Raw genomic sequence first — 54581 nt, 5'->3', positions numbered from 1 at the left:
TGGAGCAGCGCCGCGCTGCTGCTGGCGAGCAACCGGTGCTGCTGCTCGATGGCGGCGACTTCAGTATGGGCACGCTGTTTCATACCGTGACCCGCGAAACCGGCGGCGAGCTGCGCCTGATGACCGAGCTGGGCTATGACGCAGCGACCCTGGGCAACCACGAATTCGATTTTCGTCCGGCCGGCTTGGCCGCGATGATCAGCTCGGCGCACAAGATCAAGGGCGATGCGCTGATGCCGCTGCTGTCGAGTAACCTCGGCTTTGACCCCGCGCGCAAGGAAGATGACAGCCTGCAGGCCCACTACGAGGCTGGACGCATTGCGCCGTACAAGCTGATCGACAAGGGCGGCATTCGTTTTGGCCTGTTCGGCCTACTCGGTAACAACGCCGTGGCAGTCAGCCCGATGATCAAACCGGCGGTGTTTGCCGATCCGGTCGCGACTGCTCAAGCCATGGTCGCCAAGCTGCGCGAGGAGGGTGCCGAGGTGGTGATTCTGCTTTCGCACATGGGCGTGGTGCAGCAGGAAGACGGCAGCTGGCGCGGTGAAGAGGTCGAGCTGGTCGAGCAGGTGCCGGGCATCGATATCGTGGTTGGCGGTCACTCGCACACGGCCCTGGCGCAGCCTGTGCTGGTCAATGGGCGCACCCCCGTGATGCAGGCCGGTTCCGAGATTCAGCACCTGGGCGAGCTGCGCATGCGTCTGCCGGCGGACGGCAAACCGCAGGTGGTCGATTACCAGCTGCACCCGATCAATGACCAGATTGCCGGCAGCGCTGCGGTGACTGCCAAGGTCGAGGACTTCAAGCAGGTGGTCAGCGCGCAGATGCTGGCGCCAAAGGGGTACACCTTCGACCAGCCGCTGGCCAAGGTCGACAAGACCCTGACCCGCGCCCATGACGATCCGATTCTTGGCAATCTGGTGACCGATGCACTGCGCCATGCGACGGGCAGCGATGTGTCATTTACCGGCAACGGCACTATTCGTGACAACCTGATCATGGGCCGGCATGGCGTGCAGGCGGTGTCCGACCTGTTCCGCATCGCTCCGCTGGGCGTTGGCGAGCTGGATGATGCGCCGGGTTATCCGCTGATCAAGGTGTACGTCAGTGGGCAGGAGCTGAAGAGCCTGCTTGAAGTGCTGCTGCTGGCCTATCAGGTCCGTGAAAGTAAAAGCTATTACCCGCGCGTGTCGGGCCTGCGCTTCAGTTACAACCCCTGGCGGGTGCCATTTGACCGCGTCAGCCGAATTGAGCTCGGCGACCCGATCAAGGGCTATACGCCGCTCGACCTGGCCGACCAGCGCCTTTACAGCATTGGCGCCACCAGCTATGTCGGCAGCTTCACCTGGCTGGTAGGCGACCTGACCAAGGGCCTGCTCAGCGTGCAGCCCAAGGATGCCGAGGGGCGGCCACTGGCGGCGATCAAGGATGCAATCATTGATGCTGATCCGCAGCAGCCCGGCGTGCAGGAATATAAAGAGTGGCAGGGCCTGCTTGACCATATTCGCAGCATGCCGGACCTGAACGGCGATGGCCTGGCTGATATCCCAACCCAGGGCGCGGCCGCCGAGCAACGCATGTTGCGTGCGCCCAGTCTGAAACCCAACGAGCTGTACCGCTATGCCGGGCCGCTGCAATGGGGCGTGAGCCTGGTGCTGCTGGCGGGCGTGCTGCTGGTTTTCTGGTTGTTGCGTCGTCGCCGCGCCTGATCAAGCCTGCTGCCGGCTGTTCGCTGTGAGGGCAGCTACTCCGTGCTTGTCAAAAGCCGGTGGCGCTCCTATGGTGCGCATCGACGAATCCGGGAGTGACGCATGAGCGACCTACAGCACCTCTTCGACAACAACGTGCGTTGGGCCGAAGCGATCAAGGAAGAAGATCCCGAGTTCTTCGCTAAGCTGGCCCAGCAGCAGGTGCCCGAGTACCTGTGGATCGGCTGCTCCGATGCGCGTGTGCCGGCCAATGAGATTGTCGGCCTGCTGCCGGGCGATCTGTTCGTGCACCGCAACGTCGCCAACGTGGTGCTGCACACCGACCTCAACTGCCTGTCGGTGATCCAGTACGCGGTCGATGTGCTCAAGGTCAAACATATCCTGGTTACCGGGCACTACGGTTGTGGCGGCGTGCGCGCATCGATGCAGGACACCCAGTTCGGCCTGATCGACGGTTGGCTGCGCAGCATTCGTGACCTCTACTACGAGCACCGTGAACACCTGGCGCAGTTGCCCAGCGAAGAGGATCAGGTCGATCGCCTGTGTGAGCTCAACGTGATCCAGCAAGTGGCGAACGTCAGCCACACCACCATCGTGCAGAACGCCTGGCATCGTGGGCAGCCGCTGGCGGTGCATGGCTGTATCTACGGCATCAAGGACGGCCGCTGGAAGAACCTCAACGTCACCGTCAGCGGCATGGAGCAGCTGCCACCGCAATACCGCCTGCGTCCTCTCGGTCAGCGTTGAGGTATGCCGTCCTCCGTGCGCATCGCGCTGGGCGGTTTGCTGCTGGCGACGCTGTGCTGGTCCGGCAATGCCCTGGTGGCGCGGGCGTTTGCCGGCGAAATCCCGCCGTTCGCCCTGTCATTCTGGCGCTGGAGTCTGGCACTGGTTCTGCTGTTGCCCTTTGTGGCCAAGCCGCTGTGGCAACACCGCGCGGCATTGCATGCGGCCGGCTGGCGTTTGCTGGTGCTCGCCGGCATCGGTATCGCGGGCTACAACAGCCTGCTCTACGCCGCCGCGCAAACCACTGCAGCGATCAATATAACCCTGGTCAATACCTGCCTGCCGCTGATGACCTTTATCGGCGCGGGCCTACTGCTTGGCGAGTGGCCGCACAGTCGCGCCTGGTGGGGCATGGCAGTGGCCGTAGTTGGACTGCTGGTGCTGATCAGCACAGGCAGCTGGGCCAGCCTCCGCGGTCTGGCATTCAATCAGGGTGACCTGGTCATGCTGCTGGCGGTGGCTGACTGGGCGCTCTACTCATTGCTGTTGCGACGCTGGTCGGCTCACCTGCTGCCGATTCCGCCACTGGCGCTGCTGGGCGTGCTGATGCTGCTGGGTGTGCCGTTGATTCTGCCGTTCTATCTGTATGAACTGGCCCAGGGCGCACGCTTTAGCTTTACCACAGCCAACCTCGCGGCTATAGGCTACACCGCGATCTTCGCCTCACTGCTCGCCTACCTGGCCTGGAACCACGCCATCCGTGTACTCGGCGCCGCCAAGGCGGCACTCTCCAACTACCTGATGCCGGTGTTTACCGCCGTACTGGGGTGGTTGCTGTTGGGGGAGGGCTTGCAGCCTTATCACTGGCTTGGCGCAACGCTGATCTTTACTGGCCTATTGTTCGGTACGTACGGTGCAGTTAAGGCCGCAAAAGGCGGGTAGGCCAAAGAAACGGCAATTGTGAAGGCTGTGCAGTCAGAGCATGCTGGTAACTAGCAGGCGTTACTTGACCCAGCTATACGCAATGTTTGGCAGTTCGACTACCTGGGCGTTTCTGTCATCAATCCTTGGGAAGCCTAGATATTGAGGTCGCTGCGCTCATTAGGCGCGAGTGAATAAAACAGGCACGCAACAATAACGATTAAAAAGCTAAGCGCTGCTTTTTCCAGGGAAACCAAAGGTATGAGAGTACAGCTAGCGCAGCAGCAATAAACAACAGATACCTGCTTACAGTGATCGCGACTGCGTAGCAATAAATGACAGGGTGAAGGGTGCGATTTCAAACAGGGATAGATGTGTTTTCCGATAAGGCAGGTTGCTGCAGTGCCCAAAAAGCCAGATCTCATTGTCTGGCTTTTTCATATCCATCCCCGCCTTCTTACAGCGCTCCAAACACCTTCTTCGCCAAATTGGTCGCCGCACCCGCCGGGTTCTCACGGATGCTGGCTTCCTGCTCGGCGATCATGGCGAACAGGCCGTCCAGCGCCTGCTCGGTTACATAGTTTTCGATATTCGCGCTTTTCGCGTCGATCACGCCGAAGCTCGCGGCTTGGCCGGCGAAGCTGTTGTATTGCTTGGCCAGACCGACCTGGTCGGTGGCTTGCTTGACGATAGGCAGGAACTTGGCGCGGATCTGTTCGCGGCTGGTCTTGTTCAGATACTGGGTGGCGGAGTCCTGCGGGCCACTGAGGATGCTTTTGGCGTCCTGCACGGTCATCTTTTTCACCGAGTCCACCAGCAGTGCCTGGGCTTGCGGCACGGCGGCTTCGGCGGCCTTGTTCATGCTCGCTTCCAGCTGATCCACCTGCGCGCCCATGCCCATCATTTTCATGGTTTTTGCGGCTTTACCGAGGTTGCCCGGCAGTTCGATGCGTACGTCCGGGTTGTTGCTGAAACCACCGGGTTTGCCCAGCTGCTGAACGGCCACTTTGGCGCCTTGGCTGAGGGCATCCTTGAGTCCGCCGCTGGCGTCGCTTTGCGAGAGGTCGGCGAGGGACAAGGCCATGGCATTGGAGGAAAGAACAAAACCGGCAGCCAGGGTCAATAGACGAAGCATGATGAGCATCCTTGTAGGTGAGAGGCCAGCGTTGGAGCTTAACGGAGAGTGCTAGCCCAGACTACCGGCACCGCGGCTTGGCGACGATAGCGGGCCTGAGCCAGTATTGTTAAGGGCGGGCGCAGCAGGTCGATTAACTCGGGTGAGGGAGCATGCATGAGGGGTTATGGTTGGGTGATGAAGGTACTGCTGGTCGGGGTGCTGATGGTGGCGATTTCGCTGTCGGCACAGGCGAGCGTGCTCGACTGGCTGGCGGTTGAGCTGGATGAGGCCGAAGAGGCGGAAGTGGAAGAGCTGGTGTTACCGGTGCCGGACGACTGGATTGGCGACTTCGACGGCATGCGGGAGCGTCGCTTGGTGCGGGTGCTGGTGCCTTACAGCAAGACCTTTTTTATGGTCGACCGTGGCCGTCAGCAGGGCATCAGCTATGAAATGGGCAAGGCGCTGGAGGTGTGGCTGAACCGGCATCACCCCTACCCGCAGAAGTCGTTGCGCTGGCAGGTGATGTTTATTCCGGTGGCGCGCAACGAATTGATGCCCAAGTTACTCAGTGGTATTGGTGATATAGCCGCTGGCGGTCTGACCATTACGGAGGGGCGGCTGCATACGGTGGATTTTGCCGCGCCGTTTTCCAGCAATATCCGTGAGGCGGTCATCACCGGGCCATCCAGTGCAGCACTGAGTCGGCTGGAGGACTTGTCCGGGCAAGAGGTGACCGTACGCGCTTCCAGCAGCTACTTCGAACATTTGGTGGGGATTAACCGGCAGTTCAAGGCGCGTGGGTTAAAGCCAATCAAGATCATCCCCGCAGATGAAAATCTGGAATCCGAAGACCTGCTGGAAATGCTCAACGCCGGCTTGCTCAATGCCGTGGTGGTGGACCGCTACATTGCCGAGGCCTGGAGCCCGCTGTACAAGCAGTTGAAGATTCATGACAGTTTTTACATCCGTGAGGGGGGCGAATTCGCCTGGGCGATTCGCAAGAGCAGCCCGCTGCTCAAGCAGGAACTGGCAGCCTTTGTGGACAAGCACAAAGCGGGTACTGCATTCGGTAATAGCCTGCGTAATAAGTACGTGAAAAACAGCACGCGTGTACTCAATGCCACTACGGAGGCGGAACTGCAGAAGTTCAATGCCCTGGTGGGGCTGTTTGAGAAGCATGCCGGCACCTATGACTTCGACCACCTGATGCTGATGGCTCAGGGGTATCAGGAATCGCAGCTCAATCAGGCTGCGCGTAGCCCGCGCGGTGCGGTGGGGATTATGCAACTGTTGCCCAGTACCGCCGCAGATCCGGTGGTGGGCATCAGGGGCATCGACAAAAGTGCAGATAAAAACATTGAGGCCGGCAGCAAATACATGCGTGTGCTGGCCGATAAATACCTCAACGACCCCGAGCTGACGCCAATGAACCGCACCCTGCTGAGTTTTGCCGCGTACAACGCCGGGCCGGGCAATTTGCGCAAATTTCGCCGTTTGGCCGAGAAGTCAGGTTTGGATAAGAACGTCTGGTTCGGTAACGTCGAACATTCAGCCGCGCGGGTGGTCGGGCGTGAGACGGTCGATTATGTCGGCAATATCTACAAGTACTACGTGGCGTACAAACTGGCTGAAGCCAAGAACCGCACCCGTCAGGAACTGACGCAAAAGTCCGCGCGCCCTTGAATCAGGGGGGCGTCGCTTAGCCGCTGCAGTTCACGGCGCACCATCTGTGCATAGGTCGCGGGTTTGAGGGCGTACAGCTCGGCGGCGACCCAACTCAGCCAGCGCCCACCCAACTTGGGCTTGGCCGCCAGCAGGCGCTGGGCTTCAGCTTCGGCGCGCGCCTGGTTGGCCTGGTGAAACTCGGCGCGGGAGGGCTTGCTGGTTTGGTTGTTGTCTGGATGCATGAGTGACTGGATGTCTAGGGGCGATCTGGGTGTTATCTACAGGCTTCTCGAACCGTAGGGTGGATGGCGCTTTACCCATCCACCGGATCGGTCGCAGGGTGGATGAACAGGGCGTCAGCTACGCGCCCCGATCCACCCTACGTCGCATTTACGATTGGGTGGTTTACACCGGTTCGGCGACATCCTCGTTGCGGTCCATGGCCACTTGGCGAATCGACAGGCGAATCTCCGCAGGCAGCACGCGCTTGGCCGCGCCTTCGGCCAGTTCGCTGAGCAGCGGGTGGTGGCTGAGCTTGCCGGCCTCATCCTGACGCAGCACGCCTTGATCCAGCAGGCTCTGGATAAAGTGACGGAACAAGCTCTTGTCGAAGAACTCCGGGGCATTCAGGCCATGCAGGATCGACAGGCGCTGGGCCATCACGGTGCAGAGGTCTTCCAGCTCTTCGGCGCTGATGGCGTTCTGCCCGGCATTGAGCAGCAGGGCGGTGGCCATGTAGAAGCGCTGCAGGGTCTGCACGATGGCGCGGGCCAGCAGGGTCAGCAGGACGAATTCGCGCGAGCTGGGTGCCGGGCGCACGTACATGTCGCCATCCAGCTTGAGCAGGCCTTGCTCGACAAAGGCGGCCAGCCACTGATCGACCACGCCGTCCAGCTCTTCCAGGTTCCAGCGGATAAACAGCTCGGACTGCAAGTAGGGGTACAGTGCACGGGTAAAGCGCAGGATCTGTTCGCGGCTCATCCGTGAACTGCTCTGGAAGAAGCTCGCCAGCAGCGCCGGCAGGGCGAAGATGTGCAGCACGTTGTTGCGGTAGTAGGTCATCAGAACGGCGTTCTGCTCGTCCAGATAGAGGATCTTGCCGAGGGCGTCCTTCTGTTCGGCGAGCAGGTCCATCTTCTGTACGTATTCGATCAGCGCCTGGCCGTTGCCCTCCGGCAGGGTGGTGTGCGGCGAGTAGGGCACGCTGCGCAGCAGGGCCAGGTACAGGTCGAGCACCCGCGACAGGGCGCGCTCGTCCAGCGCCAGTTTGCTGGTGGAGAGCAGCGCCAAGCCCACCAGATTGACAGGATTGATCGCCGCCGCTTCGTTCAGATGCTGCGCCACGCGCTCGCCAAGGCGGCTGGTGGTTTCATTCAGCCACGCCGGGCGGAACTGCGTGCCGTAATCCTGTTCGCGCCAATTGGGCTGCTCGCCGTCGAGGAATTCCGCCAGTTTGATTGGCTCGCCAAAATTCACCCAGACATGGCCAAAGCGCTGCTTGAGCGCGCCGATGACTTTGAAAATGTCGAAGATCGATTCTTTCTTCTTGCTCGCGCCGCGCAGCTCGCCCAGGTAGGTGCGGCCTTCCAGCACGCGCTCGTAGCCGATGTACACCGGCACAAACACCACCGGCAGGCGGTTGCTGCGCAAGAAACTGCGCAGGGTGATGGCCAGCATGCCGGTTTTCGGCTGCAGCATGCGCCCGGTGCGCGAACGGCCGCCTTCGACGAAGTACTCGACCGGGAAGCCCTTGCTGAACAGGGTGTGCAGGTATTCGTTGAACACCGCGGTATAGAGCGGGTTGCCCTTGAAGGTGCGGCGCATAAAGAACGCGCCGCCACGGCGCAGCAGGCCGCCGATCAGCGGCATATTGAGGTTGATGCCGGCGGCGATGTGCGGCGGCGTCAGGCCGTTGCGGAACAGCAGGTAGGACAGCAGCAGGTAGTCGATATGGCTGCGGTGGCAGGGCACATAGATCACCTCATGGCCCTGGGCGACTTCCTGCACGCCCTCGATATGGTTGACCTTGATGCCGTCGTAGATCTTGTTCCAGAACCAGCTCAGCACCAGTTCGAGGAAGCGAATGGCGGTGTAGGTGTAGTCCGAGGCGATCTCGTTGCCATAGCGCAGGGCTTGGCCTTCGGCCTTCTCCAGGCTGATGTTCTCGCGTTCGGCTTCTTCGATGATCGCCTGACGCACCTGCGGACCGTGTACCAAGCCTTTGACCAGGTTGCGTCGGTGCGAGACGTCCGGGCCGATCACGGCGGCTTTCTGGTTGCGGAAGTGCACGCGCAGGATGCGCTGGACCATGCGCAGGGTGCGCTCGTGGCCTTTGTCCTGCTCGACCAGCTCGCGCAGATGAATCGGCGTGGAGAACTGCACGCGGGTCTTGCGGCCGAGAATCAGAATGCTCACCAGTCGGCGCAGGCGTCCGGTCACCGCCCAGCTGTCGGCGAACAGCAGCTTCCACGGGCTGGTTTCACGGTCCGGCGACTGGCCCCAGAACACGCTGACCGGAATGATCTGCGCATCGTCCACGGCATGCTGGCTCAGTGCGCTGACCAGGCGTTGCAGGGTCGGCGAGATGCCGCGTTTGTCCTGCCGGCCGAGCCAATCGGGCTCCGGGGTCAGGTAGAAGAAGGCGGCAGGCTCCAGCAGTTCACCCACGGCCACCGGCAGCACCGGGCGCGGCAGGCCGGCCTTGCGGCATTCCGTATCGACCACTGCCAGGTCACTCAGCGACGGCTGTTGCAGCACGTAGAACACCGGCTTGCTGCGGTCGAGCTTGAGGGTAAAGGCGGACTGGTTGATGGTTTCCGAGCGCACCCAGAGGTACAGCACGCGGCGCAGGGTGCCAAAAACGAGACGGCGGAGCGGAGATCGGGTCATACGGAGTCTGCAGGCTTGAAAACGAGCATTTGCTCGGGAGGCGTAGTGTGCCGGATCGGCTGCCTGGCGGCAAAAATCTTCTAGGGTTTAGCAGCCGTCAGCTGGGTTGCGAATTTTTTCCGGTGCAGCTGTAACAGCCGCCGGTCGGGCGCGTCTATTGGGCCGAGGCAGCCAATCGGCCGCCACTGTAAACCACCATTGGAGCGTTGCCATGAACCATCTGAACACTGTTGTTGCTTCCCTGGGCGCGGTACTGCTGAGCAGCGCTGCATTGAGCGTGCAGGCCGCGAGCAACCCGTTTGCCGCACAGGAACTGAGCAGCGGCTACAGCCTGGCTGCTGGCGAAAAATCCGCTGAAGGCAGCTGCGGCGAAGGCAAATGCGGCGGCGAAATGAAGAAAGCCGAAGGCGAAGGTAAGTGTGGCGAGGGTAAATGCGGTGGCGAAGCCAAGGCCGAAGGCGAAGGCAAGTGCGGTGAAGGCAAGTGCGGCGGCGAGCAGAAAACCGAGTAACGGACTGAGTGCAGGGGCAGAACATGCAGATGGATTTCGTTAACGGTGCCGGGCTGGGCCTGCGTCGCGGCCTGCTCGGCGCGCTGCAGAACTGCAGCACAGACGAGGTGGACTTCCTCGAACTGGCACCGGAGAACTGGATCGGCGTAGGCGGGCGTTTAGGCAAGCAGCTGCGCGCCATAAGCGAGCGCCTGCCACTGCTCTGTCATGGTCTGTCCCTTAACCTCGGTGGCTTTGCGCCGCTGGATATCGAGCTGCTCAACGCCATCAAGGGCTTTCTCGACCTGCATGGCGTACGCGGTTACAGCGAGCACCTGTCGGCCTGCGCCGACCATGGCCAGCTGTATGACCTGATGCCGCTGCCGTTTTCCGATGAGTCGGTGCTGCGCATTGCCGAGCGCGTGCGCATCGTGCAGGACGTGCTGGAGCGGCCGCTGATCATCGAGAACGTGTCGGCCTATGCGCAGTTGCCGGGCGAGCTGGATGAAGCTGCGTTTATCAGCGCGGTGCTGGAACAGGCCGACTGCCAGCTGTTGCTCGACGTTAACAACGTCTTCGTTAACAGCATCAATTTCAACTTCGATGCGTCGGCGTATATCGCCAGTCTGCCCAGTGCACGCATCGCCTATTTGCATGTGGCCGGGCATTACGACCAGGCCAGCGACCTGAAAATCGACACCCACGGCGCGCCGGTGATCGACCCTGTCTGGGCGCTGCTGGAACAGGCCTACGCCGTGCATGGCGTGCGTCCGACCTTGTTGGAGCGCGATTTCAACTTTCCGCCGATTGCCGAGCTGTACGCCGAGGTGGCGCAGATTCGTCAGCTGCAAACGGCGGCGGATCCTTTGCGGGGTTACGCAACATGAGGGGCGTTGACGCACAGTGCGCGTTTGCCGCGCGTATTCGCCAACCGGCAGCGCAGCCCTTGCTGGAGGGCATTACGGCCGAGCGGATGGCAGTGTATGAAGCGCTGTTCTTCAACAATATTGAAGGCTTTATCAGCGGCGCTTTTCCGGTGCTGCACCGGCTGATCGAGGCCAGTCGTTGGCAGCGTTTGGTGCGCAGTTTTATCGCCGAGCACCCGGCACGCACGCCGTATTTCTTGCAGATCAGCCAGGAGTTTCTCGCCTGGTTGCAGCAGGGCTATGTCGCCGAGGCCGGCGATCCGCCGTTTATCCTCGAACTGGCGCATTACGAGTGGGTTGAGCTGGCGCTGGATGTTAGCGAGGCCGAGCTGCCTGCGCAGGGTTGGTCGCCCCTAGCCTGGCCGTTGGCCTATCAGTGGCCGGTGCAGCGCATTGGTGGCGATTTCCAGCCGACAACGCCGCCGGACGAGCCGACGTGTTTGCTGGTCTGGCGCGATGGGCAGGATAGGGTGCGCTTTATGCAAATCAGCCCCTTTGCCTATCAGTTGGCGACACGCCTGCAGGCTGGTGAAGCCGTTGACGCCGCGTTGTTGGCTTTGGCCCAGCAGCATGGACTGAGCGCTGATACGCAGTACTTCAGCAACGCCCATGACCTGCTGGCGGAGTGGTGCCGCCAGGAAATCTGGTATTCCTCCATTACCTAATCACTTGATCACGGCACCCTCGGTGTCGACCTGCGGAGATGTCCCATGCTGAGCTTTTTCAATCGTCTCCAGGATGCCCTGGACGCTACCCGTTGTCTGGGTTTTCTCGGCCCGTTATTGCTGCGCCTGTACTTGGTGCCCGTGTTCTGGATGGCCGGCATGCACAAGCTGGCGGACATCGACGCCACCGCCGCCTGGTTCGGTAACCCGGATTGGGGCCTGGGCCTACCATTTCCTGAGCTGTTGGCTTGGGCTGCAGCGCTCACCGAGACGGGCGGGGCGCTGCTGCTGTTGTTCGGCCTGGCGGTGCGCTGGGTCAGTATTCCGCTGATCGTCACCATGTTGGTGGCGATCTTCGCCGTGCACCTGCCCTACGGCTGGCAGGCGATTGCCGATGCCAGCGCACCGTTCGCCAATGAGCGGGTCATGGCGGCGGTGGACAAGCTCGAGCGTGCCCGTGAGCTGCTCAAACAGCACGGCAATTACGACTGGCTGACCAGCAGCGGCAAGCTGGTGGTGCTGAACAACGGTATCGAGTTTGCCGCCACCTACTTGGTGATGCTGGTGGCGCTGTTCTTCAGCGGTGCCGGGCGTTGGTTGAGCCTCGACTATTGGCTGGCCAAGGCTCTGCGTAAGCAGCCTTGAGCCGAATACAGTGCGCCACTGCAGGGTGGCGCACGGTTGGCTAAGCGCGGGGTTGGAGCAGTTCTCAGCTGCTTATAGGCGTAAGAAGTAAAAAGTTCCGCTGTAATCAAATCTTTATATATCGGCAACCGAGCTGAAATATCCCGTAGCCAAGATTCCCCCCAGCACGAACGAGCCCAGACGCTCGGGTGTTTTCAACACTAAAGACCAATAGGGGAATCTTTGATGATCCGTAAGCACTTCGCCGGTTTCGCAGCCAGCGCCCTGGCTCTGGCCGTTTCCGCCCAGGCTTTCGCAGGTACCGTAACCACTGACGGCACCGACATCGTTATCAAGACCAAGAGCGGTCTGGAAGTCGCCACCACCGACAAGCAATACAGCTTCAAGCTGGGCGGTCGTATCCAGGCGGACTTTGATCACTTCGACGGCTTCTACACCACCAACAATGAAGCCGGTAACGAAGCCTATCTGCGCCGTGCCCAGCTGGAGTTTGGTGGTAACTACAAAGACTGGAAATACCAGATGAACGTCGACTTCGGTGACAACCGCAGCGGCAGCAACAAGTTTGATGAAGCCAGCGTTACTTACACCGGCTTCTCGCCGATCAATATCCGTATCGGCCGTTTCGATCCGGATTACAGCCTGGAAAAAGCCACCAGCTCCAAGTGGGTAACCGCCAAAGAGCGTTCGGCGATTCTTGAACTGGCTCCTTGGACTACCGATCATGAAACCGGCATGGGCATTCAGGTTAGTGGTACTACCGCCGGGATGTTCTATGGTTCGGCCAGCATTCAGCAGCAAGATTCCAGCAACAGCCTCGAAGATGAAGACGGCAAAGACGTAAACAGCTTCTTCACTCGTGGTGTGTTCGCTCCCATCGTCAGCGAAACCCAGGTTTTGCACTTCGGTCTGGATTACGCCAAGCGTAGCTACGGCAACGAAGGCGATGGCACCAAGTTCAACGGCTCCATCACGTCTCGTCTGGGTGCACGTGGTGTGACCGAGAACTCCACCAGCGTGAACTCGGGCGCATTGACCTTGGGTAACAGCGATGCTGCCGGCTTTGAGGATGATGCGGTTGTAGGGCTTGAATTTGCCTACATGACCGGTCCGTTCTCTGTGCAGAGCGAATACCTCAAGCGCAATATGAGTGGCTTCCGCACTAACGGTGATCGTGAAGCGACCGGCTATAACATGCAGTTTGCCTACACCCTTACCGGTGAGTCGCGCATCTACAAACTCGACGGTGCCAAGTTTGACGCCATCAAACCGAGCAATAAGCAGACTGGCGCGTGGGAAGTCTTCTATCGCTATGAAAACCTGAATGTTCAGGATGACGACATCATGGCAACTGTCGGTGGTGTGGCGATTGACGAGACGGAAGCCAAGATCCACACCCTGGGTGTGAACTGGTATGTCAACGAAGCAGTCAAGGTGTCGGCTAACTACCTGATGACTTCGACTGACGATGACACTGTCAAACTGCAGACCGGCCGTTTCGCGGCAGGCGATGATGATGACAGCGGTAATGCCATCTCGCTGCGCGCGCAATACGTTTTCTAATACGCTGTAATTACGTCTTAGCTGCTCCTTTTTATAGCCCCGCCGCGTGCGGGGCTTTTTTATGCTCTGCAATAAATACGTGGGTTAATGAACTGGCGGCTGCGGACGGACATGCTGCCTGTATTTACGAGTCCGACACGCCAACTCTTTGAGCACCCCGAAAGGCAGATTGATTTCTCCCGTCCGGTGTTCGGCGGTCACTGCCCACCGGCCCAGCTTTCTTGAGCTGGTCGAAGGCAACTCGGTGATAAAACGACGTGATTGCCGGGAGTTCGAACAACAGGTGTATCGCTCGTCAGCTTGGCAAGCTGCAGACGCTGACCCGCATTGCTGCTCGTCCCGATAAACCTAGAGACAATCGCCCCAACGACTACATGTCGCCGGTATTTCTCGGCCGACCGCCGCTGACAACATCATTACGTTTTGCCAGCAGTCGATGTTGCCAGGCTCATCGGCGCGTGCAGCAGTATTGTCAGGCGTTAAATGGGGTGAGGACTTAAGCGGCAGGATGTAGGAGAGCGGAGGCGCAGTTAGTCCGCAGCAGGCAGGTGCGACAGGTGAAGGGGGGATTAAGCGAGAGTGCGGTAACGAAGGTCTGGCAGCGGATTGCCCGCTGCCAAGTCAGCCTGATTAGCTGGCAGGGGTGATGCCGTAGTTCAGCTGGAACTGTTTGATCAGGGCTTCTGGTTTCTTTTCTTCTTTTTGCATCAGGTAGATCACCCGCTCACCCTTAGGGCCGCTGGCAATCTCGGTGTGGCGAAAGATAGGTTCGCCGATATTGTTCAGATCGACCATGTCACCATAGCGCTGACCCACGAAAATCACGCCTTCCTGGCGGATTTCACCATAGAACTTGCCAGCTGGCGGCAGGTTCTGGCGCAGGAAGCGGTAAGCAGAAATATCTTCCAGCTTCTTGCTGGAGTCCTCAGCGCGCAGAGCCAGGATAATGTTCTGCCCATGCTTGTCTTTTTCACCGAGGTCTTTGATGACCGGTGCAGTACCGCTGACCAGGAAGTCGCGATAAACCTTGTAGTCATCAAACAGGAACAGCTGTTCTTCAGTACGAACCTGATACCAGTCTTCGTTATTCAGGCTGGCTTCTGTTTTGGCTGCCGGGGCTGCCGAGTAGCTGCTGCAGGCACTGATGCACGCAGCCAATAAGGCGATGGATAAAGGTTTGATGGTGTTTTTGACGGACATCGAATTCCCTCCCTAGGAAGTTGGCAAGAGATTTTCGCTGTGCTTGGTGACAGCCTGATGACGATTGAGTGTCGATTGACGCCGGCGGCCCACGGCCGCAATGCTGTCTGCTAATCAGCCTGGCGGCTATAGTGCAGCTTTGTCTGACCGCGACAGACCTGACTGAGCCGCCCATGTTGCCGACCTACCTGAATTCCATCCATGACATTGCCGCCAGCCAGTGGGATGGCCTGCTGGCAGATACGCAGCCGTTCTTGCGCCATGCTTTTCTCGCGGCACTGGAAGACAGCGGCAGTGTGGGTGGGCGCACTGGCTGGCAGCCGGCCCATGCGGCGTTGCTCGATGCGCGGGGACAATTACTGGCCGCCATGCCGGGGTATGTGAAAAGCCACTCCTATGGCGAGTACGTGTTCGATCATGGCTGGGCGGATGCCTGCTACCGCGCCGGCATCGACTATTACCCCAAGCTGCTCGGTGCAATTCCCTTCTCTCCGGTTACCGGTCAGCGCCTGTTAGGCGCATCTGAGGCGGTTGGACAGCTGCTCGATGGCCTCTGCGCCGGGCTGGAACAACAGGGTCTGTCGAGCCTGCATATCAACTTCACCTCCGAGGCCGAAAATGCGCTGCTGCAGGGCCGTGATGGCTGGTTGCAGCGCCTCGGCTGTCAGTTTCACTGGCGTAATCGTGGCTACCGGGATTTTCAGGATTTTCTCGATGCACTCAGTTCGCGTAAGCGCAAACAGATGCGCAAGGAGCGTGAGCAGGTGGCGGGGCAGGGCATCGCGTTTGACTGGCGTGAGGGCCATCAGCTCAGTGAGCTGGAGTGGGATTTCGTCTACCTGTGTTACGCCAACACCTACCGTGTGCGCGGCCAGTCACCCTATCTGACGCGCGCCTTCTTTAGTCTGTTGGCCGAGTGCGTGCCTGAGATGATCCGCGTGGTGCTCGCTCATCAGGCTGGTAGACCTGTGGCCATGGCCTTTAGCCTGGTCGGCGGCGACAGCCTGTATGGCCGCTACTGGGGTTGTCTGGCGGAGTTTGATCGGCTGCATTTCGAAACCTGTTTCTACCAGGGTATGGACTTTGCCATCGCCAATGGCCTGCACCGCTTCGACGCCGGTGCCCAGGGCGAGCACAAGCTGATTCGCGGCTTTGAACCGGTCATCACCCACTCCTGGCACTACCTCTGCCACCCCGGCCTGCGTGCGGCCGTGGCGAACTTCCTCGCTGAAGAACAGTACGGCGTGCGCGGCTACGCCGAACAGGCACGCGAGCTGCTGCCGTACCGCCAATAGTGTCGCTGGCTCGCGCAGTTTAGTGGAGCGGCAACTACGCTCAGAGCATGTTCGCTGCTGCGCGAGGTGTGTGGTGAGTGTATTGGCCCTAGTCGATCAGCTCTGGCTGCTGCCCGGCGTGGCGGTCAACCTGACCCTGTTTCTGAATATGCTGGGTGCGCTGCTGCTGGGGCTGCTGGTGGGTTATGAGCGCTCCTACCATGTGCGTGCAGCAGGCATGCGTATTTATGGCATGGTCTGCATGGCGTCCTGTGCATTGACGGTGTTGTGCGTGTACCCGCAGCACTGGTTGGGCGATCACTCGTTGGCAGGGGTTGATCCCACGCGGGTGATTCAGGGCGTGGTCACTGGTATTGGTTTTCTCGGTGCCGGGTTGATCATGAAAGATGGCATGAGCATCAGCGGCCTGACCACCGCGGCCTCAATCTGGGCCTCTTCAGCAATTGGTGTGCTGGTTGGCGTCGGGTTTTACTGGGCGGCCTTGCTGCTCAGTCTGATTTCCGCCGGGCTGATGATGTGGGGCGCCAAGTTGGAGGCGCGGCTGCCATCGCGGCCGGCCATTGCCATTGTGCTGCGTTTTGCACCGGGATTTGTCCGGCCTGAAGAAAACACACTGCGGCGCATTGCCCGCGAGCGCGGTTATGTGATCGCCGGTGGTTCGTTCAGTGTGAGCTACGAGCATGGGCAGCTGGAGTGGCGCTTTGTTGCGGTGGCAGTCGATGGGCAGAAGAGTGCGCGGATCAGCGATATGGCTGATGAGTTGGCGCAGTTGGACGGGGTGGCGAAGTTTCAGATGACTCATGCGCGCAACTGACGGCTGGGCAGCGGGCTACCCAGCCGGTTGAACAGGTTTACAGGCGTTTGGCGGCGGTGATCAGCACCGGCTCACGCGGGACGTTCTGATGGCCGCCACGGTTGGCAGTTGGCACCTGGGCGATCTTGTCGACTACGTCCATCCCCTTCACCACCTTGCCGAACACCGCGTAACCGAAGTCACGCGAGCCGTGGTCGAGGAAGGCGTTGTCCTTGTGGTTGATAAAGAACTGGCTGGTGGCCGAGTCGCGTACTTGGGTACGGGCCATGGCCAGGGTGCCACGCACGTTGTGCAGGCCGTTGTCGGCTTCGTTCTTGATTGGTGTCTGGGTGTCTTTTTGCTGCATGTCGGCATCGAAGCCGCCGCCTTGCACCATAAAGCCCGGAATCACGCGGTGGAACTGGGTGCCGGCATAGTAGCCGCTGTCGACGTAGCTGAGGAAATTGGCGGTGCTGATCGGCGCTTTTTCGGCGTTCAGTTCGATCTCGATGTCCCCAAGGCTGGTGGTCAGCAGCACTTTCGGATTTTCTGCGGCCAGCAGGCTGCTGGCAAACAGGATGGAGCAGGCGGCGAGGGTGAGGGTCTTGAACATGCGGGGTGGTCCTTATTGTTGCTTGGCTGTGGGCGCGGCCTGTTCGACTTCAGCGAGGAAGGTCAGCAGGCTGCTGTTGAAGTGTTCGGGTTGGTCCAGCGGTGTGGCGTGGCGTGAATCTTCGATCACCAGCAGGCGGGCATTGGGCAGTTCATCGACATACGCCTGCTTCTGCGCCACCGGGGTGTAATCGCGGTCGGCGGTGACCACCAAGGTCGGACAGCTGATTCGCGTCAGGCGTTCCCGCACGCCCCAGCCGATGATCGCGTCCAGGCTGGCCAGGTAGGCGCGTTTGTCGTTCTGCGGCCAGCGTTGGAGAATTTTCTGCCGCAACTCTTCCTGCTCCGGCTTGGGGAACAACAGCTTGCCTAAGGCTTTGGCAATGGTATCGAGGCTGAGCAGGCGCGACAGGCTCCAGCGTTTGGCGATTTCTACGTAATCACGCAGGCTTTTGGCTTTGACTTCCGGGCCGCTGTTGACGATGCACAGGCTCTTCAGCAGTTCGGGGCGATCCACGCCCAGCTGGAAGCCGATCATGCCGCCCATGGAGATACCCACCAGATGCACCTGTGGCAGCTGCAGGTGCTCGATCAGCGCCGCCACATCCTCGGCAAAACCTTGAATGCTGTAGCGCTCGCGGGGTTTGTCCGAGCGACCGTGGCCGCGCACATCGAGGGCGATAACCCGGTAGTGACGAGCCAACTCGGGGATCTGGTATTCCCAGTCGCGGGTGCTCGAACCGAGGCCGTGGACCAGCAGCACGGGCGCGCCGCGGCCATATTCTTCGTAGTGCAACTGACAGTCGTCGTGTTCGAAATAGGGCATCCGCTGAATTCCAGATCAAGTGGGGGGCAGGGGTGCAGCAAAGGCTGTATCCAGGGTGACCGAGTCGAAACGTTGAATCAGCTCGACGAGAATCTGCGTGGCCGGACCCAGGGGTTTGTCTTTGTTCGAGTACAGGTAGAACAGTGGGTTACGGCTGCCGCCCTGATCCAGCGGCAGGGGCTTGAGCAGGCCGTCCTTGAGCTCGCGTTCGATCAGATGGCGCGGCAACCAGGCAAAGCCCAGGCCGTTGCTGACAAAGGTGGCGGCGGTGGCCAGGCTGCCGACTGTCCAGCGTTGTTCGGCGCCGAGCCAGCCTACATCGCGCGGCTGCTGGCGGCCGGAGTCGCGGATCACCACCTGCATCTGGGTTTCCAGATCCTGGAAGGTGACGACGCGCTGCAGGCGGTGCAGCGGGTGTTCAGGGTGGGCGACGGCGACAAACTCCACGGTGCTCATTTCCACGCCGAGAAAGCCGGGAATGTTCAGCGCGCTGATGGCCAGGTCGGCCATGCCATCCTTGAGCACTTCTTCCACCCCGGATAGCACTTCTTCGCGCAGGCGCACCCGGCAACCACGGCTTTGCGGCATAAAGGCCGTCAGGGTCCGTACCAGGCGCGCGTTGGGGTAGGCGGCATCAACCACCAGGCGCACTTCGGCTTCCCAGCCCTGCTCCATATGGTGCGCCAGGTCTTCCAGCTGGCTGGCTTGCTTGACCAGCTGACGCGAGCGGCGCAGCAGCACATCACCGGCTTCGGTGAGCACCGCCTTGCGTCCATCAATGCGCAGCAGCGGCACGCCGAGCTGCTCCTGCATGCGTGCAACGGTGTAGCTGACCGAGGATTGCGAGCGGTGCAGCACTTCGGCCGCTTGGGCAAAGCCGCCGTGGTCGACCACCGCCTGCAGGGTGCGCCATTGGTCGAGGGTTACGCGGGGGGCTTTCATAATCGATTCCCGTACTCAGGGTGCAAAGACCCACTCAATCAACCTAAACTGGCCGTCTTTTGCCGGAGACAGCCCTGATGAAAAAGCTCTGTTGCGCACTGCTGGCCTGCTTGCCTCTGAGTGTAATGGCCTACCCGATTGAGGTGGAAAAACAGCTCAACGGTGCCGAGGTGGCGGCCACCACTCAGGAAATCGATCACAACATGGGTGGCTTGCAGCTGTACAACTATGGCCGTGCGGCCGCCCAGTGCACGGCGTTGTTCCGCAATGGCCCGGAAGCCCCGCGTACCCGCAAGGTCAGACTGAGCGCTGGTGAAAGCAGCAGCCTGGCGGTGAAGTTCAGCCGCAGCATTATCAAGCTGCGGGTCAAACTGACCTGCGAAGTCAGCTAGCCAAGGCTGTTAGCGCAACAGCCCTGAGACTAAGCCGGGATGCTATATAAATCAAATTATTCGATTGTTTGATGCGAATATTTGCGCTTTTTAATCAATCATAGCGCTTATATTCTTTGCCCATCGACGTTCAATACCCCTTCGATGGAGCAAACAACATGGCTAATGTCCTGGTAATTGAAAGCAGCGCCCGCCAACAAGGTTCGGTTTCCCGTCAACTGGCTGAGCAATTTATCGCCAGCTGGCGAGCGGCGCACCCCGCCGATCAGATCAACGTGCGTGACCTGGCGGTGGATCAGGTGCCGCACCTGGATGCCAATCTGCTGGGTGGCTGGATGACTCCCGCTGCGCAGCAGAGCGAAGCGGAGCAAGCGGCGCTGGCGCGCTCCAATCTGCTGACCGATGAGCTGCTGAGCGCTGATGTGCTGGTGCTGGCCGCGCCCATGTACAACTTCGCCATTCCCAGCACCCTGAAAGCCTGGCTCGACCATGTGCTGCGCGCCGGGGTGACCTTCAAATACACCGAAACCGGCCCGCAGGGCCTGCTCAGCGGCAAGCGTGCTTTTGTGCTGACCGCTCGCGGCGGTATCTATGCCGGCGGCAGCCAAGACCACCAGGAACCCTACCTGCGTCAGGCGCTGGCCTTTGTCGGTATCCACGATGTCAGCTTTATCCACGCCGAAGGCCTCAATCTGGGCGGCGAGTTTATGGAAAAGGGCCTGAATCAGGCCAAGGCGCAACTGGCTCAGGCCATCTGATTCTCCGCTGCATCCTGTTCTCCTGACGTCCGGTGCTCCTGGACGTCTCTGCCCGCCCTGCTGCTGCAGTGCGGGCTTTTTTATGGGCAGCGCCCGGATTTTTGGCTGTATGGGTGTTTCAGTGCCTAGCTGTGTCGCTTTGTGGCTGTGGTCTTAACTACAAGCCAGGCAAGATGCCGAGGACTGATTGAGCAGGGTGGTGTGATGCAGCTGTCTGGGCGCGGCGTGGCGCTGTCGATTATTGCTTCGGGGCTGTTTGCCCTGGTGCCCGGCTATGTGCGGTTGCTGACGCCGCTCGATGGCTTGCAGGTGTTTGCCCAGCGGGTGCTATGGTCGATGCCGGCAGTGTTGCTGCTGATCACCTTGTCGCGGCAATGGCCGGTGCTGCTCGCCGCCTGCGACCGCGTGCGGCGCGAGCCGTTGCTGTTCGCCAGCCTGCCGTTGGCCGCGTTGTTGATGGGGATTCAGTGGGCGCTGTTTGTCTGGGCGCCGCTGGCTGGGCGCATGCTGGACGTGTCGTTGGGCTATTTCCTGCTGCCGCTGGCCATGGTGCTGGCCGGGCGGGTGTTCTATGGCGAACGGCTGAGGCCGTTGCAGCGGCTGGCGGTGTTTTGCGCTTTGCTTGGCGTCGCCCATGAACTGTGGCTGACCCAGGCATTCTCCTGGGTGGTGATGGTCACGGTGCTGGGCTATCCGCCGTATTTCATGCTGCGCCGCTGGATGCGCCTGGACGCCTTGTCCGGCTTTGCCTTCGAGATGCTGTTTATGGCGCCGGTGGCGATCTGGCTGGTGCTGCAATGGAGTCCGCCGCAACTGTTCAGCCAGGCGCCGCAGCTCTGGTGGTTGCTGCCAGGGTTGGCGATCCTCAGCTCGCTGGCGTTTGCCGCGATGATGGCTGCCAGCCGGCTGCTGCCGATGGGCCTGTTCGGCATTCTCAGTTATGTCGAGCCGGTGCTGTTGTTTCTCGTCGCGCTGCTGTTTCTTGGCGAGCAGTTCGACAGCGCGCAATGGCTGACCTATCTGCCAATCTGGCTGGCGGTGCTGCTGGTCGGCTGGGACAGCGCGCGCCTGCTGTTCAAACAGGCGCGGCAAGGTGGTTAGAACTTAGCTGGTCACCTGATTGCGTCCGGCCAGCACGCGCAGGATGGCATTGAGCAATATGCCGTAGAGCGGCACGAACAGCAGCAGGCTGACGACCAGTTTGACCCCGTAATCGACCGTGGCGATTTCCACCCAATTCTCGGCCATAAACGCGTTGCTGCTGTTCCAGAACGCCACCGAGAAGAAGACGAAGGTGTCGAGCAGGTTGCCGAGAATGGTCGAGGCGGTTGGTGCCACCCACCAGAGTGGCAACTGACGCAGACGGTCGAATACCTGGATGTCGAGAACCTGCCCCAGTACGTAGGCGAGGAAACTGGCCACGGAAATGCGCAGAACGAACTCGTTGAACTCCAGTAACGCACCAAAGCCGCGGAAGCTGGCTTCCTGAAACAGCACCGAGACGATGTAGGAAATCAGCAGTGCCGGCAGCATGACTCGGGCAATGACCCGGCGCGCTGCCTGTTTGCCGAGCAAACGCACCGTCAGGTCGGTAGCCAGGAAGATAAATGGAAAACTGAAAGCACCCCAGGTGGTGTGCCAGCCGAACAAGGTAATCGGCAGCTGCACCAGGTAGTTGCTGGCTATGATGATCAGAATGTGAAATAGCACCAGCGCCATAAGCGCATTGCGCAGGCGCCGAGGGGAAGTCAGGAGCATGACATAACCTTTTTAGTGAATGGGGTTAGGGAACCCATGCGGCTCGGGATTGAACAGCGGCGCGCATTCTAACGGCGTGACGTGAGGCTTGCGTAATGGTCTGACGAGAGGCGTCAAATCCCCCCATCCAGCTCCCAGCAATGCATTCGTGAGCGAGGCTGTAGACGTCGTTGGCCAGGCCGTTCGGGCTTTTAGCTGGCAGAACCGGTAATCTATGTCGCTGTATTGCTGATTTTTTGCCGAGGTATGCCCGTGTTTTCCCAATTCGCCCTGCATGAACGCCTGCTCAAAGCCGTGGCCGAGCTTAACTTTGTCGAGCCCACCCCGGTGCAGTTGGCGGCCATTCCGCTGGCGCTGCAAGGAAAAGACTTGCGGGTTACCGCGCAGACCGGCAGCGGCAAGACCGCAGCCTTTGTGCTGCCCATGCTCAATCGTCTGCTCGGCGATGGTGCTTCTCAGCCGCGTATGAGCGTGCGTGCGATGATCCTGCTGCCAACCCGCGAGCTGGCCCAGCAAACCCTCAAGGAGGTCGAGCGCTTCGCTCAGTTCACCTTCCTCAAGGGTGGCCTGATCACCGGTGGTGAAGACTTCAAGGTGCAGGCCGCCATGCTGCGCAAGGTCGACATCCTGATCGGTACGCCGGGTCGCCTGATCGAACACGCCAACGCCGGCAACCTGCTGCTCGATGAAGTCGAAGTGTTGGTCCTCGATGAAGCCGACCGCATGCTCGATATGGGCTTTGCTGAAGACGTGCAACGTCTCGGCGAACTGTGCAATGCCGATCGCCAGACCCTACTGTTCTCTGCCACCAGTGGCGGCGCAGCGCTGCGCGAAGTGGTCGGCAAGGTGCTGAAAGAGCCTGAGCACCTGCAGCTCAACCGCGTCAGCCAGCTCAATGAGGGCACCCGACAGCAGATCATCACCGCCGACCACAACCATCACAAAGAGCGTCTGGTCGACTGGCTGCTGGCCAACGAAACCTACGAAAAAGCGATCATCTTCACCAACACGCGAGTGCAGGCCGACCGCCTGTACGGCAAGCTGGTGGCCAAGGATTTCAAGGTCTTCGTGTTGCATGGCGAGAAAGACCAGAAGGACCGCAAGTTGGCCATCGACCGTCTCAAGCAGGGCGCGGTGAAAATTCTGGTGGCCACCGATGTGGCGGCCCGTGGTCTGGACGTTGATGGCCTGGACCTGGTGATCAACTTCGATATGCCGCGCTCCGGTGACGAATACGTGCACCGCATCGGCCGCACCGGCCGTGCCGGCGCCGAAGGTCTGGCGATCTCGCTGATCTGCCATAACGACTGGGCGCTGATGTCGAGCATCGAGCGCTACCTCAAGCAGCGTTTTGAGCGCCGCAATATCAAGGACCTCAAGGGCATCTACCAGGGACCGAAAAATCTCAAGGCGTCCGGCAAGGCGGTTGGTCCGAAGAAGAAAAAGGTCGACCCGAAAACCGGTAAGAAGCTGGCCAAAAAGCCAGCCACCAAGGCGCCAAGCAAGCGCAATACCATCAACAAGCCCAAGGCGGATGCGCCCGTGTTGGTCAGTCAGGACGGCCTGGCCCCGCTGAAACGCCGTAAGCCCGCTGCCGAGTAAACCTGTGGCTCGCTGTCTGCTCCTGTCTGCCGCGTTGGCGCTGGCCACGCAGGCACAGGGCTCAGTACACAAATGCGTGCAGCCTGACGGTGTGGTGCTCTACACCGATCAGCCCTGCAGCATTGCCCATCGCAACCTGGCCTTGAGTATCAGTGACTACGCCAGCTATCCGCCTTTACTGCAGGGCGTTGCACAACTCTGGCACGAACGGCTTCAGCCGCTGCTGGTCGAGGTTGATGTGCTGGCCATGCTGGTGCTGGTTTACGGGCTGATGAGCCTGGTCTGCTTTATTGCCTACTACCGCGACAAACAGTTCGCCATCCAGGGGCAGCAACGTACGCCTGAGGCGCGCCTGCACCTGTATGAGTTGCTGGGTGGCTGGCCAGGCGGATTGCTGGCGCAGCGGTTGATTCGCCACAAGAACCGCAAGCTGAGTTATCAGCTGCTGTTCTGGTTGATTGTGCTGTTGCATCTGGCCCTGTTGGGGCTGGTGCTGTGGCTGAGCAGTACACCTGCAGGTGGCTGAAGACGGCGGGCTAGCCGCCGTCTGTCGCTTGATCCTTACTTCGGTACGATCAGAATCTTGCCGCCACGCTCACCACTGGCGGCGGCCGCCACGGCCTGCTTGATCTCACTGACGTCATAGGTAGCTGCCACACGGGTGTGCAGCTTGCCGCTGGCGATCAGCTGTACCAACTCACCAAATACCTTCATCTGTTCGGCCTGGCTGGCGTTCTGGAACCACTTGGCCAGCCAGAAGCCGCGCAGGCTGACGTCGCGGAACACGAAGGATGCTGGCGATACCTGACACGGCTGGCGGCTCATCATGCCGTAGTTAACCAGTACCCCGCCTTCGCACAGGCTGGCCGCCAGGTGGTCGGTCGACTCGCTACCTACGGCATCGATACCCAAACGCACGCTTGCACCGCCAGTGGCTGCGCGCACGCGCTTGGCCAGGTCCGGGCCATCGACCAGCACCACGTCACCGCCTTCGGCCTCAACACTGGCTACGGCCGATTCACGGCGTACCACGTTGATGGTTTTGAAGCCGCGCAGCTTGGCCAGCTGGATCAGGTAGCTGCCGACGCCTGAGTTGGCGGCGTTCTGGATTACCCAATCACCGGGCTTAAGGTCCACGAACTGGCTGAGCAACAGGGAGGCCGTCGGCGGGTTGACCGTGAGCATCGCCAGTTGCTGCGGATCCGCTTCCGGTAGCGGGATAAGCTTGTTGGCCGCTGCATTCAGATGGCTGACCCAGGTACCGCAGCCCACCGGCAACAGCACCATCTGCCCGACCTTCAGGTTGCCGACCTCGGCGCCCAGCGCTTCCACTCGGCCAACCCCTTCGTTGCCGCCAATTGCGGGTAGCGGCGGTAGCATGCCGTATTCGCCAGTCAGGGTGAGTACGTCGGAGGGGTTGATGGGCGCTGCGAGCACCTTGATGCGTACCTGGCCAACTCCGGGTTCGGGTAGCTGCAACTCGACTGCGGCAATCACTTCATGGGGTTGCGGGCCGCGTTGCTGGTATTCGGCTTTGAGCATGAACAATCTCCACATGTGCATCGACTGATTGGGGTGCAGAGAGTCTAGCCCCACGTCTGTACCTGGCGACTAATACGGGTGAATCGATCTCAGTGATGGCCGCGTGCAGTTTCAGCGCATAGCCGGCTATGCTGGAGGCTGGCTCAGTTGGGATATGGTCATGAAATGGATCGGGGTGTTGGGCCTGCTGCTATGTAGCCTGACGGTGTCAGCGCACAATCTGCGCATCGGTTTCGGGACGCATAAACCGCCCTATATCTTCGAAGATGAGGACCGTGGGCTGGAGCACGATATCGTTATGAGCGCAGCTCGTCATGGCGGTCTGCAGCCGACAGCCTATTATGCGCCCCTTGAGCGCTTGAACATGATGCTGCGCAAGGGGCAGCTGGATGCGATTGCCGCAACCAATGAACTGAACGGTGGCGATATCGTTTATTCGCACAGCTATATCCGCTACCACAATGTGGCGGTGGCGTTGCGCTCACGCAATCTCGAAATCCAGCAAATCAGCGACTTGGCACGGTATTCGGTCAATGCCTTTCAGCGTGCGCGGTTTCTGTTGGGTGCTGAGTTTCAGCGCATGGCGCAGGCCAATCCGCGTTACCGCGAAGAGGCCTTCCAGATCGCGCGTAACCGCATGCTCTACAGCGGCCGCGTGGATGTTGTAGTGACAGACATGCGTATCCTTCGCTACTTCAACCGTGAGGTGTATACCCAGGTCGACGTGACTCAGCCCCTGACCTTGTTTCCCATTTTTGCAGCCAATGATTACAAGCTCGGTTGCCGTGAGTGGGCCTTGTGTGAGCGTTTTAACCTGGGGTTGGCAGAGCTTAGAAAGACCGGCGAGTACGCGCAGATCGAAGGGCGCTATGCGATCTATTGAGTCTCACTCATCTGGATAAGCTCGTACCCGGTTGACTGAACCTCATCCAGGCTTTCCTGAGCTGCGAGCAGTTCTTCTTCAGTCTGCAGTGGGCTGCTGCGCACACTGAAATCGACAATTTCGATGGCGCCCTGCCCCTGTCCAAGCAAGTGAAAGGAAAACGCCTTGCGTGCGTCTGGGTTGTCGAAGGAAAAGCTGATTTCGACTGGTTTATCGTGCGTCAGTAGCGGCAGTTCCGGGATTGGCAGGGCCACGTCACGGTCGTACTCCTTGGTTTTCAATTGCAGCCTGGCGCCTGCTTTACCTACGCGCTGGGCGCGGATCTTCAGGGTTACGGTGGTTTGAGTGGCGGCGCTTAGCGTCAGGTACTGAGCGCCAACCAGGTTGTCGGTCCAGTCATCGCTGACACCATGGGTGAGTTTGATCGGTTGCGGGTTGGCAAACTGGTAACTTTGTTCGCCTTGGCTACTCGTTAGCGACTGGTCGAGCATGCTGGCTTGTTGGCTGATAAGGCGTGCCGGCTTGCCGGTGAAGCGGCCCAAGTAACGGGCGCTGTCAGCAATGAAGCGGCGGCTTTCATAGCGGCGGCAGATACTTTGGAAGTCGCATTCGGTCAGCGTGGCGTTTCCGTCATGCTGGCGCAGCAGGCCATTGGTGTAGGACATGATGGGTCGACCGTGGCTGTAGTCGCGTAGCAATGAACGGCCGGAAATGTTAGTCGGTACGGGGAAGGCAAAGTAGTCGAGTACCGAGGCGGTCAGGTCGACATGGCCGTAGATGCCATGTTTGAGTGCGGGCAGCTTCGGCTGCTCGGGCGCCAGCAGCAGGTTGAAACCCCAGGCCGAGGCCAGGCGGACATTCTCTATGCCATGGGATTCGTCCGAGGTGATGATCACCAGGGTATCGTTCATCACGCCCTGTCTTTCCAAGGCGTTGAGGAAGTCCGCCACCGCGTCATCCAGATAGGCAATCGCGGCCAGCTTGGCGTTGGGATGGCGGTCGAGATAGCCCTGCGGCGCTGAATAAGGTTGGTGAGTACCGACGGTCAGCAACGTCAGCATCCAGGGTTGGCGTTTGCTACGCAGTTGCTTGACGTAGCCCAGCGCGCCCTCGAAAAAGGCCTTGTCATCCATGCCCCAGGGGAACTCGATATAGGGCTTGTTCTTGAACCAGTCGCGACCGTGAGTCTGGTCGAAGCCCATGCGCGGCATGATCTGATCCTTGGCCATAAAACGCAGCCCTGCACCTTGCAGAAAATGGGTGCTAAGGCCGCGCTCACGCAGTTGCGCGGGCAGGCAAAGATCGCTGCGAGCAGGATTATTGAGCAGCTCCACACCTTTCGGGGTGCTGGAGTCGAGTTTGTTGTAGTCGCCACAGAGCATGGCGTAGAGCCCGCGAATGGTCTGGTGACCATGCAGCACGTAGTCATAGGTGAGCATGCCGCGCTCGGCCCACTGACTCAGACGTGGCATCGGCTGTTCCAGGTAGCTGCTGCCAATGGCCTGGCGGCTGGCGCGCAGATAGGCCCCGGTTACCCCTTCCAGGGTAATGATCAGCACGTTGCGTGCACTGCCGGCCTGGGCCAGCAGTGGGGTTCCGTTAAGGTCGAGCTGGTTCAGGGCGCTGATATCCGGCGGGCTGCCGGGCTCATTGCCGTCAAGCCAGTCAGCCAGGTGCTGCTGGCCGCTGCTGGTGCTTTCCGCTAGCAGCTTGTGCGGCAGGTTGAATTGCAACCATTGATCCGCTTCGCTGGGCTTTAGCTGCTGAAAAACGCTGTGCACGGCAAATAGCGACAACGGCAACAGCAGCCAGGCGCGGGATAGTGATGCGGCGCGGCGTGGCGTCTGCCAGCTGCGCAGACCGAAATAGAGTGCCGTCAGCAGTGCCAGGGCCAGCGCCAGCAACGGTTGACCCAAACCGCCGCCCTGCGTGGAATGGCTGACAAATTGGGCGTCGCCCAGGTATTGCAGATCGGCCGGTTCCGGCATGCGGCCGACGGCATTGACCAGTTCGGCGGTGCTCAGGTTGAAGATGCACCAGACCAGCAGCAGCGGCACCGCCAGCAGCCAGGAGCGCTGATGCAGCACCACCAGCAGCAAGCTGCCAATCGCCAGGTCAGAGAGGTAGCCATAAGGGTGGGACCAGCCCAGTGCGTAGCGGCTGAGCATCGGCAATGCGAGCAACAACAGGCCGAGCACAAACAGCGTGCTGGAAGGGCGTCGCAGCCAATTGCAGGTAAAGCGCACGGGTACTCCTGGGGCATTCGCCATCATTCAGCAACGGCAATGCCGAAACAGCCGCAAGATGCGGGCTGACATGATTCTGAAACAAGGTTGTGCTAAGCGCCAGAGGGCTAGGTGTAAATGGATAAAACAGCGGGGGAGGGAGAGGTTCAATCAAGCACTGGCCAGCGCCTTGTCATTGCGAGCAAAGCGCTGCATGGCCAGAACGCGTTACTTCTTGCCGATGGTGATCTGCTTGGTGGTGCCATACACCTGGCCGCTGACACCTTTGGCGATTTGCTGGATTTCCCCACCAGACTTCAGGAAGGCCTCGATTTGTGCGTCGATCGAGGCGCTGGTTTCCACGGCTGGTGCCGGCTTGGGTTTACTGTTGGATGCTTTTACGCGCATGACGGCCATTAACCTATTTAAAAATTAATTTGGCCGCGCATGGTACTCGAAATGCTTGACAATTGCTTGGTAAATAAAGACCGGATGTCGTGTTGTGCCGAGGAATAATTTTTCAGCGGGTTGATTTAATACAGCAGCAGTTCACTAAGTAATTGTTTTAATTGACTACACATGCCTGCACAGATTTTCCCAATGCGCGAAGTGGCGTAGCCCGCCACTGGTCAGTTGCACCGACCAACACGCGTTTAGGCGTTGGCATATGTGCCGGGTTGTCGAGAAATTCAGGGGCGACTCGTCTAGAATGCCGGCTTGGTAATGAGGGTAGGGCATCATGGCGGTTATTGGACGGATGAATAGTTTGCAGGTCGTGAAGCACACCGACTTTGGCCTGTATCTGGATGGCGGCGCAGATGGCGAAATTCTCTTGCCAAAACGCTATATCCCAAGCGACAGCCCAAGTGAAGTGGACGACTGGTTGAATGTCTTTATTTACTTGGACAGTGAAGACAAATTAATTGCCACCACGGAAAAACCAAAAGTTCAGGTGGGCGAATTTGCCAGTTTGAAAGTTGTGGATATAAATCGCGTGGGCTTATTCCTTAATTGGGGTTTGCCAAAAGATTTGTTGTTGCCGCACTCCGAAGAAAAACGCCCATTGCAGATCGGTGATTACTGCGTGGTGCATGTCTTCCTCGATAAACGCAGCAAGCGCATCACCGCCACTGCACGCCTGGATCGTTATCTGGATAACGTGCCGGCCAACTACACGGCGGGCGAGGAAGTCGACCTGTTGGTGGCCGAATCCACCGATATGGGCTTCAAGGCCATTATCAATGGCAAGCACTGGGGCCTGATCCACAAGAACGAACTGTTCAAGTTTGTGCGCAGCGGCATGCAGGAAAAAGGCTTTATCAAGGAAGTGCGCGCCGACGGCAAAATCAGCCTGAGCCTGCAGCCAGTTGGCCAGGAAGCTGCCAGCAGCCTTGGTGAACAGATTTTGGCCAAACTGCGCGAGCATGATGGTGTACTCAAGGTGAATGACAAAAGTTCACCTGAAGAAATTGCCGGGCTGTTTCGAGTCAGCAAGGGCAACTTCAAGAAAGCCATCGGCGGCTTGTACAAACAGGGGCGCATCGTGATCCACGAAGACCGTATCGAACTGCCGAGCAAGTAAGCAGTTGCTCTCTGCGTTTACGACTCATGGCCGCGTACCAGCAGTGAGTCGTACGTTCTGTAGTTGGCTTGCTAGGCTTGAGGGGGCAGCTTGAGTCGCGTTGCAGTTGGCGCACTGCGCGACTCAATGAGCATCTTGCCGGTGTAGCTCAGTCGCTAGAGCAGTGCACTCGTAACGCGAAGGTCGCAGGTTCGGTTCCTGTCTCCCCATCCACATCAATCGGTTAGCCGTCACCAAACTGGGAGAACGACGCGGTTCGGCCTGTTTTGCTTTTTTGCGGTGCCTCAATTCTGCCGGCGTAGCGCCAGTCCCAGGGCGCGACGATGTCTTCGGCGGGAAGCTGCCAGAGGCCTTTGCCCATGTTTCTGGCCAGGGTCTCGGCATCTTTCAATCGGTGATCTTTTAGCTGTTTGGTATAGGCCCAGGCGGCGCCCTGTGCGACCAGGGTGTAATTCACATCAACGCCGCTGACATAGGCCCGAGCCAGTGTTCTGCCGTAGCGGTCGACTTCTTGCACATGCAGGACTACCTGCTTTTCCAACACCAGATCAGACAGGGCCAGCTTGGCTTCGTCGCCATAGGGCTGCTTTCTTTCTGGTGCGTCGATTTCCGCAAGGCGCACTCGTAGCCGTTTGTTGTCAGTGTTCAGGCAACTGAAGGTGTCGCCTTCGCTGATGGTCATCACCCGGCAGATGAATTGCTCAGCAAGCGCCAGGCCGGGGAGGCAAGCGAGAAGGAGTAAAGCGATACGGATAGTCATCTGGTTGGCGATGCTCAGGCGAATACATAGCCCGTGATAGTAATAAACGCTCCGTAGATTAAGCGGGACGGGTATCGCGAAACTGTACGGCGGGTTTACAGGGTGTTTTCCTGCACTGGCGCCTGGGGTTGCTTGTGCTTTTCCGCCAATCAAGGATGATTGCTCATTATTTGAGCGATTAAGCAGCTCGCGTGCGCCTCTCCCGGATTAACGGTCGGAACCGCTGGTGGGCTGGTGTTGCCAAACTTTTAAGTTCGTTGCGCGCCGATGGCGCAGAGGTTGTGATGACGATGTGCAGATATGTGGTCAGTCTGGTGGGGTTACTGCTGGTGACTCCGCTGTATGCCGAGCAGCAGGCGCCGCAGACGCTGCGGGTCATTCCGAAGACCTATATCAGCCCCGGTGCCAGTGGCAGCATCGGCAGTTCGCAGACCATCGAAAGCCATAACCTCTATGGTGGGCAGCGCCTACCCGACGGCCTGCAGCGCCATGAGCAGCGCTACGGCAGTCAGTCGATAGAAAATCGCGGGACGATCAAGCAAACGATCGAGTACCCCAATGGCTACCGGGTGCAGCAGTATCCAGGGCAGAGCTCTGAATACTATGAGCGCAGCCGCTAACAGGCCGTTGAAGAATTACTTACGTTGCCGATACTGCGTTGAAAACAGGCTGGGACGCGGCGTCTCGCAATGTTTATTTACAGCTCGTAAACTCGTGCGCCAGCCCAGTCCGCTTCCTTGCCACTTTGGACAGCCGTAGGCTGTTACTAATCTAGCGCCTTGTCTCGACTGCCTCGCCAACATTCTCAACGGCCGGCTAGCTTCAGGCCACCATCACCAAGCCCCAGCGTAAGCCTAGAAACGCCAGCAGGCCCAGCGGGCCGAACATCAGCGTCAGTACATAGCAGGGCAGCAGTGCCCAGTGGCTGATGCCGGCGATGGCGCCTTCGTGGCGGATATACAGCCCGACCATCAGATCGAACGCCAGAATATGTATCCAGGCTGCCAGTGCGGCTGTGGGTTGGCGCAGCAGAGATAGAACTCCACCGAGGCTGAAGAATCCGGGCCTGCCGCTACCCGGCTCCGGGCGCTGGCGCATCGCGACAAACAGCAGCCAGCTATAGACGATGGCCAGTAGAACCACGCTGAGGCCCAGCACCAGTTCGTCGGTATAGGGCCAGAACGGCAGACAGACCAGCATCAGCCAGCCGCTCAGAGCGATCAGCGAGGTGAGTTTGAACAGGGGTTTCAACGGTACCATGGTGTGCTCACTGGGCAAGGTGTGAGTTCAACCATAGCGGATGCGGCGATTGCTGCCCTTATGTATCAGCGGCTGAATACAGCGTCATCAGCGGGCCCGAGGGTCCGCTGATGGGGGCGGTTTACTGTTTTTTGCCCCAGAGTTTTTCCAGGCGTTGGTCACGACCGCAGCCATTGCGGTAGTAGTTGTAGCGCAGCGGGTTACGTTGGTAATAGTTCTGGTGATAGTCCTCGGCCGGGTAAAAGGTGCTGGCGGCGAGGATTTCTGTGACCACCGGGGCTGGCAAACGCCCGGACTTATCCAGAGTCGCCTTGGAGGCCTCGGCCAGTTGCTGTTCTTCGCCGTTGCTATAGAAGATCGCGCTGCGGTACTGCGGACCGCGGTCGCAGAACTGGGCATTGGCCGTGATTGGGTCAATGGTAGGCCAGAAGGCTTCCAGCAGCTGGGCGTAGCTGGTTTTGCTTGGGTCGAAGCGCACCCGTACTGCTTCGATATGCCCGCTGCTGCCGGCCGAGACCTGCTCGTAGGTGGGGTTGTCGACATGCCCGCCGATGTAGCCGGAGGTGGTTTCAATCACCCCTGGGACCTTGTCGAAATCCGATTCAGTGCACCAGAAGCAGCCGCCAGCGAAGATCGCGACACCGGGGCTTTCAACTGTTGTTGCACTGGCCTGAGGTTGTGGCGCCTGCGCGGCGGTGGGTTCACAGGCGGCCAGCAGGCCGCCCAGCGCGAGGATGCTGCTAGCCAGCAGATGGCGTCGCCAGGTCGAGGGGATGACAGTCATGTTCAGCTCCGCAGCTCAGGTAAGGCTTCGCCTTGCGGGATAAAGCGCAAGGCCACGCCGTTGTTGCACCAGCGTTCGCCCCGCGGTTTCGGGCCGTCATCGAAGACATGGCCCTGATGCCCGCCGCAGCGTGCGCAGTGGTATTCGGTGCGTGGGAAGAACAGCTTGAAGTCGCGCTTGGTGCCCATGTGGCCGGCAATTGGCTGGGTAAAGCTGGGCCAGCCGGTGCCGCTTTCATATTTGTCCTGGCTGGCGAACAGCGGCAGGTAGCAGGCGGCGCAGAGGTAGGTGCCGTCGCGTTTTTCCTGATTCAGCGGGCTGCTGCCGGGGGCCTCGGTGTCTTCTTCGAAGAGCACGGCATAGGCTTCGGGCGTCAGTAGATCGCGCCAGTCGCTGTGGGGTTTATTCAGCGGTATCACGCTGCTGGCGGTGTCTTGCGCCAGGCTGAGCGAGGCGTGGCCGAGCAGGGGCAGGGCTGGCAACAGGGCCATCCCCTTGAGCAGTGAGCGTCTTTTCATGGCGGTGCTCTGTGTGAGGTGTGGCCAATAGACAGAGACAACGCTGAGTTGTTACAGCCTTACCCGCCGCGCGCGCGAATTTTCCCGCGCAAGTTGTAAGCAAAGATAAACCGTGCGGTCAGGTAATGGGCAGGCTGCTGGACCTGTCGACACCGTCATCGATGACGATGCAGTTACGCCCGGCATTCTTGGCGCGATACAGACGCTTATCGGCACGCTGCAGCAGGGTTTCCCAGTGCTCATCGCGGCGCAGGATGGCCCCGCCGACTGACATGGTCACCGCTCCACCAGGCCCGCGCAGGTGCTGCGCCACTTGCTGCTGCAGGTGTTGCGCGGCCGCCAGCAGGCCCGCATGCTCGGTGTTGGGCAGCAGGAGGAGGAATTCCTCGCCGCCGAAGCGGAACAGCCGGTCTTCCTTGCGCGATGAGCTTTTGATCAGTCCGACAAAGTCCACCAGCACCTGATCGCCGGCCTGGTGGCCGTGGCTGTCGTTGATTCGTTTGAAATGATCCAGGTCCATCACCAGTACGCCGTAGCTGTTGCCGTGGCGACGGTAGATGGAGGCGGCGATCTTCAGCTCTTCATTCATGGCCCGGCGGTTACGGGCGCCAGTCAGCGGGTCCTGGATGGCCAGTTGTTGCAGCTGATCGCGTTGGCTGCTGGTGCGGTAGGCAAATACGAAGCTGAGGATGCTGGCCATCATGCTGGTGACCAGGAATGAAACCATCTGGTAGTCGCTTTCGAATACCGTGCCGGGCTTTAACTGGCCGTAACCAACCAAAGTTATGAGCACCAGAATGGTGGCCAGCAAGGCCTTGGTGGGTGAAACCATAAAGAAGTTGAAGAGAATCAGCGGGTAGATCCAGAACAGGCCGTTGACGCCCAGATTGATGGCGATCAGCGTTGCGCCGGCAGAGAAGATGGTGGCCAAGTAAATGCCGGGTTTGATCGTGTCACCGGTGCGCCAGGCATAGAGCACTGCGACCACAGTGGAGACGACAATTATGGTGTCGGCGAAGCCTACCAGGTAGTTACCGGTGGCTAGCCGGTAGACGGCATAAGGGGAAATACCCATCACGCCAAAGAAGCCCATCAAGGTAATGATGGACAGCTGGAAATCGTTACGCAGACGCCTGAGTAGCCGCGATATGCGCATAGGTAGGGGCCATTGTTGTCGTTGTTATGAGCTAAGCATGCAGAGCTTGCCCTGGCGATGGCAATAGTGAAAATGAGCAAAGTGCCAGTATTTGCTGGTTCCTGCCAAATGGTGTCTGTTTGACTTGGTACTAAGGCTCCAGTCCTTGTGCTGTAAGGCTTGGGCAAGGCGCGCGGAAGAATGCCTGCAGGCTTTTGCTGCGCTGATAGCGGGCCAGGCGCTCAGCCAATGGTTGAGGCAGCTCGGTGCAGGGCGCAAAGCCCAGGCGCAGGTAGAAGTCGCTGAGCTGCGGATGGCAGAACAGCCAGACCGGAGCGGCACAATCGGCCAGAGCTGCTTCGATCAACCGGCGGGCCACGCCTTGCCCACGCTGCGTGCTATCGACCAGCAGGCTGGTTAGCCAATGTCCGTGCGCGACCTGCTGCAGGCAGAGTGCGGCGACGATTTCCCGATCTTCTGCCACCCACAGCTGTGCGCCGGCAGTGGCGCGCATGGCTGAGTGTTGGCTGCGGTAGAACTTGTCGGCAAGTGGTTTAAGCGGGGCGGGGAGTAGGCGGTAGTGCATGGCAGGTACGGGTGCGACGGTGAGTGGATGCCTGAGCGCAAGCATGGTGCTTGCCTCAGACCGGTGCGTCAGATATTGGCGGCGTGGCTGCCGAGCAGGGTTTTCGCACCTTGCTTGTCTTTTTTGTCCATGCGCTTTTCGCTGGCGGTTTTCAGCGGCTTTTTCTTCACTTGTTTCTTCGAGTCCATACCTTTGCTCATGATCTTCACCTCTGACACTGTCGTGGTTGAATGTTCTGGAGCGGGCCATTCCCTCGCGGTGAGGCGAGGTTGGTACTTAGGAGTCTACGCCCATGTTGGGTGAATAGCTGGGGGCGTTACCCGGGGCTTGGATGCAGGACAGGATTCGACTGGTTAACAGTTCACCGGCAAAATCGGTGGCTGGCGGTGACAGCCTGTGCGTGCCGCCGCATCATGGGCGTATTACGCCGCGCACAGCCTGCTTGCAGTGCGACTGTTGAACCCCTGAGTCGAGACATTGATGGAACAAGCGCTGATTTATGCCGGCCAGAGCGTGCCTGGGCGGGTGCGTGGGCACAATGAAGACGCTCTGCTGTGTTGCCCGCAGCTGAATCTATGGGCGATTGCTGACGGCATGGGCGGTCATCAATGTGGCGAAGTGGCCAGCGCCCTGGCATTACAGGTGCTGCAGGCGGCCTGCGCCGAAGGTCAGGAATTGCTCGGTGCGGTGCATGCGGCCAATCGGGCGATTCTCAGCGTGGCGCGCGCCGATGAGCAGCGTGGCATGGGCACAACCCTCGTGGCGGTGCGCTTCGCTGGCGCGGCGTTCAGCATTGTCTGGGTCGGCGACAGCCGCGCCTATCGGGTCAGTGCTGGACATATCGAGCGCCTGACCCGCGATCACAGCTGGGTGCAGACCATGATCGATGCCGGGCAGATGAGCGCCGAGGTGGCGCGTAGCCATCCACAGCGTAATGTCATCCTGCAGTGCCTGGGCCGTGATGATCAGCCGCTGGAGATCGGCATGCTGCAAGGCTCGCTCGGTGAGCATGAGTTGCTGCTGCTGTGTAGCGATGGTCTGACCGGCGAGCTGGACGACGTGCAGATCCAGCAGCTGTGCAGCAACGCCCAGACCCTTGATGAGCTGGTGGAACAGTTGCTGGCGCAGGCCAACGAAATGGGTGGCAAGGACAATATCTCCTGTATCGTGCTCGGCCGTGATGCGGCCGCGCCCAGCGTCGAGGCTAAACCGCGAGGTTTGCTCAGCCGCCTGTTTACCTCCCGCAAGTCCTAATTCGCCGGTGTGCACTGACCTCCATGACTGAACAATTGCTCGATATTCCCGGTTATCAGGTGCACGGCCGCCTGGGTAAAGGCGGCATGGCCGAGGTGTACCTGGCCACCCAGACGTCGCTGCAGCGCAAGGTGGCAATCAAGGTGCTGCTGAGTGCAGATGATCAGGCGTTTAGTCAGCGCTTTCTCAAGGAAGGCCACATCGTGGCGTCCCTGCATCACCCCTCGATCATCACTATTTATGACATCAACCAGCTCGCCGATGGTCGCCACTATCTGACCATGGAGTTTGTCCCCGGTGGTGATCTGGCGCAGCACAAAGGCGAGGTGTTCGACCTGCCGCGCGCGCTGCGCATCGTGCAGCAGGTGGCCAGCGGTCTGGCCGTGGTGCATGACCAGGGCCTGGTACACCGCGATATCAAACCGGCCAACATCCTCTTTCGCAGCGACGGTACGACGGTGATCACCGACTTCGGCGTGGCCAAGGCGCTTGAGCTGGACCATGACCTGACCCAGTTCGGTATCGCCGTTGGCAGCCCGTCCTACAGCAGCCCCGAACAGGCGCAGTGCCAGGCATTGGATGCACGCAGTGATATCTACAGCCTGGGCGTGATCCTGCTGGAGATGCTCACCGGCACCAATCCGTATCGCGCCGCCAACTACCCCCAGACCGTGATGAACCACCTGCAGATGGACGTGCCGCAGTTGCCTGCACATTTGCAGCGTTATCAGTGGTTGCTTGAACGCATGCTGGCGAAAGAGCCGGATGAGCGTTTTGCCGACTGCAAGGTGCTGCTGGCCAGCCTCGATGAACTGACCCGCGATGACCCGGACAGCACACGCATCGCTCCGGCGCTCAGTCTGGGCAAACCGGCCAGACGCAAAACTGCGCGCAGTGCGCTATGGGTCTTGCTGCTCGCCGGCGTCGTGTTGCTGGCCGGCGTCGCCGGCGGTGGTTATTACTTGTATCAGCAGAAGCAAATCAGCGATTACCTGGCGCGTGCCGAGCTGCGCCTGCAAAACGGCAGCCTGCTGGAGCCGCCGCAGGACAACGCCGATTACCTGTTCCGCCAGGTGCTGGCACTCGATGCGGATAACCCCGCGGCCCTTGATGGTCTGGCGCGCGTGCTGCAGGCGCGGATCAATCAGTCCTTGGTGTTGGCCGAGCAGCGCCTGGCTGATCAGCAGTTGCTGCTGCCGGAAGATGACAGCGCCACTCACTACTTCCGCCAGGTACTGGCCTGGGAGCCGGACAACCTGCTGGCCTTGGCCGGGATCAACCGGGTGGCGCAGCGCTATATCGAGCAAAGCGAAGCCGCCTACAAACGCCGCGAGTTTGCCCTGGCTCTGGCGCTGGTGCAGCAGGGCCTGGAAGTGGAGCCGGCCAATGAGCAGTTGCTGCAGTTGCGGGATGGCCATGAACGACGCGTGCGCCTGGCCCAGGCGCCCCGACGCCGTCCTGCGGCTGCCGAACAATCGGCACCGGTTAACCCGGTCAAGCGGCTGTGGAACAACTTATTTAAGTAAGCCTCCGTGCGGGCGTATTGCTACTGGCCTGGATGACAGGCAGCATGCGCGGCCGTGACAGCACGCCGTGTCGAAGCGCGGCGTAGCTTAACCCGCAGTGGGGTGTTCAACAGGTTAATGGCGGAGTGCGCAAATGCTCAGAATTCACTTCAGTGACAATCGTCAGGCGCCGATCTGGCTGGTCGACGAGCGTTTCACCATTGGCCAGGACAGCCGCAATAGCCTGGTGTTGACGGTGCCGGGTATTGCACCGTTCCATGCCGAAATCCGTCAGGATCAAGGCTTCTATTTCCTCACCGATGTCGGCAGTGCTGGCGGTTCTTTTGTCAATGACGAGAGGGTAACCACGCGTTTTCAATTGCGTGCCGATGACCGCGTGCGACTGGGCGACGTGGAGCTCCTACTGGTCGACCCTGCGCGCAGTAAGACCCCGGTTGAGCAAGCCCCGCGCTGGTTTTTGCAGGTGATTCAGGGCGAGCACGAAGGCAAGAAATTTCATATCAGCGGCTCGATGACCTTTGGTCGGTCGGTGAAGTGCGAGTTGTGCTTCAGTGATCAGGAGTTGTCGCGTCGGCACTGTGAGTTCTACCTCCGCGATGACGTCCTGGAGGTCAAGGATCTGGCATCAGCCAACGGCCTTTGGGTTAATCAGCAAAAAGTCAGCTCGGCCGCTCTGCAACCGGGTGATCAGCTGAAAATGGGCTCGGTCAGCCTGTTGGTGATCGGCCCGAAAAGCACCGTGGCGGCCAGCGAAGATGAAGATGCCACGCTGTTTATGCGTGCGGTGGATCTGCCCAAACCGCTCAAGCAAGCGCCTCTGTCCAGCTCGTCGAGCGGCCAGGCCAACCCGCTGCGTACCGCCGCGCCGGCCAATCCCATGCGCGCTGCTGCGCCCGCCAGTGCACCCAATGGCCTGAACAAGCCCTTGCTGGCACTGATGGTGTTGCTGGTGGCTGGCTTGGTGGTGGCGGCTGTGGTGTTTACGGTTTAACTCAGCCTGGTTGGGTGCGCAGGCTGCCCGATTAGTGAATGGGCTGACTTGATACGACAGTGCCAGCTGGCTGCTTTGGCGTTAGTCTGTGCGTTTTTGTACTGCCTGCTGTCGGAGTTCTGATGAAGCCATTATTCCTGTTGTTCTCTGCCTGTTGCCTGGTGCTCCAGTCAACAAGTGCGCTGGCTTGGTCCAATCACTCGCTCGGTAGTCAGCTGGCGTTGCAGGCTCTGCCGGAGCTGCAGCGCACCTTGCGTTATGAGCCGCTGGAGGCTTTTCTCGATGCGCAGGCGCCGGCCATCGAGCAGCTGCTGGATCAGCAGGAAGCCTTTGCCCGTGCGCATTTCCCGGACTATCCAGCGCGTCCGGATAATCTGCGCTTCGATGCCGCTCACACCGCGCCGGAGCAGCGCCGCTTGGCGTTTCTGCAGGCGTTGCGGGTCAATCCACAGATTCGTTTGGCTGGTTTTGTGCAACAACTACCGGGGCAGGCTGATGATGGTCGGCCGCTTCTGCCTGCCGAGCAGGTGCTGGTGTTTCGCAAGATCGGCCCCTGGAGTCACTGGCGCTACCTGGCCTTGCAGCCCGGTGAGGACGTGAGTGCGATTCAGGTACTCAGCAGTGCGGCCGATGAGCCGGACTATGGTCACGATATCAACCTGTTCAGCGACAACCCGGGTGAAGTCGGCGCGCAATACAACTTCGGTGTGCAGCCCTTTGGTGATGCGCGCTTCGAGTACTCCTCCCAGGCGCCTTTCCATATCGGCTACTACCACGAGCCGGAGTTGGTCTTCCAGGCCGCGCCCTATCTGCGCCGCACCCTGCCGCACTGGCGCATCTACCAGTACACCGGCCTGGCCCGGTTGGCTTTGGAGCATGGTCATGATTACTGGGGGTACCGTTTTCTCGGTTGGGCACTGCACTACATGCAGGACCTGACCCAGCCCTATCACGCCAAGACGGTGCCGGGGTTCAATACGCCAGAGCTGATGCTGATTGCCCTCAAAGGCGCCGCCGGTTATCCCGAGGACCGTCTGGCAGCGATTGCCCGCGTAGCGGATCGGCATACGGCCATCGAGGAGTATCAGCTGGAGCGTATGCAGCAACTGATGAATCAGCAGGCGGCCTCGCCCTTGCTGCAGGCTTATACGCAAAACCCTGCGGGTTCTGATTACCCGGCCTTCTCGGTGGACTACCCGCAACAGGTGGTGGCGGCCGAAGCCTACGCCAGTGCCGATAGCTTTGATGAGTTGATCGGCCAGTGGTTGGCGCGCAAGCCAGCGGCCGCGCCAGGTTTCAGTGGCGGCAATCAACTGGCCCTGGCGCACGCCGATCCCGTGCTGGAGCAGGTGCTGGTGGAGTTGTTCAAACGTTTCGGTGCGCATAGCCGCAAGGCGGTGCAAACCACGTTGGCTGTGCCAGTCAGCGTTTCAACGTTGCCGGACTGAACCACAGCTCACGGCGCTTAAGCGGCGTGGCGCTGGGCAGTAGCGGGTTGGGCAGTTCGATTACCTGGCGCTGCGCAAGCGCTGCCTGCTGCAGAATGGCCGCGAAATGTTGCTGAAAGAGACGCTCAAATGAGCCGTCTGCGATGGCTGCTTCCATCCCGCGGCGCACCGTCTCGGCCAGTTCTGGACGCTGCGGTGAAAAGAAAAAATACAGCGCGGTGGGGTAGTGGAGCAGCACGTGTGGGTCGGCTACCAGTTGCTGTGCGCGTGGGTGTTGCAGTTCGTCGCCGATTTCCAGCACTGAGCGTGGGAAGTAATCAAAGCGCCGCGCCTGCAGCATATGAAACAGGCTGGCATAGCTGGACGACACCACAACCGGCAAGCCTTGATTGCGCAGAATTGTGGTGTCCGGCCAATCATGGCCTTGGCCAGCTGAAAACTGGCGCAGGTCAGCAAGGCTATTGACCTGTTTGAACAAATTCATGCGCTCGCGTGGCAGCAAGGCGATACGCCAGCCGAACAAGCCCTTGTCCAGGGGAATTCGCACGGCCAGCAGGCGTTCCTCGCGTTCGCGACTGGTCATGCTCCAGACCACATCCAGATGCTTGCCGTGTTGCAGGTCAATTAATGCGCGTTCCTGCTCCATGCTGGCGGGTGAGGGTTTCAGGCGCAGCGAACTGCCTGCTTTGTCCAGCGCCAGGCGCAGTTGGGCCAGGGCGTAGTCGGGACGGGATTCGTCACCATCGCTCCAGCGTGGGTAATAAATATCGGCAGCTTCGCCAGCCTGTACGGATGTCAGCAGGCCACACAGCAACAGGCCTGCAAGCCAGCGCCAGACGGTCTGTTGTAGGGGGGAGGGCATAGCGATATGAGTCCTTTCAATACCGGAACAGCATGCTTTGCCAGAGCGTGCGGCGCGCATTATGCCAGCCTGGCGCCGTTCCGGTGCGCCGTAGGTCGCATGCCGTCTAATCGGCTCAGGCGCGGCTGCGCAGGAACTCACCGTAGCCGCGTGTTGTGCCCAGGTTGGCGGCGAACTCGTTATGTTGGAAGGCCACGCGGCCATTGATCAACACGGCATCCACCGCCGCACCGCGATTGACCATGCGCTGCAGGCCACCAAAGGCCTCCATCGGCGCTTCCTGGTAGCTGGCCAGGGATTCGTCCAGTGCCGTCGGGTCGATGATCACCAGGTCAGCCCTGGCCCCTTCGTAGAGTGTTCCCGCATCGATATTGAACCACTCGCCCAGCTCACCGGTCAGGCGCCAGATGGCCGTTTCGATCGGCATCACCGGTTGCCCGCGCAGCTCGGCATCGCGCACCAGCTTGAGCAGGCGCAGGCCGAAGTTGTAGAAGGCCATGTTGCGGATATGCGCGCCGGAGTCGGCAAAACCGATCAGGGTGCTGGGTTCACACACCAGTTTTTCCACCACCTCGGGGCGATGGTTGGCGATCAGGGTACGCCAGCGCAGGCGCGGGCCATGAGCCACCAACAGGTCGAGAAACAGATCGGCCGGGTGTTCATTACGGGCCTTGGCCAGTTCGCCGACGCTGTTGCCGACCACGCTGGCGTCCGGGCAATCGACGATCCAGGCGTCGTCAAAGTCGCGGTGCCAGACCCGTGGGCCGAATTTCTTTTCCACGTCCTGGCGAAAGCGCAGGCGGTAGGCGGGGTCCTGAAACAGCTGGCTGCGCATGTCATGACTCGCCAGGTGCAGGGCGGCTTGGCCGGCGGGGAATTCTTCGAAGACTACGAACTCCATACCGTCGGCATAGGTCTCAAACGGCACCGGCAGGGTTTGCCAGCGGAAGTCGGCGTTGCTCAGGCGATTGATCCAGCGCGTCAGTGGGCCGAGGATCGGTGCCAGCCAAGGGTCGGCTTTGACATCCATCAGGGTGATCAGGGTGGTCTTCAGCGGCTTGCGCCACCAGCCGCCGATGCTGTCCCAGAGAAAGGCCAGCACGTTGAGTTTGGTCACCAGGTTCGGCGCGCCCTGATGGATGCGTCCGCGCCGGCGCAGGATCTTGTTCAGCCGCGCGTACTCGGCCCAGGGCGCATACACCGACGGCAGGGACTTCGAGCGCTGGCGGTCGCCATCGAGTTTGTCCCAAGGGTTGGTCATGCTCGACAGGCCGAGCAGGCCGGCATCCAGTGCGTCTTCGAGCAGGCGTTCCATCTGCTGCAGTTGCTGTTCGCTGGGGCGTACCTTGGCGTCTACCGCGCGCTCAAGGCCGAGCACGGCAACGCGTAAATCGGAGTGGCCGAGGAAGGAGCAGATATTCGGTCCCAGGGGATGCTGATCGAGAAAGGCGGCGAATTCGCTGGCGCTGTTCCAGGTCTTGCGTGCCTGCAGCAGTGGCAATACATGCTCGCGGGGTACCGATTCGACGCGGGTGAACAGGTCCGAGCAGTCTTCCGGGCCGGACAGCACCATGCTGATTGAGCAGCTGCCGATCATCACGGTGGTGACGCCATGGCGCACCGACTCCTTAAGCGCTGGGGCGGCCACCAGCTCGGCGTCGTAATGGGTGTGCATGTCGATAAAACCGGGCGTCACCCAGCGGTTTTGCGCATCGATCACCTGGCCACAATCGCTCTCATCCAGGGCGCTGGCGCTGATTGTTTGTAGCTTGCCATCGCGGATACCGAGGTGGCGCACGACACCGGGTGCGCCGCTGCCATCGAAAAACAGCGCGTTTTTGATCAGCACGTCGAACATCGGCAGGCTCCTTGGCGAGTGATTCTGACCCGTCGAGCTTAGTCTGCCGTGCGCCGTTGTTGTGAGGGTGTAAGTGCACAAGCCTGGGTCAATTCGGCCACCTCGCCAAGCTGCTCAAGCGTTCAGGCGACGGCGTTCGGCGCTGATCTCCGGCATATCGGTACGGCGCACGTAGACCCGCAGCGGTTCGCTAATCGCCAGGCGGTCATCGATGTTCTGTTCCAGCAGCAGTTGCAGGCGTGCGCGGTCGAGGTTCATCAGTTCGCCGTCAAAGGCGCGCCAGACGAATTCGCAGGTGGGGGTGATGCTCTGTTCGAGCACGTCGAGGCCGAAGGAATCTTCGGAAAAACGCACGATATAGCGCCCGGTCTTGGCGTTGAAGCCGACAAAACCCTGCAGTTGGTCGGCGGCGGCGCAGATGCTGGCAGAGGTGATGCTCATGGAAACCTCGTCGATGGCAGTGGAAGTCATCGGCATAGGCTAAGGGGCTACGAGCAGGGCATCTTGCGATGGATCAATAAGTGGGCGGATGGGTTGTTGGGCACCACGACCGTTGCGGTCGTGGTGCCAGGTGCGGTGTGACTAGATCAACTTCTGCCGTGCGGCTTCTTCCAGGCTGCTCTGGGTCAGCTGGTTGAGGATGGGGTCAATCGACTCGTTGAAGGGCACCGCCACGATCAGCAGCAGCTGCATCCAGGTGGTGATGGTTTCACGCTTCTCGATACGCCCGAGCACCTTGCCGTCACCGTCCTTGAAGGTGGTTTCCATGCTCAGTTCATTGCTGAACTTGCCGGGTATGACAAACAGGGTGAGGCCGGTGATGACCGCGCTTGCTAGGCTGCCCCGCTCATGGTTGCTGACGCGCACGCTGATATACAGATCAGCTTTCTGCTTGGCCGTGGTGACGTTGCTGAACCGCTTGCTGTCCTGGTACTGCGTGACGATCAGCTTTTCCAGGTTGGCCTGGTTGAAGCCGCCGGCGCGAGTCTGATCGTTGAACAGGTATTGGCTATCAACCTTGAGGTAGGCCGACTGAGTCTGCTGTTCGGTGGTCGTTAAAGGCCATTGCTCAACCTGGGCCAGGTCGTGATGTGAATAGGACAGGCAGCCGGTCAGCGACAGCAGGGCAGCGGCGAGTAGGGCGGTAAAGACGGCTTTCATGCGTGACATCCTTGTTAGGGGTGAGCGAGTTGACGGGTGCTGTCCTGCAACAGCTGTTCAACCAGTTGGTTGAGCTGGTCTGAGCCGAGCGACATGTTGAAGTAGTCGTTGTCCCAGAGGCCGGTGTTCTGGTCGAGCTTGACCTGCTGGCGGCTGCTGGCGAGCAGTTTGCCCTGGGCGTCAGTAATCGACAGTTCACCGGCCAGGTCGTATTTGTCGACATAGATGGGGCCATTGACCCAGATCCACATGGTCAGCGTCAGCAGGGCGCCGGGGACGTAGGCTGGATGCGGCGTGCGCTTACCTTTGAGCGAAGTCAGGTTGAGCTTGAGCAGCACATCCTGTTCGCCGAGGGTGGCTGGGAAGCTGATCACCTTGGCGAAGTACTCGCCCCGTTCGATGCGGTTATTCAGCTGTTCGGTGAACTGGCTGCTCAGGGTTCTGCGCAGGTTGTCGTTGATCTTGTTGTCGGTGATCTGTACGTCATCGACCATCACGGCGCGGGGTTGGGTGTAATTGGCAGGCTGCTTGGGGTCGCCAATCGGGCCGGCCGGGGTGAAGGATACGCAGCCGGTCAGGCTCAGGCTGAACAGTGCGGCTACAAGGTAATGCAGAGTTTTCATGGCTCATCCTTGATAAGGTATTGCACGGCATAGGCCATGCCAGTCAGTGCGTTAACACTGTCTGGCATGGCGCTTTGGTGAGGGGCTAATGAATGTGTAGCGGAGTCATTTCTTACGGGGGCTGGAGAACGCGCTGATCTTGCCGAACGGCGCACTCTGCATATCAACCTTGACTGCCATCAGCGGCGAGTTGTTGACCCACACATCATCAATCACGATGGTCTGGCCGATGTCGTCGTTATCGGCGGCTACCAGGAGGTAGTAGGTGCCATCTTCGGCGGCTTCACCATCCCAGCTCAGGCTGATTTGGCCGACCACGGCTTCGGCACGCGAAGGCTTGTCGGCAATCACTGTGCCGTAAGCGTCCAGCAGCATGGCGCGTGGTTTCAGGGCGTATTTGCTGACGCCCATGCATGGCTTGTTGCACAGCGAATGCACATTGAGGGTGTAACGCTCACCCTTTTTCAGCTGCAGGGAAAAGATCCGGTAGTTGGAGATCGAACTGCCAAAATCCAGGCGTGGCTCGTCGGCGCTGATCGGCCATTGCGGGGCCAGCAGGCCAGGGTTGAGTGGCAGCGGGATGGCCTGGGTGTTGTGGATGGCTTCCAGGGCGCTCTTGGCCATTGGCGTTTTGCCCGCCTTGACCTCTTGCTGGTAGGTCGTCTGCGGGTTGTTGGCGCAGGCGCCGAGCAGCAGGCAGGCGGCCAGAATCAGAAACTTGTGCACGGTAAAACTCCTGTGTGACAACGTCCTTGTGTACACGCCGGGCGCTGGTGGCGCGGCGGGCGGCGATTCTACCCGCTTTGTCGAGCGCGGGCAGTGGTCAATCGGCCGATTCGACGAACTGCGCACATTGAACCGTGCCGTTCGTGGACCCGCCGCGCCTCCTGCGCTGCGGGTCTGGTCAGCCTGGTGTTAGCCGGAAAGCCCGACGTAGACGTTCTGCACGTCATCGTGCGCGTCGAGGGCTTCGAGGAAGGCTTCGACTTCTTCGAGCTGCTCGGCGGTCAGGCTGCTCACCGGGTTTTTCGGGATGTAGCCGATTTTCGCCGAGTTGACGCTGAAGCCCTGCTCCGGCAGGGCGCGGCACACGGCGTCGAGGTCAGTCGGTTCGGTGATGAACAGGGTGTTGCCTTCGTCAGCCGGCTCGAAATCCTGAGCGCCGGCTTCGATGGCGGCCATTTCCGGGTCGGCATCGCTTTCGGTGCTGGCTTCGATCATGCCCACATGGTCGAAATCCCAGGTCACCGAGCCAGAAGCGCCCATCTGGCCCTTGCGGAACAGCACGCGGACTTCGGCCACGGTGCGGTTGATGTTGTCGGTCAGGCACTCGATGATCACCGGCACCTGATGCGGGGCAAACCCTTCGTAGGTGGCGGAGTGGAAGGTCACGGTGTCGCCCAGAAGGCCGGCGCCTTTCTTGATCGCCCGCTCGAGGGTTTCCTTGGGCATCGAGGCTTTCTTGGCCTGATGGATGGCCAGGCGCAGCTTGGGGTTCAGGTCCGGGTCGGCGCCGTTGCGGGCGGCGATCATGATTTCCTTGACCAAGCGGCCGAAGATCTTGCCTCTGGCGTTGGCCGCGGCTTCTTTAGGTTTGGCTTTCCACTGGGCGCCCATAGGGTATCTCGTCGTTGCGGGTTAATAGGTGGGTTTCGGACCTGCTGTGCGCCGGCGATAGCGCGCTAACAATGGCCACGCTCGCGCGGCTCAAGATCCGAAAAATGCTAAGGGCTGCGATTCTAGCCCTTCGAGACGTTTGCGGCACCTGTGGCGCTGCAATCTGCCGATCAGTGAGGTGCTGTACGGCTTATTTGCGCGGTCTCTGTATGGGCGCTATGGCGCTGCTGGCAGGTCTAATAAGTGCAGATTGATTAATCCGGAGCGCTTATGCAGCCCAAGGATTTACTGCTGGCCCTGGTGGTGATCATCGTCTGGGGCATGAACTTTGTGGTGATCAAGATTGGCCTGCACGAGATGCCGCCGATGCTGCTGGGGGCGTTGCGTTTTCTTCTGGCGGCCTTTCCGGCCGTGCTGTTTATCAAGCGCCCCCAGATTGCGCTGCGCTGGCTGCTGGCGTATGGCTTGACCATTTCGTTGGGGCAGTTTGCCTTTCTATTCTCGGCTATGGCGGTCGGCATGCCGGCCGGGCTGGCGTCGCTGGTGCTGCAGTCGCAGGCGTTCTTTACCTTGCTGTTCGCTGTGTTGCTGCTGGGCGAGCGCTTTCGTCTGGTCAACCTGTTCGGGCTGCTGGTGGCGGCCAGCGGTTTGCTGCTGATCGGCGCGCAGGGCAGCGGCCTGATGACGCTGGCCGGTTTTCTTCTCACGCTCTGCGCCGCGGCCATGTGGGCGCTGGGCAATATCGTCACGCGCAAGCTGGGCAAGGTGAATCTGGTGGGGTTGGTGGTGTGGGGCAGCCTGGTGCCACCGTTGCCGTTCTTTGCCCTGTCCTGGCTGCTGGAGGGCCCCGAAGCGATCGAGGCTGCGCTGCGCGGGTTCAACCTGAACAGTTTGTGGGTGCTGGGTTACCTGGCGTTCGGTGCGACCATCCTTGGTTATGGCTTGTGGAGCCGCCTGTTGTCGCGTTATCCGGCCAGCCAGGTGGCACCCTTTTCGTTGTTGGTGCCACTGGTAGGCATCACGTCATCCGCTTTGCTGTTGGATGAACGGCTGGGCTGCCTGCAGTGGCTAGGCGCGCTGCTGGTGATGCTGGGCTTGCTGCTGAATGTCGCCGGCAGTTGGCTGCCGGCGCGCTGGCGGGTCCGTTACAGCTAGCGTTTGCCCATGGAACGACGCGTACCGCTCGGTGCCGGGCCGATCTTCTTCTCATGGCTTGAGGGGATGCCCTTTTGCGGCTTGCGCTGTCGATCCTGCTTGCGGGTCGCGGCTTTGGCTGCGCTGAACAGGGAGGCAAAACCACGGGGTTGCAGGCTGTGGGCGGCGGCTGGCGGATCGGTTGGCGGAACGTCGTCGTGAGTCTGAGCGGCGAGGGTGGGTTCATCTGCGCTGGTAGGGTGCATGACAAGGTCCGCATTACGGGAGATTGGCCGGCGAGTATACCTGGCGATTGCCGTGCGGCTGCGGCGCATGTTACGCGGCGGTTGGCGTGCTGCAGAGAGGGGATGTGCTGGGCTTGGATAGCCCAGCGCGAGGAGTGGATCAGTCCTGACGGCTGGTCACTTCCAGCAGGTGATAACCGAACTGGGTTTTCACCGGGCCTTGCACCACGTTGGTTGGGGCGCTGAATACCACGGTGTCGAATTCTTTGACCATCTGGCCTGGGCCGAACGAGCCGAGGTCGCCGCCGTTGCGGCTGGACGGGCAGCTGGAGTTGTCTTTGGCGACCTGGGCGAAGTCGGCACCGCCTTCGATGGCAGCTTTCAGTTCGTTGCACTTGTCTTCAGTGGCAACCAGGATGTGACGGGCAGTGGCGCGGGCCATGGGAATTGCTCCTTAATAGAGAAGCGGCAAAGCCTACCGTAATCGTTCGGTCAGGCAAACGCCGCAAGGGTAACCAGGGGTAAACAAGGCCTGCTGCGGGAGCAGGCCGTCTGTGTTGCAGGCGGTTTAGCTGCGCGGTTGAGCGGCCTGGCAGGCAGCGGCAGTAAACAGGACGTCGGTGGAGGAGTTCAGCGCGGTTTCCGCCGAATCCTGCACGATGCCGATGATAAAACCGACTGCCACGACCTGCATGGCCACCTCATTGGGAATACCGAAGAGGCTGCAGGCCAGTGGAATCAGTAGCAGCGAGCCGCCGGCCACGCCGGATGCACCGCAGGCGCAAATGGCCGAGAGCACGCTGAGCAGCAGCGCAGTCGGCAGGTCCACGGCGATACCCAGGGTGTGCACGGCAGCCAGGGTCAGCACGCTGATGGTGATGGCTGCGCCGGCCATGTTGATGGTCGCGCCCAAGGGGATCGACACCGAGTAGGTCTCTTCATGCAGGCCCAGGCGCTGGCACAGCTGCAGGTTGACCGGGATATTGGCGGCCGAGCTGCGGGTGAAAAAAGCGGTCAAGCCGCTTTCGCGCAGGCAGGTCAGCACCAGTGGGTAGGGGTTGCGACGAATCTTGGCGAAAACGATCAGCGGGTTGACCACCAGGGCCACAAACAGCATGCAGCCCACCAACACCAGTAGCAGGTGCAGGTAGTCGAGCAATGCGGACATGCCAGACTCGGCCAGCGTGGCGGCTACCAGGCCGAAAACGCCCAAAGGCGCCAGACGGATCACCAGTTTGACAATGCTGGTCACGCCGTCGGAGAGGTCGGCGAGCATCTGTTTGCTGCCTGGGCTGGCGTGACGGAAGGCAAAGCCCAGGGCAATGGCCCAGGCCAGGATGCCGATGAAGTTGCCTGTGAGCAGGGCGTTGATCGGGTTATCCACCACATTCAGCAGCAGGGTTTTCAGCACTTCGAGGATTCCGCCAGGGGGCGAGAGTTCAGCGCTGCTGTCGGTCAGGGTCAGGCTCGAGGGAAAGACGAAGCTGGCCGCCACGGCGATCAGCGCAGCGCTTAAAGTGCCGATCAGGTACAACAGCAGAATCGGTTTGATATGGGTTTCCTGGCCCTGCTGATGGTTGGTGATGGAAGCCGCCACCAGAACAAAGACCAGCACTGGCGCCACAGCCTTCAGCGCCGAAACGAATACGGTGCCGAGGAAGCTGGCGCTGGCGGCAGCCGCCGGAAAAAACAGAGCCAGAGCGATACCAGCCAACAGGCCGATGACGATTTGCAGTACCAGGCTGGTGCGATTCAGCAGCTGTAGAAGTGGGTGTTGGGCAACGGTCATGACAGGTGTCTCGATCAGGGCATGCAGCCTGTGCTCCCTGTGGGGCGCGGTGGCTTGTGGCCAGGCGCTGGGGGCGTGGTTGCAGTGCACGTTGTGAGGCTTTTCGCGAGGGTGAAGCAGGGCCACGCTGAAAAATAGCGCGCGACTCTATCACAATGGTCAACTTTTATTCCTGCGCTCGGAAACTGAGCTGCCCAATGGTGCTTATGCCTATCAACCAGCCTTCAGCTGGGCTAGGTTAGTGCCTTTGTCAGTCATGAGGTGGTTATGTCCAACGAAGAGGCGCAGGCCGTGGCCGTTGAAACCTTGAGCGCTGTAGAGGCGCGGGTACTGGGTTGCCTGATCGAGAAACAGCTGACAACACCGGAAGCCTATCCCCTGACGCTCAATGCCCTGGTGCTGGCCTGCAATCAGAAAACCAGCCGTGAACCGGTGCTCAACCTTACCGCCGGCCAGGTCGGCCAGGCTCTGCGCAGCCTGGAGGGGCATGAAATGGCGCGCCTGGTGATGGGTAGCCGGGCGGATCGCTGGGAGCATCGCGCCGACAAGGCGCTGGAGCTGGTAGCGGCGCAGGTGGTGCTGATCGGGCTGTTGCTGCTGCGTGGCCCGCAGACTATCAACGAGCTGCTGACGCGCAGCAGCCGCATGCATGATTTTGATGATGCCGAGCAGGTGCAGCATCACCTTGAGCGGCTGATCAGTCGCGAATTGGTTTGCCTACTGCCGCGTCAGAGCGGGCAGCGTGAAGATCGTTATATGCACGGACTGGGTGATGCGGCGGATTTGCAGGCCGCGTTGGCTGTCAGGGCCCGTGAGCCGCAGCGCGCGACGGCGAGCGGTCAGCAGGATGAGCGTCTGGAAGCTCTGGAGGCGCGCATCGCGGCGCTGGAAGAGCGCTTGGCGCAGTTGGAGTCGCCTGTGCAATAAACAAATAAGGTGCTCGATTGAGCACCTTATTTGTTGTCTCTTGAGCGCTGATCAGCTAACGCGCAGGCCGTGTGTGCGGTCAGCACCGTCTTCGGCAACACGTAGACGCTCTTGCAGGCGATCAGCGCCGCCTTCGGCGACGCGGTTTGCGCCAGTGCGGTCGGCACCGTCTTCGGCAACACGTAGACGCTCTTGCAGGCGATCAGCGCCGCCTTCGGCGACGCGGTTTGCGCCAGTGCGGTCGGCACCGTCTTGGGCTACGCGCAGGCGCTCTTGCAGGCGATCAGCGCCGCCTTCGGCGACGCGGTTTGCGCCAGTGTGGTCGGCACCGCTTTCAGTTTGCAGGTTGCTACCAAAACCCATCAGGGTTTTTACGCTGCTGTCCCGCAATTCACCCAGCAGTGGCTGCGTGTTGTTCTGTGGCAGGGCAAAGGCGCTGATGGACAGGCTGCTCAGGATCACGGCGGTGAGAATGTGCTTTTTCATGTTCAGGCTCCTCGTAAGGGCGGGTGTAAGTGAGTACGGAGCGAATGATACGGATGAAAATTTGATGAAGAAGTGCAGGCTGGGCATGGTAATCATCGATGGTATTGATAGTTGATTTTATTTCTTATTTATCAATTAGTTATGTTTGTTTACGAGTGTCTAAAAGAGAATTTATGGAGTGTTTGTGCATGATCATTAATATCTAATTAATCGATGTATTCTGTTCGCTAGCCTGCGCTTCAGGTGGCAGACATAGCTTTGCTTGAAATATCGAACGCCTGGTGCGTATTTTGTACGCCTCGCCGTTCGACTACGGCCTCTTGCATCAATAAGGACAACAGCAAATGAGTACCCTCGACCGCACCGCCCTGGCTGAGTTGTTGCGTGGTGTTGATGAAGTTGAATGTGTGACGCCTGACCTCAATGGTGTGCCGCGCGGCAAGGTGATGACGGCGGAGGGCTTCCTTGAGGGGCGGCGTTTGCAGTTGGCGCGAGGGGTTTTGCTGCAATGCATCATGGGCGGCTATCCAGCTGCACGGTTCTACGGCAGTGATGACGGTGATCTGGCACTGAATGCCGTGGCGGGGCAGGTGCACCGCCTACCCTGGAGCGATACACCACGAGCACTGGCGATCTGCGATGCCGATGAGTTGGACGGGCGCAGTTCCGGCCTGTCGAGCCGTGGGCTGCTCAAGCAGGTTGTGGCGCGCTATGCCAGTCATGGCTGGCAGCCCGTAGTGGCGACCGAGCTGGAGTTTTTCGTGTTTGCCCGCAATGCCGACCCCTTGCAGCCGTTTCAGCCGCCGCTGGGTCTGGATGGTCGACGTGAGGATGGCGCGTCGGCTTTCAGTGTCAGTTCCAACAACGGCCTGCGCGCCTTCTTCAATGAGGTGTATCAGTGCATGGCCGCCTTGGGGTTGCCGCGCGATACCTTTATGCATGAGATGGGCGTCAGTCAGTTCGAGATCAACCTGCTGCACGGCGATCCGCTGTTGCTGGCGGATCAGACTTTTCTGTTCAAACACTTGCTCAAGGAAGTCGCGCTCAAGCACGGTCTCACTGTGGTGTGCATGGCCAAACCGCTGGCGCACACGCCTGGCAGCTCCATGCATATTCATCAAAGCGTGGTGGAGCAGGGCGGTGGGCAGAATATCTTCAGCGCGGCCGATGGCCAGGCAACGCCGGCGTTCTATCAATTTATTGCCGGACAGCAGGCGGCCATGGCCGATTTCACCCTGCTATTTGCTCCGCACGTGAACTCCTATCAGCGCCTTTGCCATCCTTATGCTTCACCGAACAATGCCTGCTGGTCCGAGGATAATCGCGCCGCCGGCCTGCGCATTCCGGCCAGTGCGCCGGTAGCGCGGCGGGTGGAGAACCGCTTGCCAGGCGCCGATGCCAACCCATATCTGGCGTTGGCGGCGAGCCTTGCGGCGGGGCTGTATGGGATTGAGCAGCAGTTGCAGCCTAGTGCGCCTATCCAGGGTGAGTTCGAAGTACCGGACGAATTGGCGCTACCCTGTACCATGCATGCCGCGATTGAACGTCTCAAGCGCAGTGCGTTAGCGCTGGAACTGTTCGGCAAAGAGTTCATCGAAGGCTACATTGCCAGCAAGACACTGGAGCTCACCAGCTTCTTTGATGAAATTACCCCGTGGGAGCGCCGCGTGCTGGCGGCCCACGCCTGAGAACCTGCCTACGATCTGTTGCGCGTCGGCCCTGCTGCGCGAAAAACCGGCTCGGATGCTCATGTACAACGCGTACACACCGCTTCCTCGTCTGTTTTGACCAGCCACAGGCTGTTACTAACGTAGCGCCTTGCAGGGCTTTAGCTCGCGAGATCGTAAACAGGCTCTAAAAACCTGACTGCCGAGCATGGTTTCGGCGGCACATTGGAGCCAAGCGCCACCCCATGTCCGTGATCCTCAAGTCATTCAGTTCGTTGTATTTCGCCACCCTGTTGATGCTGCTCGGCTCAGGGTTGCTGAGTACTTACCTGGCGCTGCGTCTGGCCGAAACGGCGGACGGCTTGTGGGTCGGTGCGCTGATGGCGGCCAACTATGTGGGATTGGTGCTGGGCGGCAAGATTGGTCATCGGCTGATTGCCCGGGTTGGCCATATTCGCGCTTATGTGGCCTGTGCCGGCGTAGTTACCGCTGCAGTGCTCGGGCATGGGCTGAGCGACTGGCTGCCCAGCTGGCTGTTGCTGCGTATGTTGGTCGGCCTCGGCATGATGTGCCAGTACATGGTGATCGAGAGCTGGCTCAATGAGCAGGCGGAAACCAGCCAGCGCGGCCAGGTGTTTGCCGGCTATATGGGGGCCTCTTACCTCGGTCTGATCCTTGGTCAGCTGGTGCTGGTGGTGCACCCGACGCTGGGCCTGGAGCTGCTGATGCTAGTGGCGCTGTGCTTTGCCCTGTGTCTGGTGCCTGTAGCTCTGACGCGCAAGTTGCACCCTGCGCCCTTGCATCCAGCTCCGCTGGAAATGCGCTTCTTTATCGCGCGAGTGCCTCTGTCCTTAACCACTATCGTCGTATCGGGGCTGCTGATCGGGTCGTTCTATGGCCTGGCACCGCTGTATGGCACGCGCATGGGCCTGTCCACCGAGCAGGTGGGGCTGTTTATGGGCTGCTGCATCATTGCGGGCTTGTTGGTGCAGTGGCCGCTTGGCTGGTTGTCTGATCGGCATGACCGCGTGCGACTTATTCGTGGTTGTGCGGCTTTGTTGGCCCTGGCCGCGCTACCTCTGGCGCTGTTGCCAGAGGCGAGCGTGCTGCTGCTGTTTGTCGTAGGTTTCCTGGTTTGCGCCCTGCAATTCAGTCTTTATCCACTGGCGGTGGCGCTGGCCAATGACCATGTCGAAGCCGAGCGTCGGGTATCACTGACGGCCATGCTGCTGGTTACCTTCGGTGTCGGCGCCAGTATCGGGCCGTTGCTGGCGGGCGTGCTGATGCGCTTTCTCGGCGCCAATATGTTGTACGCCTTCGTCTGCGGCTGTGCGCTGATTCTGGTGCTGCGGGTGCGGCCGGAGCGGGTCACGCATCTGCATCAGGTTGTAGACGCTCCGCTGCACCATATCCCCATGCCTGACAGCACCATCAGCTCACCCCTGACCGCTGCCCTCGACCCGCGTGTGGCTGAGCAGGTGGTGCAGGAGCAGATGCATGACAATAGCGCCGCGCCAAGCGCGGGTGAGGGTGTACCAGCGCAAGCGGCTGCTGAGTCTGAGGTGCGCAGGTGAGGCCGCTGCTCAGTGTGGTAATCCCGGTGCGTAACGAGGCGCATGCTTTGCCTGCGTTGCTGGACGATCTGGCAGCGCTGCGGGCTGAGGGTGCGGAGCTGATTGTGGTTGATGGTGGCAGCAGCGACGGTACCGTTGAACGGGCGCGCGGGCGGGCTGACCAGGTGCTCAAGACCGATCCCGGTCGTGCTCTGCAGATGAATGCCGGCGCTGCGCGCGCGCAAGGGGAATACTTGTGGTTTGTGCATGCCGATACACGGGTCAGTGGGCCGTCGCTGCAGCGCTTACAGGATGTGCTGCAGCATCGTCCGCTGTGGGGGCGCTTTGACGTGCGACTCTCTGGTCCAGGCGTGGCATTTTGGGTCATTGGGTCGATGATCAGCCTGCGTTCGCGCCTGACCGGTATTGCCTCTGGGGATCAGGGGATTTTTGTGCGCAAGGCGGCCTTTGCCGCGTTGGGGGGGTATGCCCCGATTCCGCTGATGGAAGACTTGCAGCTGTGTCGCCAGCTCAAGGCGCAGGCCCGCCCGCGTTGTCTGCGCCCGCCCCTGTCGACATCCAGCAGGCGCTGGGAGCAGCACGGTATTTGGCGTACCGTAATACTCATGTGGTGCCTGCGTTTGGCTTATTACTGTGGTGTCAGCCCAGAA

The 54581-nt window shown here is 60.2% G+C and carries 56 protein-coding genes and 2 pseudogenes (1 of these 58 running past the window's edge); 29 read left to right on the top strand and 29 right to left on the bottom strand.

What is annotated here, in order from left to right:
• The 3 genes from DBR00_RS15045 to DBR00_RS15035 form a co-directional block, all read left to right on the top strand.
• On the top strand, positions 1-1709 hold the 3' portion of the coding sequence (locus DBR00_RS15045; protein WP_108489489.1) for a bifunctional UDP-sugar hydrolase/5'-nucleotidase. It extends 202 nt beyond the left edge of the window; 1709 of the gene's 1911 nt are visible here — the last part of the coding sequence; its start codon lies beyond the left edge, outside the window; its stop codon occupies positions 1707-1709.
• A gap of 102 nt (positions 1710-1811) precedes the next feature.
• Positions 1812-2456, top strand: a complete 645-nt coding sequence (can, locus tag DBR00_RS15040) for a carbonate dehydratase (protein WP_108489488.1) — start codon at positions 1812-1814, stop codon at positions 2454-2456.
• 3 nt (positions 2457-2459) lie between these two features.
• Entirely contained in the window at positions 2460-3377 is a 918-nt protein-coding gene (locus DBR00_RS15035) for a DMT family transporter (protein WP_108489487.1), read from the top strand.
• Positions 3378-3813: 436 nt separating this feature from the next.
• Here the strand turns inward: DBR00_RS15035 and DBR00_RS15030 are convergent, their stop codons facing one another.
• Complete coding sequence (locus tag DBR00_RS15030) at positions 3814-4491, bottom strand: DUF4197 domain-containing protein (protein ID WP_108489486.1); 678 nt, start codon at positions 4489-4491, stop codon at positions 3814-3816.
• A 204-nt stretch (positions 4492-4695) separates the two neighbouring features.
• Here DBR00_RS15030 and DBR00_RS15025 point away from each other — a divergent pair, with 204 nt between their 5' ends.
• A complete protein-coding gene (locus DBR00_RS15025; protein ID WP_371920668.1) occupies positions 4696-6156 on the top strand; it encodes a transglycosylase SLT domain-containing protein in 1461 nt (486 codons plus the stop codon).
• Here DBR00_RS15025 and DBR00_RS15020 read toward each other — a convergent pair.
• Positions 6123-6380 (bottom strand): hypothetical protein, encoded by a 258-nt coding sequence (locus DBR00_RS15020; protein WP_108489484.1) that lies wholly within the window; start codon positions 6378-6380, stop codon positions 6123-6125. The two genes, DBR00_RS15025 and DBR00_RS15020, sit on opposite strands and share 34 nt — an antisense overlap.
• A gap of 163 nt (positions 6381-6543) precedes the next feature.
• Positions 6544-9027, bottom strand: a complete 2484-nt coding sequence (gene plsB / locus DBR00_RS15015; RefSeq protein ID WP_108489483.1) for a glycerol-3-phosphate 1-O-acyltransferase PlsB — start codon at positions 9025-9027, stop codon at positions 6544-6546.
• Between the two features lie 211 nt (positions 9028-9238).
• Here plsB and DBR00_RS15010 point away from each other — a divergent pair, with 211 nt between their 5' ends.
• From DBR00_RS15010 to DBR00_RS14990, 5 genes are all read left to right on the top strand, one after another.
• A complete protein-coding gene (locus DBR00_RS15010) occupies positions 9239-9538 on the top strand; it encodes a hypothetical protein (RefSeq protein ID WP_108489482.1) in 300 nt (99 codons plus the stop codon).
• Between the two features lie 23 nt (positions 9539-9561).
• Positions 9562-10404: a DUF692 domain-containing protein gene (locus DBR00_RS15005; protein WP_108489481.1), complete on the top strand. Its 843-nt coding sequence runs from the start codon at positions 9562-9564 to the stop codon at positions 10402-10404.
• Positions 10401-11108, top strand: coding sequence for a DUF2063 domain-containing protein (locus tag DBR00_RS15000; protein ID WP_108489480.1), 708 nt, complete (start codon positions 10401-10403; stop codon positions 11106-11108). Before DBR00_RS15005 ends, DBR00_RS15000 begins: the two co-directional genes overlap by 4 nt.
• Positions 11109-11153: 45 nt before the next feature.
• Positions 11154-11753: a DoxX family protein gene (locus DBR00_RS14995; protein WP_108489479.1), complete on the top strand. Its 600-nt coding sequence runs from the start codon at positions 11154-11156 to the stop codon at positions 11751-11753.
• Between the two features lie 225 nt (positions 11754-11978).
• Entirely contained in the window at positions 11979-13316 is a 1338-nt protein-coding gene (locus tag DBR00_RS14990; protein ID WP_108489478.1) for an OprO/OprP family phosphate-selective porin, read from the top strand.
• 630 nt (positions 13317-13946) lie between these two features.
• Here DBR00_RS14990 and DBR00_RS14985 read toward each other — a convergent pair.
• On the bottom strand, positions 13947-14516 hold the full coding sequence (locus DBR00_RS14985) for a hypothetical protein (protein ID WP_108489477.1): 570 nt from the start codon (positions 14514-14516) through the stop codon (positions 13947-13949).
• Positions 14517-14689: 173 nt separating this feature from the next.
• On the opposite strand from DBR00_RS14985, the gene DBR00_RS14980 reads away from it, so the two are divergent.
• Positions 14690-15811 carry a GNAT family N-acetyltransferase gene (locus DBR00_RS14980; protein ID WP_108489476.1) on the top strand — a complete coding sequence of 374 codons (1122 nt, stop codon included), beginning with the start codon at positions 14690-14692 and terminating at the stop codon, positions 15809-15811.
• A gap of 73 nt (positions 15812-15884) precedes the next feature.
• Positions 15885-16625 carry an MgtC/SapB family protein gene (locus DBR00_RS14975; protein WP_218276625.1) on the top strand — a complete coding sequence of 247 codons (741 nt, stop codon included), beginning with the start codon at positions 15885-15887 and terminating at the stop codon, positions 16623-16625.
• Between the two features lie 37 nt (positions 16626-16662).
• On the opposite strand, the gene DBR00_RS14970 is transcribed toward DBR00_RS14975, so the two are convergent.
• The 3 genes from DBR00_RS14970 to DBR00_RS14960 are packed head-to-tail and all read right to left on the bottom strand — an operon-like array spanning position 16663 to position 18984.
• Positions 16663-17217 carry a peptidylprolyl isomerase gene (locus DBR00_RS14970; protein ID WP_108489475.1) on the bottom strand — a complete coding sequence of 185 codons (555 nt, stop codon included), beginning with the start codon at positions 17215-17217 and terminating at the stop codon, positions 16663-16665.
• Positions 17218-17229: 12 nt separating this feature from the next.
• Entirely contained in the window at positions 17230-18042 is an 813-nt protein-coding gene (locus DBR00_RS14965) for an alpha/beta fold hydrolase (RefSeq protein ID WP_108489474.1), read from the bottom strand.
• Positions 18043-18057: 15 nt separating this feature from the next.
• The gene (locus DBR00_RS14960) at positions 18058-18984 is read right to left on the bottom strand and encodes a LysR family transcriptional regulator (protein ID WP_108489473.1); all 927 of its coding nucleotides are present in this window, start codon (positions 18982-18984) and stop codon (positions 18058-18060) included.
• Between the two features lie 77 nt (positions 18985-19061).
• Between DBR00_RS14960 and DBR00_RS14955 the strand changes: the two genes are divergently transcribed.
• From DBR00_RS14955 to rarD, 3 genes are all read left to right on the top strand, one after another.
• Positions 19062-19376, top strand: a complete 315-nt coding sequence (locus tag DBR00_RS14955; protein WP_108489472.1) for a 3-phosphoglycerate kinase — start codon at positions 19062-19064, stop codon at positions 19374-19376.
• A 158-nt stretch (positions 19377-19534) separates the two neighbouring features.
• A complete protein-coding gene (locus DBR00_RS14950; RefSeq protein ID WP_108489471.1) occupies positions 19535-20134 on the top strand; it encodes an FMN-dependent NADH-azoreductase in 600 nt (199 codons plus the stop codon).
• Between the two features lie 204 nt (positions 20135-20338).
• Positions 20339-21235: an EamA family transporter RarD gene (rarD, locus tag DBR00_RS14945; RefSeq protein ID WP_108489470.1), complete on the top strand. Its 897-nt coding sequence runs from the start codon at positions 20339-20341 to the stop codon at positions 21233-21235.
• A 3-nt stretch (positions 21236-21238) separates the two neighbouring features.
• Here rarD and DBR00_RS14940 read toward each other — a convergent pair whose 3' ends face one another.
• The gene (locus DBR00_RS14940; RefSeq protein WP_108489469.1) at positions 21239-21892 is read right to left on the bottom strand and encodes a 7-cyano-7-deazaguanine/7-aminomethyl-7-deazaguanine transporter; all 654 of its coding nucleotides are present in this window, start codon (positions 21890-21892) and stop codon (positions 21239-21241) included.
• Positions 21893-22144: 252 nt separating this feature from the next.
• Here DBR00_RS14940 and DBR00_RS14935 point away from each other — a divergent pair, with 252 nt between their 5' ends.
• The 3 genes and pseudogenes from DBR00_RS14935 to DBR00_RS21120 all read left to right on the top strand — a co-directional run.
• Positions 22145-23494, top strand: a complete 1350-nt coding sequence (locus tag DBR00_RS14935) for a DEAD/DEAH box helicase (RefSeq protein ID WP_108489500.1) — start codon at positions 22145-22147, stop codon at positions 23492-23494.
• 4 nt (positions 23495-23498) lie between these two features.
• A pseudogene (locus DBR00_RS21125) lies at positions 23499-23600 on the top strand (hypothetical protein); the annotation flags it as partial.
• Between the two features lie 147 nt (positions 23601-23747).
• Positions 23748-24020 (top strand): annotated as a pseudogene (locus DBR00_RS21120) (DUF1294 domain-containing protein); the annotation flags it as partial.
• A gap of 35 nt (positions 24021-24055) precedes the next feature.
• Here the strand turns inward: DBR00_RS21120 and DBR00_RS14925 are convergent.
• On the bottom strand, positions 24056-25036 hold the full coding sequence (locus DBR00_RS14925; protein WP_108489467.1) for a zinc-dependent alcohol dehydrogenase family protein: 981 nt from the start codon (positions 25034-25036) through the stop codon (positions 24056-24058).
• A 160-nt stretch (positions 25037-25196) separates the two neighbouring features.
• Between DBR00_RS14925 and DBR00_RS14920 the strand changes: the two genes are divergently transcribed.
• Positions 25197-25919 (top strand): ABC transporter substrate-binding protein, encoded by a 723-nt coding sequence (locus DBR00_RS14920; protein ID WP_108489499.1) that lies wholly within the window; start codon positions 25197-25199, stop codon positions 25917-25919.
• Here DBR00_RS14920 and DBR00_RS14915 read toward each other — a convergent pair.
• Together DBR00_RS14915 and DBR00_RS14910 are read right to left on the bottom strand one after the other, a co-directional pair.
• Positions 25913-28165 (bottom strand): LTA synthase family protein, encoded by a 2253-nt coding sequence (locus DBR00_RS14915; protein ID WP_256583027.1) that lies wholly within the window; start codon positions 28163-28165, stop codon positions 25913-25915. The genes DBR00_RS14920 and DBR00_RS14915 overlap by 7 nt on opposite strands.
• Before the next feature lie 207 nt (positions 28166-28372).
• Positions 28373-28561: a hypothetical protein gene (locus DBR00_RS14910; RefSeq protein WP_169852821.1), complete on the bottom strand. Its 189-nt coding sequence runs from the start codon at positions 28559-28561 to the stop codon at positions 28373-28375.
• 322 nt (positions 28562-28883) lie between these two features.
• Between DBR00_RS14910 and DBR00_RS14905 the strand changes: the two genes are divergently transcribed.
• Positions 28884-29726, top strand: a complete 843-nt coding sequence (locus DBR00_RS14905; protein ID WP_108489466.1) for a S1 RNA-binding domain-containing protein — start codon at positions 28884-28886, stop codon at positions 29724-29726.
• 223 nt (positions 29727-29949) lie between these two features.
• Here the strand turns inward: DBR00_RS14905 and DBR00_RS14900 are convergent, their stop codons facing one another.
• A complete protein-coding gene (locus DBR00_RS14900) occupies positions 29950-30486 on the bottom strand; it encodes a thermonuclease family protein (RefSeq protein WP_108489465.1) in 537 nt (178 codons plus the stop codon).
• A gap of 284 nt (positions 30487-30770) precedes the next feature.
• Between DBR00_RS14900 and DBR00_RS14895 the strand changes: the two genes are divergently transcribed.
• On the top strand, positions 30771-31106 hold the full coding sequence (locus DBR00_RS14895; protein WP_256583026.1) for a hypothetical protein: 336 nt from the start codon (positions 30771-30773) through the stop codon (positions 31104-31106).
• A 202-nt stretch (positions 31107-31308) separates the two neighbouring features.
• On the opposite strand, the gene DBR00_RS14890 is transcribed toward DBR00_RS14895, so the two are convergent.
• The 6 genes from DBR00_RS14890 to DBR00_RS21115 all read right to left on the bottom strand — a co-directional run bounded on the left by DBR00_RS14890 (position 31309) and on the right by DBR00_RS21115 (position 34969).
• On the bottom strand, positions 31309-31746 hold the full coding sequence (locus DBR00_RS14890) for an ABA4-like family protein (RefSeq protein ID WP_108489464.1): 438 nt from the start codon (positions 31744-31746) through the stop codon (positions 31309-31311).
• Positions 31747-31867: 121 nt separating this feature from the next.
• The gene (msrA, locus tag DBR00_RS14885) at positions 31868-32530 is read right to left on the bottom strand and encodes a peptide-methionine (S)-S-oxide reductase MsrA (RefSeq protein WP_108489463.1); all 663 of its coding nucleotides are present in this window, start codon (positions 32528-32530) and stop codon (positions 31868-31870) included.
• A gap of 2 nt (positions 32531-32532) precedes the next feature.
• Positions 32533-33048, bottom strand: coding sequence for a peptide-methionine (R)-S-oxide reductase MsrB (gene msrB / locus DBR00_RS14880; RefSeq protein ID WP_108489462.1), 516 nt, complete (start codon positions 33046-33048; stop codon positions 32533-32535).
• 118 nt (positions 33049-33166) lie between these two features.
• The gene (locus DBR00_RS14875; protein WP_108489461.1) at positions 33167-34204 is read right to left on the bottom strand and encodes a GGDEF domain-containing protein; all 1038 of its coding nucleotides are present in this window, start codon (positions 34202-34204) and stop codon (positions 33167-33169) included.
• Positions 34205-34334: 130 nt separating this feature from the next.
• Positions 34335-34814, bottom strand: coding sequence for a GNAT family N-acetyltransferase (locus tag DBR00_RS14870; RefSeq protein ID WP_108489460.1), 480 nt, complete (start codon positions 34812-34814; stop codon positions 34335-34337).
• 23 nt (positions 34815-34837) lie between these two features.
• Positions 34838-34969, bottom strand: coding sequence for a hypothetical protein (locus DBR00_RS21115; RefSeq protein WP_256583036.1), 132 nt, complete (start codon positions 34967-34969; stop codon positions 34838-34840).
• Positions 34970-35249: 280 nt separating this feature from the next.
• Between DBR00_RS21115 and DBR00_RS14865 the strand changes: the two genes are divergently transcribed.
• The 4 genes from DBR00_RS14865 (at position 35250) to DBR00_RS14850 (ending at position 39988) form a co-directional block, all read left to right on the top strand.
• The gene (locus DBR00_RS14865) at positions 35250-36023 is read left to right on the top strand and encodes a PP2C family serine/threonine-protein phosphatase (RefSeq protein WP_108489459.1); all 774 of its coding nucleotides are present in this window, start codon (positions 35250-35252) and stop codon (positions 36021-36023) included.
• 23 nt (positions 36024-36046) lie between these two features.
• Positions 36047-37549 (top strand): serine/threonine-protein kinase, encoded by a 1503-nt coding sequence (locus tag DBR00_RS14860; RefSeq protein WP_108489458.1) that lies wholly within the window; start codon positions 36047-36049, stop codon positions 37547-37549.
• 133 nt (positions 37550-37682) lie between these two features.
• Positions 37683-38540: an FHA domain-containing protein gene (locus DBR00_RS14855; protein WP_108489457.1), complete on the top strand. Its 858-nt coding sequence runs from the start codon at positions 37683-37685 to the stop codon at positions 38538-38540.
• A gap of 122 nt (positions 38541-38662) precedes the next feature.
• A complete protein-coding gene (locus DBR00_RS14850) occupies positions 38663-39988 on the top strand; it encodes a phospholipase (RefSeq protein ID WP_256583025.1) in 1326 nt (441 codons plus the stop codon).
• On the opposite strand, the gene DBR00_RS14845 is transcribed toward DBR00_RS14850, so the two are convergent.
• The 7 genes from DBR00_RS14845 to DBR00_RS14815 all read right to left on the bottom strand — a co-directional run bounded on the left by DBR00_RS14845 (position 39963) and on the right by DBR00_RS14815 (position 46109).
• A complete protein-coding gene (locus DBR00_RS14845) occupies positions 39963-40850 on the bottom strand; it encodes an ABC transporter substrate-binding protein (protein ID WP_108489456.1) in 888 nt (295 codons plus the stop codon). The two genes, DBR00_RS14850 and DBR00_RS14845, sit on opposite strands and share 26 nt — an antisense overlap.
• Positions 40851-40965: 115 nt before the next feature.
• Entirely contained in the window at positions 40966-42708 is a 1743-nt protein-coding gene (locus tag DBR00_RS14840) for an amidohydrolase family protein (RefSeq protein ID WP_256583024.1), read from the bottom strand.
• A gap of 114 nt (positions 42709-42822) precedes the next feature.
• Positions 42823-43149: a DUF2025 family protein gene (locus DBR00_RS14835; protein WP_108489494.1), complete on the bottom strand. Its 327-nt coding sequence runs from the start codon at positions 43147-43149 to the stop codon at positions 42823-42825.
• A gap of 141 nt (positions 43150-43290) precedes the next feature.
• Entirely contained in the window at positions 43291-43869 is a 579-nt protein-coding gene (locus DBR00_RS14830; protein WP_108489455.1) for a hypothetical protein, read from the bottom strand.
• Between the two features lie 14 nt (positions 43870-43883).
• Complete coding sequence (locus DBR00_RS14825; protein WP_108489454.1) at positions 43884-44492, bottom strand: hypothetical protein; 609 nt, start codon at positions 44490-44492, stop codon at positions 43884-43886.
• Positions 44493-44597: 105 nt separating this feature from the next.
• Entirely contained in the window at positions 44598-45218 is a 621-nt protein-coding gene (locus DBR00_RS14820) for a hypothetical protein (protein WP_256583023.1), read from the bottom strand.
• 189 nt (positions 45219-45407) lie between these two features.
• Positions 45408-46109: a YebC/PmpR family DNA-binding transcriptional regulator gene (locus DBR00_RS14815; RefSeq protein WP_108489453.1), complete on the bottom strand. Its 702-nt coding sequence runs from the start codon at positions 46107-46109 to the stop codon at positions 45408-45410.
• A 270-nt stretch (positions 46110-46379) separates the two neighbouring features.
• On the opposite strand from DBR00_RS14815, the gene DBR00_RS14810 reads away from it, so the two are divergent.
• Positions 46380-47264 carry an EamA family transporter gene (locus DBR00_RS14810; protein ID WP_108489452.1) on the top strand — a complete coding sequence of 295 codons (885 nt, stop codon included), beginning with the start codon at positions 46380-46382 and terminating at the stop codon, positions 47262-47264.
• Here the strand turns inward: DBR00_RS14810 and DBR00_RS14805 are convergent.
• The 3 genes from DBR00_RS14805 to sstT all read right to left on the bottom strand — a co-directional run bounded on the left by DBR00_RS14805 (position 47261) and on the right by sstT (position 49277).
• Complete coding sequence (locus DBR00_RS14805) at positions 47261-47509, bottom strand: hypothetical protein (RefSeq protein WP_108489451.1); 249 nt, start codon at positions 47507-47509, stop codon at positions 47261-47263. The genes DBR00_RS14810 and DBR00_RS14805 overlap by 4 nt on opposite strands.
• 139 nt (positions 47510-47648) lie before the next feature.
• Entirely contained in the window at positions 47649-47930 is a 282-nt protein-coding gene (locus tag DBR00_RS14800) for a peptidylprolyl isomerase (RefSeq protein WP_108489450.1), read from the bottom strand.
• A 126-nt stretch (positions 47931-48056) separates the two neighbouring features.
• Complete coding sequence (sstT, locus tag DBR00_RS14795) at positions 48057-49277, bottom strand: serine/threonine transporter SstT (protein WP_108489449.1); 1221 nt, start codon at positions 49275-49277, stop codon at positions 48057-48059.
• A gap of 267 nt (positions 49278-49544) precedes the next feature.
• On the opposite strand from sstT, the gene DBR00_RS14790 reads away from it, so the two are divergent.
• Positions 49545-50204, top strand: coding sequence for a YceH family protein (locus DBR00_RS14790; protein WP_108489448.1), 660 nt, complete (start codon positions 49545-49547; stop codon positions 50202-50204).
• Between the two features lie 51 nt (positions 50205-50255).
• Here DBR00_RS14790 and DBR00_RS14785 read toward each other — a convergent pair whose 3' ends face one another.
• Positions 50256-50690 carry a phage infection protein gene (locus DBR00_RS14785; RefSeq protein WP_108489447.1) on the bottom strand — a complete coding sequence of 145 codons (435 nt, stop codon included), beginning with the start codon at positions 50688-50690 and terminating at the stop codon, positions 50256-50258.
• Between the two features lie 446 nt (positions 50691-51136).
• Here DBR00_RS14785 and DBR00_RS14780 point away from each other — a divergent pair, with 446 nt between their 5' ends.
• The 3 genes from DBR00_RS14780 to DBR00_RS14770 form a co-directional block, all read left to right on the top strand.
• The gene (locus DBR00_RS14780) at positions 51137-52378 is read left to right on the top strand and encodes a glutamine synthetase family protein (protein WP_177480006.1); all 1242 of its coding nucleotides are present in this window, start codon (positions 51137-51139) and stop codon (positions 52376-52378) included.
• Positions 52379-52602: 224 nt separating this feature from the next.
• Entirely contained in the window at positions 52603-53931 is a 1329-nt protein-coding gene (locus DBR00_RS14775) for an MFS transporter (protein WP_108489445.1), read from the top strand.
• Positions 53928-54581, top strand: a 654-nt coding sequence (locus DBR00_RS14770; RefSeq protein ID WP_218276624.1) for a TIGR04283 family arsenosugar biosynthesis glycosyltransferase, incomplete at its 3' end; no start/stop codon positions are given. The genes DBR00_RS14775 and DBR00_RS14770, both read left to right, overlap by 4 nt.

The sequence above is a fragment of the Pseudomonas sp. HMWF032 genome, from assembly GCF_003060885.1.
Lineage (GTDB): Bacteria > Pseudomonadota > Gammaproteobacteria > Pseudomonadales > Pseudomonadaceae > Aquipseudomonas.
The sequence above is the reverse complement of the archived record's forward strand: the minus strand, read 5'-3'. Positions and strand labels throughout refer to the sequence as shown.

What these genes read in the sequence shown, in the direction of transcription:
- DBR00_RS14955 (WP_108489472.1), top strand. Translation starts at nt 19,062, where the DNA reads ATGAAAAAGCTCTGTTGCGCACTGCTGGCCTGCTTGCCTCTGAGTGTA.
- rarD (WP_108489470.1), top strand. Translation starts at nt 20,339, where the DNA reads ATGCAGCTGTCTGGGCGCGGCGTGGCGCTGTCGATTATTGCTTCGGGG.
- DBR00_RS14910 (WP_169852821.1), bottom strand. Translation starts at nt 28,561, where the DNA reads ATGGCCGTCATGCGCGTAAAAGCATCCAACAGTAAACCCAAGCCGGCA.
- DBR00_RS14805 (WP_108489451.1), bottom strand. Translation starts at nt 47,509, where the DNA reads ATGCACCCTACCAGCGCAGATGAACCCACCCTCGCCGCTCAGACTCAC.
- DBR00_RS14970 (WP_108489475.1), bottom strand. Translation starts at nt 17,217, where the DNA reads ATGTTCAAGACCCTCACCCTCGCCGCCTGCTCCATCCTGTTTGCCAGC.
- DBR00_RS14965 (WP_108489474.1), bottom strand. Translation starts at nt 18,042, where the DNA reads ATGCCCTATTTCGAACACGACGACTGTCAGTTGCACTACGAAGAATAT.
- msrA (WP_108489463.1), bottom strand. Translation starts at nt 32,530, where the DNA reads ATGACTGTCATCCCCTCGACCTGGCGACGCCATCTGCTGGCTAGCAGC.
- DBR00_RS14980 (WP_108489476.1), top strand. Translation starts at nt 14,690, where the DNA reads ATGTTGCCGACCTACCTGAATTCCATCCATGACATTGCCGCCAGCCAG.
- plsB (WP_108489483.1), bottom strand. Translation starts at nt 9,027, where the DNA reads ATGACCCGATCTCCGCTCCGCCGTCTCGTTTTTGGCACCCTGCGCCGC.
- DBR00_RS14860 (WP_108489458.1), top strand. Translation starts at nt 36,047, where the DNA reads ATGACTGAACAATTGCTCGATATTCCCGGTTATCAGGTGCACGGCCGC.
- DBR00_RS14815 (WP_108489453.1), bottom strand. Translation starts at nt 46,109, where the DNA reads ATGGGCGCCCAGTGGAAAGCCAAACCTAAAGAAGCCGCGGCCAACGCC.
- DBR00_RS15000 (WP_108489480.1), top strand. Translation starts at nt 10,401, where the DNA reads ATGAGGGGCGTTGACGCACAGTGCGCGTTTGCCGCGCGTATTCGCCAA.
- DBR00_RS14800 (WP_108489450.1), bottom strand. Translation starts at nt 47,930, where the DNA reads ATGGCCCGCGCCACTGCCCGTCACATCCTGGTTGCCACTGAAGACAAG.
- DBR00_RS14985 (WP_108489477.1), bottom strand. Translation starts at nt 14,516, where the DNA reads ATGTCCGTCAAAAACACCATCAAACCTTTATCCATCGCCTTATTGGCT.
- DBR00_RS14775 (WP_108489445.1), top strand. Translation starts at nt 52,603, where the DNA reads ATGTCCGTGATCCTCAAGTCATTCAGTTCGTTGTATTTCGCCACCCTG.
- DBR00_RS14920 (WP_108489499.1), top strand. Translation starts at nt 25,197, where the DNA reads ATGAAATGGATCGGGGTGTTGGGCCTGCTGCTATGTAGCCTGACGGTG.
- DBR00_RS14940 (WP_108489469.1), bottom strand. Translation starts at nt 21,892, where the DNA reads ATGCTCCTGACTTCCCCTCGGCGCCTGCGCAATGCGCTTATGGCGCTG.
- DBR00_RS15025 (WP_371920668.1), top strand. Translation starts at nt 4,696, where the DNA reads ATGGTGGCGATTTCGCTGTCGGCACAGGCGAGCGTGCTCGACTGGCTG.
- DBR00_RS14830 (WP_108489455.1), bottom strand. Translation starts at nt 43,869, where the DNA reads ATGAAAGCCGTCTTTACCGCCCTACTCGCCGCTGCCCTGCTGTCGCTG.
- DBR00_RS14950 (WP_108489471.1), top strand. Translation starts at nt 19,535, where the DNA reads ATGGCTAATGTCCTGGTAATTGAAAGCAGCGCCCGCCAACAAGGTTCG.
- DBR00_RS15010 (WP_108489482.1), top strand. Translation starts at nt 9,239, where the DNA reads ATGAACCATCTGAACACTGTTGTTGCTTCCCTGGGCGCGGTACTGCTG.
- DBR00_RS14855 (WP_108489457.1), top strand. Translation starts at nt 37,683, where the DNA reads ATGCTCAGAATTCACTTCAGTGACAATCGTCAGGCGCCGATCTGGCTG.
- DBR00_RS14925 (WP_108489467.1), bottom strand. Translation starts at nt 25,036, where the DNA reads ATGCTCAAAGCCGAATACCAGCAACGCGGCCCGCAACCCCATGAAGTG.
- DBR00_RS14835 (WP_108489494.1), bottom strand. Translation starts at nt 43,149, where the DNA reads ATGAGCATCACCTCTGCCAGCATCTGCGCCGCCGCCGACCAACTGCAG.
- DBR00_RS14995 (WP_108489479.1), top strand. Translation starts at nt 11,154, where the DNA reads ATGCTGAGCTTTTTCAATCGTCTCCAGGATGCCCTGGACGCTACCCGT.
- DBR00_RS14780 (WP_177480006.1), top strand. Translation starts at nt 51,137, where the DNA reads ATGACGGCGGAGGGCTTCCTTGAGGGGCGGCGTTTGCAGTTGGCGCGA.
- DBR00_RS14890 (WP_108489464.1), bottom strand. Translation starts at nt 31,746, where the DNA reads ATGGTACCGTTGAAACCCCTGTTCAAACTCACCTCGCTGATCGCTCTG.
- sstT (WP_108489449.1), bottom strand. Translation starts at nt 49,277, where the DNA reads ATGACCGTTGCCCAACACCCACTTCTACAGCTGCTGAATCGCACCAGC.
- DBR00_RS14905 (WP_108489466.1), top strand. Translation starts at nt 28,884, where the DNA reads ATGGCGGTTATTGGACGGATGAATAGTTTGCAGGTCGTGAAGCACACC.
- DBR00_RS14870 (WP_108489460.1), bottom strand. Translation starts at nt 34,814, where the DNA reads ATGCTTGCGCTCAGGCATCCACTCACCGTCGCACCCGTACCTGCCATG.
- DBR00_RS14875 (WP_108489461.1), bottom strand. Translation starts at nt 34,204, where the DNA reads ATGCGCATATCGCGGCTACTCAGGCGTCTGCGTAACGATTTCCAGCTG.
- DBR00_RS14865 (WP_108489459.1), top strand. Translation starts at nt 35,250, where the DNA reads ATGGAACAAGCGCTGATTTATGCCGGCCAGAGCGTGCCTGGGCGGGTG.
- DBR00_RS14990 (WP_108489478.1), top strand. Translation starts at nt 11,979, where the DNA reads ATGATCCGTAAGCACTTCGCCGGTTTCGCAGCCAGCGCCCTGGCTCTG.
- DBR00_RS14825 (WP_108489454.1), bottom strand. Translation starts at nt 44,492, where the DNA reads ATGAAAACTCTGCATTACCTTGTAGCCGCACTGTTCAGCCTGAGCCTG.
- DBR00_RS14900 (WP_108489465.1), bottom strand. Translation starts at nt 30,486, where the DNA reads ATGACTATCCGTATCGCTTTACTCCTTCTCGCTTGCCTCCCCGGCCTG.
- DBR00_RS15020 (WP_108489484.1), bottom strand. Translation starts at nt 6,380, where the DNA reads ATGCATCCAGACAACAACCAAACCAGCAAGCCCTCCCGCGCCGAGTTT.
- can (WP_108489488.1), top strand. Translation starts at nt 1,812, where the DNA reads ATGAGCGACCTACAGCACCTCTTCGACAACAACGTGCGTTGGGCCGAA.
- DBR00_RS14785 (WP_108489447.1), bottom strand. Translation starts at nt 50,690, where the DNA reads ATGAAAAAGCACATTCTCACCGCCGTGATCCTGAGCAGCCTGTCCATC.
- DBR00_RS14850 (WP_256583025.1), top strand. Translation starts at nt 38,663, where the DNA reads ATGAAGCCATTATTCCTGTTGTTCTCTGCCTGTTGCCTGGTGCTCCAG.
- DBR00_RS14840 (WP_256583024.1), bottom strand. Translation starts at nt 42,708, where the DNA reads ATGTTCGACGTGCTGATCAAAAACGCGCTGTTTTTCGATGGCAGCGGC.
- DBR00_RS14960 (WP_108489473.1), bottom strand. Translation starts at nt 18,984, where the DNA reads ATGAAAGCCCCCCGCGTAACCCTCGACCAATGGCGCACCCTGCAGGCG.
- DBR00_RS15005 (WP_108489481.1), top strand. Translation starts at nt 9,562, where the DNA reads ATGCAGATGGATTTCGTTAACGGTGCCGGGCTGGGCCTGCGTCGCGGC.
- DBR00_RS15035 (WP_108489487.1), top strand. Translation starts at nt 2,460, where the DNA reads ATGCCGTCCTCCGTGCGCATCGCGCTGGGCGGTTTGCTGCTGGCGACG.
- DBR00_RS15030 (WP_108489486.1), bottom strand. Translation starts at nt 4,491, where the DNA reads ATGCTTCGTCTATTGACCCTGGCTGCCGGTTTTGTTCTTTCCTCCAAT.
- DBR00_RS21115 (WP_256583036.1), bottom strand. Translation starts at nt 34,969, where the DNA reads ATGAGCAAAGGTATGGACTCGAAGAAACAAGTGAAGAAAAAGCCGCTG.
- DBR00_RS14810 (WP_108489452.1), top strand. Translation starts at nt 46,380, where the DNA reads ATGCAGCCCAAGGATTTACTGCTGGCCCTGGTGGTGATCATCGTCTGG.
- DBR00_RS14895 (WP_256583026.1), top strand. Translation starts at nt 30,771, where the DNA reads ATGACGATGTGCAGATATGTGGTCAGTCTGGTGGGGTTACTGCTGGTG.
- DBR00_RS14790 (WP_108489448.1), top strand. Translation starts at nt 49,545, where the DNA reads ATGTCCAACGAAGAGGCGCAGGCCGTGGCCGTTGAAACCTTGAGCGCT.
- DBR00_RS14845 (WP_108489456.1), bottom strand. Translation starts at nt 40,850, where the DNA reads ATGCCCTCCCCCCTACAACAGACCGTCTGGCGCTGGCTTGCAGGCCTG.
- msrB (WP_108489462.1), bottom strand. Translation starts at nt 33,048, where the DNA reads ATGAAAAGACGCTCACTGCTCAAGGGGATGGCCCTGTTGCCAGCCCTG.